Source organism: Patulibacter defluvii (assembly GCF_034096925.1).
Taxonomy (GTDB): Bacteria; Actinomycetota; Thermoleophilia; order Solirubrobacterales; family Solirubrobacteraceae; genus Patulibacter; species Patulibacter defluvii.
In genome coordinates, this window is sequence record NZ_JAWZSQ010000027.1 from 1 (window position 1) to 57,671 (window position 57,671).

Genomic DNA, 57,671 nt, shown 5'->3' on the forward strand with positions numbered 1-57,671 from the left:
CAGAAGTGGCGGTGGGCCGGCTGCCCGCGGTCGCTGCCGATCGTGTCGAAGACCTTCGTCTCGCCCTCCACGTGCAGGTCCTCGCCCGCCCCCCGCCGCACGCTCGGCCCGCACGCCGCCTACCTGCTGATGGCCGCGGTGATCGGGCTGGCGCTGTTCGCGTCCGCCACCCCCTCGCCGCTCTACGAGGTCTACCGCGAGCAGTGGCACTTCTCGCCCTTCGTCCTGACCCTCGTCTTCGCCGTCTACGCCTTCGGCGTCCTGACCACGCTGCTGCTGGTCGGACGGATCTCCGACGAGGTCGGCCGGCGGCCCGTGCTGACCGTCGCGTTGCTCGCGCTGCTGGTGGCCAGCGCACTGTTCGCCGTCGCCGACGGGCTGGCGACGCTGTTCGTCGCCCGCGCGATCCAGGGCCTGGCGACCGGCGCCGCGATGGGCGCGGCCAGCGCCGCCCTGCTCGACCTGCACCCCCGCCGCGACGCCCACGGCGCCGGCCTGGCCAACGGCACCGCCAGCGCCGGCGGGCTGGGCCTGGGGGCGTTCGTCTCCGCCCTGCTCGTCCAGTACGGGCCGGCGCCGCAGCGCACCCCCTACCTGCTGCTGCTGGTCCTCTTCGCGGTCCTGCTGGCCGGCGTGCGGGCGATGCCCGAGCCGGTCGCCGAGCGCCGGCGGCCGCGGCTGCGGCCGCAGGCGCCGCGGGTCCCGCGGTCGATCCGGCGGCCGTTCCTGCTCGCCGGCCTCGGCGTCCTCTCCTCGTGGTCGATCGGCGGGCTCTTCCTCTCGATCGGGCCCGAGCTGGTGGCGCAGCTGCTCGACACCCGCAGCCACCTGGCCGGCGGGGCGGCGGCGCTCGCCCTCGCCGGGTCGGGCGCGGTCGCCCAGGTGCTCTTCCACCACGTCGCCCCCTGGCGGGCGACGGCGATCGGCTCGCTGGCGCTGGCCGGCGGGATGGCGCTGGTCGTCGGCTCGCTCTCGGTCGGCTCGGCCGTGCTCTTCCTCGCCGCCACCGCGGTCACCGGGATGGGCTTCGGCGTCGCCTTCCTCGGCGGGCTGCGGGCGCTGACCGCGGTCGTGCCCGACCACCACCGGGGCGAGGTGATGTCGGCCTTCTACGTGGTCGCCTACGCCTCGCTCTCGCTGCCCGCGCTGGCCGCCGGGCTGGTCGTCGACCGCCTCGGGCTGGAGCCGACCTTCCGGGTCTTCGGCGCGCTGGTGGTCGTCGTCGCCCTGGTCGTGGCGGTCGAAGCGTGGCGCTCGCGGCCGCGGACCGCCGCCCGCGGCGCCGCGGCCACGGCGGTCGCGGGCGACGCCGCCTAGCTCAGCCGACGGTGACGAGGTCCTTCGGCAGCGTGTTGAGCACCTCGCTGCCGTCGGCGGTGACGACGGCGAGGTCCTCGATCCGGACGCCGAGCTCGCCCGGCAGGTAGACGCCGGGCTCGACGGTGACGATCTCGCCCGCGCGCAGCGCCCCGGCGCCGCGCGGGCTGAGGGTCGGCGGCTCGTGGATCTCGAGCCCGACGCCGTGGCCGAGGCCGTGGCCGAAGTGCTCGCCGTGGCCGGCGGCGGCGATGATCTCGCGCGCGACGGCGTCGACGTCGCGGGCCCCCGCCCCCGCCCGGACCGCGGCCAGCGACCGCTGCTGGGCGTCGAGCACGAGCGCGTAGACGTCGCGCGCGCGGTCGCTTACCGGCCCGGTGGCGACCGTCCGCGTGCAGTCCGAGCAGTAGCCGTCGAGGATCGCGCCCCAGTCGACGGTCAGCAGGACCCCGGCCGGGATCTCGACGTCGCGCGGGCTGGCGTGGGGCAGCGCCCCGTGCGCGCCGGCGGCGACGATCGGATCGAAGCTGTTGCCGCTGGCGCCGAGCCGGCGCATCGCGATCTCCAGGTCGAGCGCGACGGCGGCCTCGGTCCGGCCGACCACCGGACCCTCCAGCACGACCTCGCGGAAAGCCGCGTCGGCCAGCTCGGCGGCGGCCCGGATCCGGGCGACCTCGCCCTCGTCCTTGACCGCGCGGAGGTCGCCGATCAGGGCCGCCGGCCGCAGCTCGACGCCCTCGGGCAGCGCCCCGCGCAGCCGGTCGTGGGCGGCGACGGTCAGGTGGCCGGCGTCGAAGCCGACCCGGCGGGCGCCCTCCGGCAGGTGCGCGACCAGCCCGGCGCCGCCGAGGTCGCGGCCGCCGTCGATCCGCTGCCACGGGTCGGGCACCTGCTCGGCTGCCTGGGTGACGTAGCGGAAGTCGGTCAGGAACCGCAGCAGCGGGCCGTCGGTGCGGGCCGGGCCGACGACGACCACGGCGTTGGAGCCGGTGAAGCCGGTCAGCCAGCGGATGTCGACCAGGTCGGTGACGACCAGGGCGTCGAGGTCGCGCTCGGCGACGGCGGCCGCCAGCTGCTCGGCGCGGGCCGCCGGGACGGTTTCGGTGACGGGGGCGTTCACGATGCGGCTTCCTCCTCGCGGGACGGCTCGGGCTGCTCGACGCTATCGCCGTCGTCGTCGGTGGTCGACGCGACGGGCTCGTCGGCGGGCTCCGCGGTCGCGGCCGGGGCGGGCGCGGGGACGGGCTCCGGCGCCGGCTCGGGCTCCGGCGCGCGGGCGCGCAGCTCGTCGCGCAGGAGCTCGAGCGCCTCGCGGTAGCCGGCCGGGCCCTTGCCGGTGATCGTCGCGACGCAGAGGGCGGAGATCACCGAGTGGTGCCGCCACGGCTCGCGCTTGCTGACGTCGGACAGGTGGACCTCGACCGCGGGCACGCCGGCCAGCTCGAGCGCGTCGCGGATCGCCCACGCGTAGTGGGTCCAGGCGCCGGGGTTGATGACGATCCCGTCGACCAGGCCCTCGGCCCGGTGCAGGTACTCGACCAGCGCGCCCTCGTGGTTGGTCTGGAAGAAGCGCGGGACCAGCTGCAGCTCGCCGGCGTAGTCGGCGATCTGCCGCTCGAGGTCGCGGAAGGTCCCTCCGCCGTAGTGCCCCGGGTCGCGTCGTCCGAGCTGATCGAGGTTCACGCCGTGCACGACGGCGACGCGGAATCGGCGCATCGCCGCATCGTCGCACGGTCGCGCCGCGGTCCGACGTGCGGCCGGCGCCCGGCCGGCCGCGGGCGCCTCAGGCCGCCGTCAGCTCCTCGATCGCGGCCCGCACGTCGCGGTCGGCGATCTGCTGGCCGTAGCGCACGTCGCCCGGCTCGCGGACGACGACGAACGGCACCGGCGCGCTGCCCAGCCGCTTCTTGTCGCGGGCGGTCGCGGCGTGGACCTCGTCGACGTCGATCGAGCGGTCGATCGTGGTCGGCAGCCCGGCGTGGGCCAGCAGCCCGGCGACCTGGTCGCGCAGGTCCTCGCGCCCGGAGAGCCGCAGCGCGGCGAGCAGGCCCAGGCCGACCGCCTCGCCGTGGCGGTAGCGGCGGTAGTCGGTGACGGTCTCGATCGCGTGGCCGATGGTGTGGCCCAGGTTGAGCACCTGCCGGCGTCCGCCGTCGCGCTCGTCGTCGGCGACCACCTGCAGCTTGGTGCGGGCGCAGCGCAGCACCACCAGCGGGTCGACCGGTCCGCCGGCGGCGACCTGGTCCCACAGCGCCCCGCCGGCGATCAGGGCGGTCTTGACCACCTCGGCGTAGCCGGCGGCCAGCTCCGCGGGCGGCAGCGTGGCGAGCACGTCGGGATCGACCATCACCGCGGCCGGCTGGTGGTAGGCGCCGACGTAGTTCTTGGCCGCCGGCAGGTCGACGCCGGTCTTGCCCCCGTAGGCGCTGTCGACCTGGGCGACCAGCGTGGTCGGCACCTGGACGACGGGGATCCCGCGCTGGAAGGTGGCGGCCACGAAGCCGGCCAGGTCGCCGACGACGCCGCCGCCGATCGCGACCACGTGGTCGGCCCGGGTGGCGCCCTGCTCGACCAGCGCGCTCCACATCCGCTCGCAGGTGGCCAGCGTCTTGTGGGCCTCGCCGGGCGGCATCTCGATCAGCCCGCTGAGCCCAGGCACGCGGCCGGCGTGGTGCTCGGCCACGTTCTCGTCGGTGACGGCGAACCGCCGCGAGCTCTCCGGCAGCGGCCACGGCGGCAGCTCGCGGAGCAGCCCGGGACGGAGCCAGACCGGGTAGCCGCCGGAGGCCGTGTGGGCCCACAGCAACGTGGTGCCCTTGGCCCCGTGGGCCTCGGCGATCACGTCGACGGCCGGCCTCAGCAGCTGCCGGTCGACCTCGGGCAGGATCACGTCGGCGACCTGCTCGTAGACCGCCTGCCGCTGCTCGTACAGGCGGTCGAACTGGGCTCGGTCGCGGGCCAGCGGCCGGTCGGAGCGCTTGGCCCGCTTCCAGGCGGTGGTGCGGCTGACGTGCAGCAGCACGACGGTGTGCCGCTCCAGCGCCCGCCGGACGCGCTCGGACTGGAGCGTGCCGCCCCCGAGGGCGATGACCCCGCCGTCGGCCGCCTCCAACAGCTCGCCGACGACCTCCTCCTCGACCGCCCGGAAGGCCGGCTCGCCGTGGGCGGCGAAGTAGTCGGGCAGCGACGATCCGACCCGCCGCTCGATCCGCTTGTCGGTGTCGATCAGCTTCGACCGCAGCGCGCTGGCGAACATCCGGCCGCCGGTCGTCTTGCCGGCGCCCATGAAGCCGATCAGGACGATGGCGGGTCGCGTCATAGGCGGGCAAGTCTACGGTCGCGCTCCCGCCCGCGCGGTCGCCCCACCCCCGCCTCCCCGCCGCCGCCTGGCCCGCACGGAGGATGGAGACCGGTGGGCGGCGGAGACGGTGGTGGGCGGCGCCGCCCGGCATCGGCGACCAAGCGAGCGTGGAGCCCGGCCCACCCGGCGCCCGCCGTCCCGGACGCCCGCCGCATTCCCGACCCGGACGGTGGACGCGTTCCCGTCCTGACGGTCGTCCGCGACCGCCGTTCCCGTCCAGACCAAGGGCAGCGGAGGCCCGGGCACGCATGGCCGGCCGGTCGATCGGTCGGAGCCGGAGGTGCCCTCTCCGACGAGCGCGCTCTCCGATCGTTCAGGCGACGTGAACGATCTCCGAGCGAGGCCCCGCGGGAGGCTCGACGGTCCGCCCTCCTCGTTCCGCCCGCGCGCGGCCCTGTTCGCGATCCGCCCGCACGCCTTCCCGTCCGCGGTCCGTCCCCGTGCCGTCCCGTTCGCGATCCGCCCGCACGCGGTCTGTTCGCGATCCGGCCACCCGTCGCCCTGCCGCGATACCGGTATCGGCGAACCGGGCCTGCTCCGCCCTCCCCCGGCTTCGCCCGCCGGCCCGCTCGATGCGCGCTCCGCGCACTCCGCCTCGTTCCCGATCGTCAGCCCCTCCTCCAACACCGCCACCACTGCTCCACGCCGTGCCCGGACCGCACCGACTCGGTGCCGATTCGGTGACGCCTCGTGCGGGACCGTTCAGGTGGCCTAGCGTCGAGCCATGCTCCCGATGCGACAGCTGGAGGCCCTGGTGGCGCTCGCCGACTGCGGGCACTTCGGCCGGGCCGGCGAACGACTCGGCGTGACGACCGCCGCCATCAGCGGGCTGCTGGTGCGGCTGGAGACGACCGTCGGGACGCCGCTGGTGCGACGGACCAGCCGGCGGGTGGCGCTGACCGCCGAGGGGGTCGCGCTGCTGGAGGTCGCGCGCCGGGCGCTGGTGGCCGTGGCCCAGGTCGGCGAGCGAGCCCGGGCGATCGCCGCTGCCCGGGTCGGGGTGATCCGGATCGCCGCGCTGCCGGGGTGCCGGGCCACCGCCGCCGGCGTCGCCGCGGCGCTGCGGCGGGCGCTGCCGGGCTGGTCGGTCCGCGTCCAGGTGCTCGACCAGCGGGCGCTGACTGCGGCGATGCGCCACCGGCGGGTGGAGCTGGCCGTCGTACGGCGGGCCACCGTCCTGCTCCACGGCATCCGCTGGACCGGCGTCGGGCCCCAGCGGGGCGGGCAGCTGCTGCTCTGGTGGCCCGGATGGCGATGCCGGGCCGTCGACCGGCTGATCGGCCGCGGAAACCTGCTGGCCGCGGGCGGACTGACATGGCCGATGCCCGCGATCGAGTGGTCGACATCGCCGGACGAAGCCGCCCGGCGACGGGAGGCGAGCTACGCGCCGGCGCGCGCCCGGGCGCCGACCCAGCCGATCCGGTCCTCGTAGGCGGCGATCGCGGCCCGGACGTCGTCGATGTGGTCGCCGCCGAACTTCTCGCGGTAGGCCGAGGCGAGGACGAAGGCGATCATCGCCTCGCCGACGACGCCGGCGGCCGGCACGACGCAGTTGTCGGTCCGCTCGCGCAGCGCCTTCGCCGGCTCGCCGGTCGAGAGGTCGATCGAGCGCAGCGGCTTGGTGATCGTCGGGATCGGCTTGACGACCGCGCGCACCACCAGCGTCTGGCCCGTGGTCATGCCGCCCTCCAGGCCGCCGGCGTGGTTGGTGTGGCGGTGGATCCCCTCGCCGTCCTCGTCGGGCCCGAAGATCTCGTCCTGGGCCTGCGAGCCCGGCGTCGCCGCCAGCGCGAAGCCGTCGCCGAACTCGACGCCCTTGTGGGCCTGGATCGAGCAGATCGCCTGGGCCAGCCGGCCGTCCAGCCGCTCGTTCCAGGAGACGTGCGAGCCGATGCCCGGGTGGAGGCCGAAGACCAGCACCTCGTAGGTGCCGCCGATCGACTCGTTGTTCTTCCGCTCGGCGGTGATGTGGGAGACCATCGCCTTCGAGCTCTCCGGATCGAGGCAGCGGACCGGATCGCCGTCGACGCCCTCGAAGTCGGCGACCGCCAGCGGCTGCTCGCGGGTCGGCACGACCACCGGCCCGATCTGGGTCACGTGCGAGCGGATCTCGACGCCGACCGCGCGCAGGAACGCCTTCGCCAGCGCGCCCCCGGCCACCCGCGCCGCCGTCTCGCGGGCCGACGCGCGCTCGAGGATGTTGCGGACGTCCTCGTGGCCGTACTTCCAGACCCCGACCAGGTCGGCGTGGCCGGGCCGCGGCATGTGGACCGGCGGCACGTCGGCCTCGACCGGCCACGGGTTCATCCGCTCCTCCCAGTTGGCGTAGTCGCGGTTGGCGACCTGGAGGGCGATCGGCCCGCCGAGCGTGCGGCCGTGGCGGACCCCGGCGGTGACCTCGGCCGTGTCGCTCTCGATCTTCATCCGCCCGCCGCGGCCGTGGCCCAGCTGCCGCCGGGCCATGTCGCGGTTCATCTCGTCGCGATCGAGCTCGAGGCCGGCGGGCAGCCCCTCGACCAGGGTCGTCAGGCCGGGTCCGTGGGACTCGCCCGCGGTGGTGAGGGTCAGCGCCATGGGGCACGATTCTACGGACGTGCCCCCGTGGGCGGCCCGCGCGCGAGGCCGCCCACCGAGCCCGGCGCGCTAGCGCGCCGTCAGCCGCACCTGGCCGCGCCAGACGGCCAGGATCCGCACGGCGGTGACGTCACCCGGCTCGCCGCGGCGCTCGGGCGCCCGCAGGACCGCGGTCCGCCCCGCGCGCACGTGCACCAGCCGGCAGCCCTTGGCGCCGTCGCGGAAGCGGGCGACGCAGACGGTGCCCTTCGACTGCGGGTGCGGCAGGGTCACGCCGCGGTCGAGCCGCAGGGTCACGACCTTCCCGCTGGCGGAGACGTCGACGATCCGGGCCACGGCGTGGCGGCTGTTGGGGAGCAGGGTCCCCAGCTTCAGCCGCGAGCGCGAACGGCGGCTGGCCGAGGTCTTGACCCGCATGCTGACCCGCGGCGCCAGCTTGGCCAGCACCCGCCGCTGGTCCTGGACGCTGCCGCCGCCGACCGCGGTCGGGCCGGTCGCCGGGCTGGTGACCGGGGTGGTCGGCGTGACGCTGGTCGTCGCCGTCGCGCCGCCGGCGGCCGCGTTGCTGGCGGCGTTGGCGGTCGCGACCGCGTTGCGGGCCTTGTCGGCCACGCTCGTTCCCGACCCGCCGCTCGGGGTCGACGCGGTCGCGGCCTGCGCGACCGCCGCCGCCCCGCGGGCGAAGGGATCGGTGGTGCGGCCCGAGGCGCTCGCCCGGCGGGCCTGCCGCAGCGCGGTCGCCTCGGTCGTGACCGGGACGGCCCCGTCGCGGTTGGCGGCCGCGACCGCCTGCAGGGCGCGGGCGGTGAGGGCGTCGTCGCCGGGGGCGGTCAGCGCGGCCGCGGGGTCGTTGGCGACCGGGGCGGTGTCCTGACCGCTGCCCCAGACGGCGAGGCCGCCGCCGACGACGAGGGCCCCGCCGACCACGACGGCCAGCAGCGGGTCGACCTGCGCCGACCGGTCGCGGAGGGAACGACTGCTCATGGCTGGGCTCCGGTCGGAGTGGTGGCGGCGGCTGGCGTGGTGGGCGCGCGCTCGGCCGGCAGCAGGTAGGCGACCACGTCGAGCGTGCCCGAGAGCGAGCGCGAGCCCTGCTCGTCGCCGACCGAGAGGTCGACCGAGTTGACCCGCAGCAGCCGGCCCTTGGCCAGGATCCGCTCGCCGCGCGAGCGGACGCTGCCCTGGACCGACTTGACGAAGCGGGTGACGGCGACGTAGCTGCCGCCGACCTGGACGCTGAGGCTGACGGGGACGCTGCCCGGGGCGGTGCCGGCGGTGATCGGCGCGGCGGCGGTGCCGCTCGCGGCCGCGCCCGCGGCCGGCGCCGGGGTGGTCGACGTCGTGCTGCCGTTGGCCGGCGTGCTGGTGGTCGCGTTCAGCTGGTCCTGGCTGGCGTTCGCCTTGGCGACGCCGTCGGCGGCCTGGACGGCCGGGTCGGGGGTCGCGGCGGGCGTCGGCGCGGCCGAGGCCGCGGCGTCGTTGACCTTCAGGACCTCGAAGGTCACGCCGTAGCGCTTGGCGGTGCTGTCGAGCTGCTCGATCAGCTGGGCCGCCTCGACCTTCTCCGGCACCGCGACGCCGAGGCGCCGCAGCTCGCGGACGTTCTCCGGCGCGCGCTCGGCGGCCTGGCGGGACTGCGTCAGCTCGGTCTGAACCTGGGTCGCCTGGGCCTCGGCCGCGTCGCGCGCCTGCTGGGCGGCGTCGCGATCGTCGCGGGCGGGGGTCACGAGGACCATCCACAGCAGGACCCCGCCGGCCAGCACGGCGACGCCGGCCAGCATCATGCGCATCTTCTCGGTCATCGGCCTGCTCCGTTCGTGCCGCCGGCGGCGGCCTGGGTGGCGTTGTCCGGGGTGGCGGGCGCGGCGCTCGGATCGGCCGGCACGGCGGCGGTCGCAGCGCCCTTGGCCGGGACCAGGTCGAGCGTGGTCGTCGGCGCCAGGCCGAGCGCGGCGTCCATCGTCACGCGCCGGCAGCCGCCGCCGGCGGTCGACCCGCCGGACCCGGCCTTGGCGCTGTCGGCGGTCTGGTTGAGCGCGATGTCGGCCACCTGCGGCAGCCGCCGGAGGGCGATCAGCGTGGTGGCGACGCGCCGCTGGTTGTCGGCGCAGCCGTTGATCGCGACGCTGCCCTGGCCGCCGAGGCCGGCGGGCACGGCGGCGCCGCCGGAGGATGCGGTCGCGCCCTGGGCCTGGGCGGTCAGCTTGGTGATGCCGACCTGGCTCGGGAGCGCCCCGGCCACCGACTGCAGCACCATCGCCCAGTCGGTGCGGCCCTGGGCGAGCGCGACGACGGCATCCTCGCGGGTCTGGCGGCGACGGTCGAGCGCGACCACCGGCTGCAGGCGGTTGACCTGGGCCTGCGCGCTGGCGGCGCGGGCGGTGGCGGCGGCCTCGGCCTCGCGAGCGCTCGAGGTGTCGTGGCGGGCCATCGCCCACATGCCGACCTGGGCGACCACGACGACCGCGCCGACGCCGGCGATGCCGTGCCACGGGGTGAGACGGCTCGTCGTGGCGCTGCGCGCTCCGGCGCGCTCCTCGACGGGCAGCAGGTTGACGGCCCTCATGATCAGCTCTCCTCCACGCTCAGGCCGAGCGCCACGGGATCGGCGCCGCCGGCGAGCGCGGCGGCGGGATGGACGGGCAGGTCGAGCGCCTCGGAGAGCAGCGCGGAGACGCCCTCCAGGCCGGCGAGCGGGCCGCTGACGACGCACAGCTGCGGCGCGGCGCCGTCCTCCTGCTCGACGTGGAACTCGACCGAGGTGCGGACGGTGGTGGCGATCGCGCGGATCGTGCGGGCGACGACGGCGCGGGCCTCTGTGGTGGCCTCGGGGTCGAGCGCCTGGTCGCCGAGCAGGCCGCCGGCGGCGTCCTCGACCTCGAGGCCGGCGCGACGCGCCAGGTCCTCGGCGGCCGACTGGACGCCGGCGGGGATCGTGCGGACGAACTGGCAGCCGTCCGGGTCGGCCAGGGCCAGCGTGGTCACGCCGTCCAGGTCGAGCAGCATCGTCGGCTCGGAGGGCTGGACCATCCGGGCCAGGCCGAAGGCGAGCAGGTCGACGCCGACCGGCTCCAGCCCGGCGGCCTTGACCGCGGCGATCTGGCCGTCGACCAGCTCGCGGCGGGCGGCGACCACCAGCGCGCGGCGGACCGGCGGCTCGCCGTCGGCGCCCGGCAGGTCGGTCAGCATCCGGTAGTCGATCAGGGCGTCGTCGGCGGCGGTCGGGATCCGCTCGCGGGCGAGCATCCGGACGGCGGCCTCGAGGTCGTCCTCGTTCTGGACCGGCGGCAGGTCGAGGACGCGGACGGCGACCTTCTGGCAGCCGACGCCCAGGCGGACCTGCTTGCCGAAGCCGTTGCGGCCCTCGACGGCCTGGCGGAGGGCCTGGGCGACGGCGATCGCGTCGACCACCTCGCCGTCGCGGACGGCCCCGGGCGGCAGCACCGCCGAGGCCGAGGCGCGGGCGGTCAGCGGGCCGCGAGGGGCGGCCGCGCAGGCGAGTCCGACGTGGGTGGCGCCGATCCGCACCCCGGTGACCGGGGCGCTGGCCGACGGGCGGCGGGGCGCGGGCCGGGAGGGCAGGCGCGGGAGAGTGAGCTGGCGGCGTGGCATGACGGTGTCTCGGGGTCGGTGGACGCATCGACCGGCGATCGGGCGTCGCTTGACGGGACGCCGCCGCCGTGGACGCTCGTCCGACGCACCCGCTGGCCACCGTCTGGACGCCCGCCGTCGCCGGCGACGCCGCCGCGGCCCGGTTCGCGCGGGCACGGAGGGACCAGCCGCCGCCCGTCCGCCGGATCCGGGCGACGAGCGCCCGCAGCAGCGCCCGCGAGCGGTGGCCGAGCGACCGTCCGCCGTGGAGCGCCCGGGGGCGGCGGCGCGGGGCGCGGGTCACCACGTCCCGTCCTCCGGGCAGCCGTTGGCGCCGGCCGGGGAGCAGATCCGCGAGACCAGTCCGCGACCGACCCGCTCGTAGGCGAAGCGCTCGCCGGCGCGCGAGCGTCCGACGACGACGAAGTGGTCGTCGTCGGCCTCGGTCACCGCGACCTCGCCCTCGGCCGGGTCGGCCCCGCCGACCGTGACCACGATCGGCAGGCCGGTGGCGTTCGCCTGGCCGGCGCGGGGCGCCAGCCGGCTCGGCCGGTCGCAGCCGTCGTAGCCGTCCTCGTCGGCGGCGCAGGCCTCGACCAGCCGGGCGGTCGCGACGACCGCGTGCTTGGCGACGGCGTCCTGGGCCTTGGCGCGCTGGCCGAGGAAGCTGGGCAGCGCGATCGCCGAGAGCAGCCCGATGATCAGGATCACCACCAGGATCTCGACCAGCGTGAAGCCGGCGTCCGGGCGGGCGCGGTGCGGCGGTCGGTGAGCGGCGGGAGCGGCCATCGGGTTGGACGGTCCATCGGTCTCCCGGGGCGCGAAGGCGCGCGGCATCGGTCGTGCTCGACGTCTGTACGACGACCCGGCGACGGCGCTAGAACGTCGACAGGTAGGCGTCGATCAGCGGCTGGCCGGCGACGATCCCGATCACCCCGCCGACGGCGAGGTAGGGCCCGAAGGGAATCCGCATCTTGCGCGCGGACTGGACGCCGTGGCGGGCGGCGAGCAGGGCGCCGGTGAGGCTGCCGACGACCAGCGCGGCGAGGATCGCGACGGCGACGGCGGGGCCGAGGCAGAGGCCGAGGACGCCGGCCAGCTTGACGTCGCCGATGCCCATCCCGTCGGGGCGGATGATCGCCGGCACGAGCAGGAAGAGGGCGGCCCCGGCCCCGGCGGCGACGCGGGCCAGCTCGCCCCCGGGATCGAGCGCGGTGCCGGCCACGAGGGCGACGACGGCGGCCGGGTAGGTGATGACGTTCGGGATCCGCTGGTGGTCGAGGTCGATCAGCGTGATCGGGACCAGGGCGGTGACCAGCACGATGCCGAGCACGACGTCGACCGTGTCGCCGGCGACGGCGGCGACCAGCGCCCAGAGCACCGCGGTCGTCGCCTCGACGAGCGGGTAGCGGCGCGGGATCGGGGCGTCGCAGTCGCGGCAGTGGCCGCGCAGGACCAGCCACGAGAGCAGCGGGACGTTGTCGTAGGCGCGGATCTGGTGGTGGCAGCTGGGGCAGGCCGAGCGGCCGCCGGCGACCGACGCTCCCAGCGGCACGCGGTACGCGACGACGTTGAGGAACGAGCCGATCAGGAGCCCGAAGGCGGCGGCGAAGGCGATGAGCATCGGGAGCATGGCGCGGAGGGTCGAACGCTAGGCATCGGCGCGTTGGCCGTGGGTGTCGCTCTGTGCCGATTTCGTGCCGATTCAGAGGACGTCCCGAGCCCCCCATCGGCAGCTCGGCGTTCGTCCGTGATCGTTGCGCGGCGGCGGGGACCATCCGTCCAGCCGACGGTCCGGTGCGTGGCCAGACGACCGGCGGCGGCCGTTTGGACCGACCGGCGGCGGGCGCGGATTCCGTCAGCCGGGGCGGTTGACGCCGCGTCATGCGGATCGCCATGATCCCGCGAATGCCGGGCGTTCCCCACCGCCGCGGAGCGCTTCCGCGCCGCGCTGTCACCGCCGCCGGGACGGGTGCCGGGCCGGCTCCCCGAGGGCGGACGTTGTTCGGGGCGGCGGTCGCGCTGCTGGTGGCCGGAGCGGTGGGCGGCTGCGGCGACGAGGGTCCGCAGGTCAGCTCGCGCACCCTGGCCCCGCCGCCGGGTGCGCCGGCCCCCGATCCCGCGTCAACCAAGCAGCGCGCGGACCTGGAGACGCGGAACCTGCTGCGAGGAGCGATCTCGGCCGCGGAGACCTGCTTCGCCTCGACCGAGAGCTACGTCCCCTGTCGCACGCGCGAGCAGCTGACCCGCTTCGCCAGCGAGCAACGCTTCGGACCGTTCCTCGAGCACCTGGTGACGGCCGAGCCCCAGCCCGGCCAGATCGCCGTCCTGGTCGCCTCCCGTCGTGAGCTGCGGATCGTCGCCGCCTCACGATCGGGCAACCGCTTCGCGTACTCCCGCACCCTCTCCCGCTCCGGCAGCGGCCAGCCCGTCCAGTCCTGCCTCGTGCGCGCGTTCCCCCAGAGCGAGTCGTGCGAGAAGGGGCGGTGGGGTTAGGCGGGAGTTGGAGGGCGACCGGAGGCGGTCTCCAACTTGAGGCGCTCGTTGAGCCACTTCACTCGACGTTCGACGCCGCGGTAGCGCGGAAAGAGCCCACGCGACGGCCCCTCAATGCCATGGGCGAGGATCACACGGCCGTTCCGCAGGCACACGGTGGCCGTCTCCGCGCCATTCGTTTCACGTCCAACGTCGAACCGCTCGATCTCCGCCCAGCAGACAGTGTGTGATCGGATCGGATTACGCACCCGCACCCCTTGCTCGGACACGACCACAGCCGACCAGCAAATGCGCGCGATCACGGCGGCCGTGAGGGCCGCCATTGCCACAGAGATCGCAACGACCATCCCACGATCCGCAGGAGGCGCGGAGCTAATCGCGCCGCCCAGCGAGAGCGCGGCGCAGCCGACAGCGAAGGCCAGCAACGCACATTTGATGGCGCGCGCTCGAACTACGACGATCTCAGCGAACACCGCTCCGTGTTCCTTCCGTTCGAAAGCCTCGATGCGACGAGCGCTCACTACGTTGCCGAACCGCACGGGCAACCCTTGCCGAGGACATTCTGAAACGTGTTCGCCACCTGGCCGGGAAACTCGCCTTGGACGCGGTTGATCCAATTGAGCGCACCACCGCCCATCGTCTTGGCCAAGTCCTCGACTCTGGCTAGACGTGCGGCCGGGGCTGTCGTGAGGAGCATCGTCCCAGCGTTGGCAGCAAGCGCTCCGAGCACGGACTGGTCGCAACGTCGCGCCTTAGAGATGGCGTCAGGCACGCCGAGTAGGAAGCCTGCGAGTGCCGCACCCCCGCAAACGCCCGCACTGGCCACAACGCATGCCGCGCCAACGCCGAAGCCGACAACAAACTGACGATACTCCCAGGCAGTCCGACCAACGAAGCTCCCGGCATCCCAAGCGGCGTTCACGCCTGCCTTCAGCGCTCCACCAACCGCGTCTCCCACGTCATCGACGATCGGCACGTGCCCCAAGCCCAGGAACAGCCCGCTCGGATCCGCGTAGTTCAGCGGGTCGTCGCCAGCGTACGCGTACGGATCCTTGGTCAGAGCGCCCAGCGGGTCGACGGTGAGGAACTGTCCCGTGCGCGGGTCGTAGTGACGGGCCCGCAGGTAGATCAACCCGGACCCGTCGTCGTGATACTCGCCGGCGAAGAGCAGCGACGTCTCAACGGTCCCGGTCCGGGTCGCCAGCGACCCGAACGCCGTGTAGGTGAAGCCCGCGACGACCGCGCCGGTCTCGTCGGTCAGCCGGCGCGTGCTACCCAGTTGGTCGTGGTGGTAGAAGGCGACGTCGCCGCTGCCGTCGATGTGCTCCACGGCCCGACCGTCGGGCCCGTAGATGTAGCTCGTGCCGCCCTCGGTCAGCATCAGCGGCAGGGCGGCGACGCGATCCCAGGTGAACGACCGGGCATTTCCGCCTGCCTCCCGGCGAACGCGAAGTCCGTCTGCGTCGGACTCGTACTCGACCGTGGTGCCGCCGGTCTCGGCGGCCGAGACCAGGAGCTGCCGTTGGTCGTAGGAGTATGCGCGCGTGGCCTGTCCCCCGCCACTCTCGCCGGTACGTGACCCCAGGGCATCGAAGGTGAAGCTGCGCTGCGTCGCGCCGGACCCGGTTGCCGTGAGCTGCCCGGCATCGTCGTACGAGAGGGGGTCGGTGGCCGCGAGCTTCGTGATGCCGTCGGCGGCGTCGTAGGTGAACTGGTCACTGCCGGCGTCGGTCAGCCGTCCGTTGCTGTCGTAGTCGTAGGCCGTCGTGCCGCCGGGCATGTTCTGCGCGGCTTCGGACGCGACGCGTCCACCGTCCGTCCGACCGTAGTCGAGCTTGCCGAGGCTGCCAGCGACGTCGCCGAAGGCGATGCTCTCCGGCGCGCCCGAGCGGTCGCGCGTCACGCGGTCGACGACGGCGGAGCTGCCCGGGAAGGTCGTCTTCGCGAGGCCCCCATCCGCGTCGTAGGAGAAGGAGACCGTGTTGGTCAGCCAGTCCGAAACCGAGGTCATGAGGCCGTCGTCGTCGAACGTCCTGGTCACCTTCTGGCCGTTGGGATAGGTGACTTCGATCGGACGGTCGCCCAGGTCGTAGGCGTACTCGATCGTTCGCCCTCCCCCGTCGACGGCCTTGGTCAGCCGGCCCAGGGTGTCATAGTCGAACGACGAGGTGCCGGTCCCGTCGACCATGCCGGTCCGGTTCCCGTCGGCGTCGTAGGAGAAGGTGAGATCGTGGGTGTCGGGGTCCGAGTAGTCGACGCCTAGCAGGACCCCGGCGTCGTCGTAGCTGCGCGTGGACGTGCGTCCAGCAGCGTCGGTCTCGACCGTCAGGTTGCCCGCACCGTCGTACGCTCGGCTCGTCCGTCGTCCGAGCGGATCGATCGTCGCCGTCATCCGGCCGGCGGCGTCCCATTCGTAGATCGTCGTCTTCCCACGGCCATCGGTGAAGCCGGTCACGTTCCCGTCAGGGTCGTAGCCCGTGATCTGCTGCGACCCGTCGGTCCGCGTCTGGCGAACGGCTTGGTTCTCGGCGTCGTAGGCCGTCTCGAGCACCACGCCGTCCGCGTCCGTCACCTTGGTTCGGTTGTCGTTCGCGTCGTAGGCGAAGGTCGTGACCTTGCCCTTCGGGTCGGTCACGGTCGACGGCCGGCCGCGAGGATCGCGCACGATCGTCGTGGTGAAGTCGGCCGGGTTGGCGCCCGTGACATGGCCACGCCCATCGGTCTGCGTCAGCAGCCGCGACGCCGCGTCGAAGGTGGCCGTCGTATTGCGACCCTCGGGACTGGTCGTGCTCACGCGGTTGCCAGCGGCGTCATAGCCGAAGAGCTGTTCCTTGTTGCGGGCGTCCGTGATCTTGGTCAGTTGGCCCTTGGTGTCGTAGGCCAGCGACGTGACCTGCGACTGATCCGGCTGCCCGGGACGAACGAGGGTCCGCGTGATCTTCGTCGGGTTGAGGTTCGAGTCGTACTCGAAGGTCGTCTTGCGGCCAGCGGGCGTCGTCGTCGTGAGCACCTGACGGCTGGTTCCGTAGGTCCAGCGGGTGGTCCGGCCTTCGGCGTCCTCGACGCTGGTCCGGTTGCCCTTCGTGTCGTACGTCGTCGTGGTCTCGTGCCCGTTGCCGTCGATCCGCTTCACCGGGTTTCGATCGGCGTCGTAGATGTAGCTCGTCGTACTGGCCTCGGGCGTTCCGAAGCCACGCGTGATCGACAACGGCCGTGTGTCGGCGAACCGAATCCGCGTGACGTCGCCGGCCGGATTCGTGATCCGCGTGACATCGCCGTCGTAGACCCAGGTGCGGCGGCGGTTGAGCGCGTCGGTCTGGGCCACGACTCGGCGTTGCGGGTCGTACTCGGTCGTCGTGGCGCCACCGCGAGCGTCGGTCATCGACGTCAGCTGGTGGTCGTCGTCGTAGTCGAACTCCCACAGCGGATCGGATTCGCCGTCGTACCGCACCGAGCGCAGTTCACCGTCGTCGAAGGTGTAGAGCACCTTCTGACCGGCGGGCCCGCTCACGCTCGTCACGTGATCGTCGCCGTCGTACGCGTAGGTGAAGGTCCGCCCACCAGGATCCGTCGCCGTCGAGATACGCCCGGATCCGTCGTAGGCGAGAGTGATCGCGTTCCCCGAGCGGTCCCGCGTCTCCACGAGGCGGCCGTCCGTGTCGAAGAGCCGACTCGTGTGATCGGGCAAGCCGTACTCGTACTTGCCGTCGGATCGCCGTCGAAGCGTCGCTTGGACCCAAGCCGGCGCGCCGAAGGTTCCGTCCGTGCGCGGCAAGAACGGGACGACGCTGCCGTCCGCCTGGTGCACGCGGACCCGCTGCTGCGCCGTGTCGACGGCGAGCCGGTCGCTGAAGGGCCCGGTCCAGCCGTAGCCGAACGGTCCGCCCACACTCGCGGCCTGCGAGTTGTAGGTGCGGGTCAGGGCAAGCCCGGGTCCGAGACCGCCGACCTGCAGATCGGTCTGCGACTCGAACTGGTTGCCGGTCGAGCAGTCGACTGGCTTCCCCGCGCAGGCACGCTGCTCGTTGGGCGTTGCAGGATTGTGCGGTCCGAGCTGCTCGCCCGGGCCCGGTGCGAGCTTCAAAATCGGCCCACGGAACCGTAGTTCACCGCTGACTTGCTGCACATCGCCATCGTTGTCGAAGCCCCAGTCGACGTAGGTCGTTCCGGTGCCGGTCGTCTTGCGAACGACACCGGAGTTCACCAACACCGCCTGTGAACCACCCACCACCTGCAATCCCTGAGACGTCTCCGAATTCAGCGTCAACGTCCCAGAGTTCACGATCGCGGAATTCTCACCAGCCAAATAGCCACTCGCCAACGTCAAAGACCCTGCATTCCGCAACGTACGCGTCTGCAGAAAGTGCCAATAGCCCGTGATCGACCCCGTCGCCGTCGACGACAGAACCGTCTCACCGCTCCCCGTCAACGCACCACCAGACCACTCAAACGACTGATCAACCCGCAGCGAACCAGCCCCACCAACCGTTCCAAACCCAGAAACAACGAGACGATCGGTCCGCACCGCCCCAGCGACCGTCAACTTCCCGCTCACTGACGCCGACGCGCCGATCACCGAAACATCGGCCCCGTCAAGTCTGGCGCCGTCACCGAGCGGCAGCGTCCCAGCCACCGTCAAACGAGCGCCCTGCGCATCGACAACGCTCGTTCCCCATGCCCCATCAACCTGCAACCGACCGGCCAAGCCAGGCGTACGCCACGTGCCAGACGACTCACCACCGCGCCGAAAATGCAACTCGCCAGCGCCAACCGAAACCGAACCAGTGTCCTCGACCCGCCAATCCACGACGCTCGCGCTCGTTCCGGTGCCGGTCGTCTTGCGAACGACACCGGAGTTCACCAACACCGCCTGTGAACCACCCACCACCTGCAATCCCTGAGACGTCTCCGAATTCAGCGTCAACGTCCCAGAGTTCACGATCGCGGAATTCTCACCAGCCAAATAGCCACTCGCCAACGTCAAAGACCCTGCATTCCGCAACGTACGCGTCTGCAGAAAGTGCCAATAGCCCGTGATCGACCCCGTCGCCGTCGACGACAGAACCGTCTCACCGCTCCCCGTCAACGCACCACCAGACCACTCAAACGACTGATCAACCCGCAGCGAACCAGCCCCACCAACCGTTCCAAACCCAGAAACAACGAGACGATCGATCTTGGATGGTTCATCCGCATCGGTGATCTGCAAGTCGCCAGTGATCTCAATAGCGACAGGACCAACGATCGACGCGGCGCGCGCCGTCGACGTGACGATGATGGTCCCTCCGGCAGGCGAGCAAACGTGATCAGTACCGGTCGGCACGCCGCCGATCCAGTTGCCCGCGTCATCCCATCGATGATTGCCAGTCGTGTCTGTCCAGACGCGATCACAGCCCGCTGCGCTGGCCGAGCCCCCCAGAAGCGGCATCGCAAGCACGAGAACCAGGAAGATCAGCGTAGACCGTGTGTTTGGACTCACCGGTCGATCTTCGCCCGCGACCGAACCACCAGGGGCTCATCTGGACGCTCGTACGACGCCGCCTCAGAACGCGTTCGCTCCTCGTCGCCCTGGATCGGCGCGAGAGGGCGGTTAGGACGCGGCCAGACGCGGTCATCAATCGAGCGCGGTCACACGTCCTCCCGGCACGCCGTCGCCGGAATCGCCCCAGTCCGGTTCATCACCCGCGCCAGGCCGCGCGTCTCACTGTCGTACGCGTCCGCCGCCTCGGCCAACTGGGCCGGCGTGACGGGCTCCCCCCCCCGCCCTGCACCGCCCGGAACCGGGTCGAGAGCGTACGGGCCGCGAGCGCCGTTGACTCGATCCGGCGCGACAGCTCGTCGGGGACCGAGGACGTAGTCGCGGCAGCCGTCGCTGGCCTGCAGGCCCTTCAGCATCCGCCGCGCCTGCCGGTCGGCGCCCCAGAGAGCGTTCAGCGGCACCTCGAGCCAAAGCACCGTCTCGATCGTGCAGTCGCGATCGCCGGCTTAGAGCTGCATCTGGGCCGGCATCCGCGCCACCGTCTCGGAAGTCATCGCCGCCGCACGGCAGGTGATCGCCATTGCCCGCACCCGAGCGCGCCGCTCGCCGGCACATCCGCCGCTCCGCCCGCAGCACCCGGCGGACGCCGGCGGCGGTGTTCAGATCGCGCCGACCGGAGAGGCCCGCCAGCTCGTGCTCGTACTGGATCAGCAGCTGGTACTCCGGCTGGGTCAGCTGGATCGTGGACTCGGTGGCGAAGGAGCCGCAGGCGGTAATGGCTCCCTCAATCATCGCGGCGGCCAAGAGCGCCCAAGGCTCCCTCGCGCTGCCTGTGATGGAGCTCAACGTCGCACAACGACAGCGTGGGGCGGCCAATGGCCGCCCCACGGGTTCAGAGAGTGAGCGGCCGAACTACCAGTTGCCGGTGCTCGGGCAAGCGCCCTCGCCCGTCGTGGTGCAGGTACGAACAGTGCTGCCGTTCGACGACTTCTTGATCACGAACGCGTTGTCCGACTTCGAGTACGCAGTGACGATGTAGCTGGTCTTCGCGTCCTGGCCAGCGTCAGTGTTGGCGCTGATCACGATGTCCGCGTCGCCCGCGACGTGCGTGGCCACGATCGGCAGACCGGTTGCGCCCGGGTTCGTTCCCCCGGAGAGCTCGGTCTCCGTGCGGCAGGTGGAGTAGTCCTCCGAGTTCGTGTAGCACGACTCGATCTGCGAGACCGCGTTACGCGCGTTGCTCTTCGCGCTCGCGTCCTGCCCCTTCGCCCGCTGACCCAGGAAGGTCGGGATGGCGATCGCGGCGAGGATGCCGATGATCAGGATGACGACCAGCAGCTCGACGAGGGTGAAGCCCCGCTCCTCAGCTGCGCGGTTGCGCATCCGGTGGATGAATGAAGACACGTTGTGACTCCTGTGTGGTGGACCGTTGGTTCCCTGCTGGCCAGCTCCGCGACTCCTGCCGCGGGGTCCATCACTGCACCCCGGTGGCAACCCGGCTTCCTCCCACGTAGGGAGGCCCGTGGCTTTGCGTCCCACCCTCACGAGTGGTTTGCCCTTGGCACCTCGGTGCTGGCGTCTTGCACGAACCTCATCGGGACCGGCCCCGGCGGGCTGGAGACCGTCTCAACGTTCGTACGAGGAGCGGTCGCGCAAACTGGGGGCCGACTTGCCGCGCTATTGACGCGCGAGGGTGGCACGCCGTCCATTCGTTGAGTCCGCTCCCGGTTGGTGCACCCCCGACCGATGCAGGCCGTGCGATGCCGCACGTCCAGCTCCCACCGGCCGATCCGGCGCCCTCGGACGCCCGCCGACCGGCGGACCCCGACCGCCGCCGACCCCGGTCCCGCTCCGGCGAACGGCGGCTGGTCCGCCTCCACCGCCGCCCCCGCGTCCAGCGCCGTCGCGCCGGCGCCCGCGGCCTGCGGAGCGAGGGCGGCTTCACGATGGTCGAGGTCCTCGTGGCCGCCACGATCCTGGTCGCCGGGGTCTTCGCCACCCTCGCGCTGATGGACCGCGGCGCCGCCGCCACCAGCTCCTCGCTCCAGCGCGACCGCGGCAACGCGATCGCCCGCGAGGTGGTCGAGCGGGCCACCGGGATGCGCTACGTCCGGACCCGTGACGCGACCACCAACAAGTACAGCGACGTCAACGAGCTCGCCGGCCTCAGCAACGCCACCTCCACCGTCCGCCCCGAGCTCGAGGTCGCCACCCGCCTGCGCGCCGCCCTCGATCCCGACGGCGACGGCTCCAGCAGCGCGATCACCATGCAGGACGTCAGCGGCCGCTACGTCCAGCGCAGCAGCTGGCAGCTGACCCGCGCCGGCACCCGGTACACCATCACCTACCGGGCCTGCACCCGCTCGGACGAGATCAACCAGACCATCATCCAGGGCGTCCTCGACTGCGACCGCCCCGCCGTCACCACCCCGCCCGGCACCAGCTTCCCTCCCGACACCGGCAGCACCGCCAAGTGCAGCCTGGGCCTGGCGCTCGGCAACAACCTGCCGAACGTCCCCACCCCCACCCAGGACGTCCGCGTGCGGCTGCAGCTGCTCAACGTCCTCGGCCTCGACCTCTGCACCGGCGGCCTGCTCAACAGCCTCAAGGGCCTGACCGGCGCGCTCGGGCTCGACAGCGCGATCCAGACCGTCTGCGGCGCCCTCGGCGCCGTCGGCCCGACCGTCGGCAGCGTCCTCTCCGGCGTCACCGGGCTGCTCGGCACGCTCGGCGCCAACGCCAACATCGGCCTCTGCCCGACCGACGAGATCAAGGACCAGACCCTCGACATCGCCGGCGGCATCGGCACCGCCACCAAGGTCGAGACCACCGTCACCTGGACCGACCGCAGCAGCCGCCAGCCGCGCACGATCCGCCAGACCGCCGTCGTCCGCCGCTCCGCGAGCGCGTCATGAGCCGCCGCCCCGACCTCCGCCGCGACGAGGGCCTGACCCTCGTCGAGATGCTGGTGACGATGGCCCTCGCCGGCGTCGTGCTGTTCGCGATCCTCGGCGCCTCCGACATCCTCGGCTCCTCGACCCAGGACGCCAGCCGCGTCAGCGACAGCCAGGAGCTCAGCCGCCAGGTCGTCCGCCGGATCACCAACGACGCCCGCCAGGCCTACACGCCGACCGCCGGCGCCGCGACGCCGATCGCCAGCGTCGCCCGCAACCAGCTGGTCTTCGCTGCCGCGATCCGCAGCGGCAGCAGCGAGTCCCCGGGCTGGATCGCCTACTGCGCCGACGCCAACGGCAGCCTCTACCGCGGCCAGCTCGTCGCCGGCGGCTACGTCGCCCCGACCGCCTGCGGGACCAACGCCGGCGGCTGGACCTTCGCCCGCCTGATCGACCGCCGCGTCGTCTCGCCGTCGACGCTCTTCTCCTACACCGCCGACGCCGGCTACACCGCCAACGGCTGCCCGCAGCAGGCGCCGACGCCGGCGACGCCGAACCCGACCCCCTGCCTGCCCGCCCCCGCCGCCGTCCGCGCCGTCGGCCTGCGGCTGGCCGTCAGCCGCAAGCCCGGCTCGACCCGCGGCGCCGTGATCACCAACGCCGCGGTCTCCCTTCGCAACGCGATCGCCCAATGAGGAACCCGACGATGCCCGAACCGCGTCCCGCCTCCCGCGTCCACGACGAGGGCGGCTGGGTGATCGTGCCGGTCGTGGCGCTGCTGGCGATCGGCCTGATGCTCGCGTTCGCGGCCCTGCTGCTCGTCGACCGCCAGACCCAGGCCGCCGGCGGCGAGCGCGTCACCGACGCCGCCCAGACGCTCGCCGAGGGCGCCGCCACCGCGACCGCCAACATGCTCGCGAGCGACGAGAGCGACCCGCTCTGGACCGCCCGCTTCAGCGCCTGCGAGACGGTCAGCGGCAACCTCGCCGGCCCGCCGAGCAGCACCGCCAGCTTCGCCGGCCGCGTGCAGGCGGCGGTCAACGACTACTTCGACGCCGCGACCGCCAGCGGCTCGGCGCTCTCCGACTACGTCGACAAGGGCGGCCGCTCGACCCGCTGGACCGTCTACGTCTGCCCGACCGACGACAACGGCACCCCCGCCGACCCGCGCTGGGACGACGCCGCGAAGCTGAAGACCGCCGCCGGCACCGCGCTCGCCAGCTGGCCCGCCAACAGCCAGAAGTCGACCGGCTACCTGACCCCGGCCGGGCGCGAGGGCCAGCCGACGCTGTGGGTCCGGGCTCAAGGCGACGTGCGACCGGCGACCGGATCCAAGGGCCGCTCCCGCGCCGTCGCGGCCAAGGTCCAGCGCGGCGCCACCAAGTGGCAGCCCGATCCCGCCTACGCGCTGGCCACCGGCAACTTCGACAACGACCTCGGCACCGTCACCGGCCAGGTCTTCGGCTCGCTGACCACCGCCGTCGGCCAGAAGCTCCTCAACGGCGCCCTCGGCGAGAAGGGACTGCTGGGCAAGCGCGACGACCTGATCGGCGACGCGCCGCCGCCGAACGGCGACAACCAGAAGGCCAAGATCGGCGTCCGCTGCGGCCTGCTCCAGGGCGCCGACGACACCGTCAAGGGCGTGCTCGGCAACGGCATCGACCTGCAGAAGCTCGACCTGAACCTCTGCCTCGGCGGCGTCTTCGGCCAGGTCAGCCAGCTGAAGCTGCTGCAGAAGACCGGCCTCGACACGCTCACCAACCCGCTGCTGGGGATCGACCGCTACCGCAACCTGAACAACTACGCGATGGCCCCCGCCGCGGTCGTCGACGCCTACAAGTCGTCGGCCAAGGCCGGCGACAACGGCAGCGCCGGCGCGCTGCGCGGCGTCTACCGCGACCAGATCGCCGGCACCACCTACAACCCCAACAACCCCGGCAGCGTCGCCGAGTGCAACCTGCCCTGGAACCAGATCACCGCCGACACGGTCGTCTACGTCGACAAGATCGGCGACGGCGACCAGTCCTGCTCGATCGACGCCAGCCGCACGGTCAACGTCCGCGTGCTGGTGATCAACCGCGGGCGGATCGTGATCCGCGGCAAGCTCAACGGCGTCGTCTACGCGCTCAACGGCAACGAGTGCGCCAACGCCCCCAGCACGGGCTGCACCCAGGCCTACCGCGCCGCCCAGCCGACCCGCGAGGTGGTCCGGATCGAGGGCAGCCAGGCGGTCGTGACCGGCGCGGTCTGGACCGACGGCGTCCGCAGCAAGACCGGGATCTACCCCGGCAGCGAGCCGGGCACGCTCGGCGGCGCGCTCGGGCCGCTGCTCTCGGCGGTCGCCTCGCCGGTCGACAACACGCTCTGCTCGCTGCCGGTGCTCGGGCCGCTGCTCTCCGGGCTCACCAACCTGCTCGGCGACATCCTGACCCTGGTCACCGGGGGCACCGTCACGGCCCAGCTGCCGGCCGGCAGCGCCGGACCACCGAGCGACAACGTCGACCAGCGCGCTTGCGGCGTGGTGCGGACGATCGTCGGCCAGCTGGCGAACCTGCCGGGACTGTCCGGGCTGATCAGCGCCGGCGGCCCGACCAACTACGGCTACGACAAGTGGGAGAAGTGCGTGCCCGGCGTGCTCAACCTCTTCTGCGCCGGCGTCGGCACCGCCTGGCGCAAGACCGGGACCGGGACCGGCAGCCAGACCCTGCCGGCCGGTCTCCTGAACGACCTGCTCAACAGCGGACCGCTCAACAACGTCAAGCAGCTGCTGATCACCCTCGGCGGCACCAACCACACGATGCTGGTGCGGGACCCCTCCCTGATCGGCCGAGCCGCGATCGACGTCCCCGACAACGCCAGCTTCGTCCCCGGCTCGTTCCGCAGCGTCGTCCCCCGCGCCGCCGGCACCTGATCCGGCCCCACGGCCCAGGCCCGAGCGCCGACCCGCCATACTCCAGGGCGTGCCGGCGATCCGCCTGATCATCCTGGCCACCGTCGTGATCGGCGTGCTCGCCGTGGTGGGCGCGATGGCCCCGCCCGTCCAGCGCGACGGGCGCGACCGGCCGGTCGGCCAGCCGCCGTCGGCGTCGCGGGCGCCGGCCGGGCCGGCGGGCGAGGTGGTGCGGATCCGGACCCCCGCTCGCGAGCCGGTGGCGGCCGCGGTCGGCGACACGATCGAGCTGCGGGTCGAGCTGCCCGAGTTCGACCGGATCGTCGTGCCTGCGCTCGGCGTCGAGGAGGAGGTCTCGCCCGACGTGCCGACCACGATCCGCTTCCCCGCCGTCCGCCGCGGCAGCTTCCGGGTCCGGTTGCAGCTGGCGCGCCGGACGCTGGTCCGGATCGACGTCGGCGGCGACGGGCCCCGCTCGCGCCCCGCCCCCTCGCCGGTCACACCGCGCGACGGCAGCCAGCCGACGCCGGCCAGCGTGCTGCCGATCGGCTGAGCGCGCCCGCGCGGCGCCGCCTCCGGCTCCGACGCAGGAAACCATCCCCCGTACCGGCGATCCGCTCTGGTCAGGCGGGCGACGGCACGCTACGTTTGCCGCGGGTCGTCGCTGGGCAACCACCCCTGCTCTGCCGGCGCCTGCGTGCGCCCTGGTCAACGACGCACGCTCGGGTCGAGTGGCTCCCGCAACGACCCATGCGGGGGCCGCTCCCCGTCGCCCGCTGGTGTGGCGACGGGGTGGGAGGATCGCCGAATGGGAGGATCCGGTCCCGGCCTCGCCGTCGTCGACCTCCGTTCCCCCCGAAAGCGCTCCGCCCACCCGTGTCCGTCCATCTGCTCGAACGGCTTCCCGAGGAGACCGCCTCGCGGATCGTCCTCGGCGCCCGCCGCCGGCGCTTCGACCGCGGCACGATCATCTTCCACGAGGGCGACCCCGCCGACACGGTCCACGTGGTCCGCCGCGGGCGGGTCGCCGTCGAGGGCACCACGCCGCTCGGCGACACGGTGATCCTGACCGTCCTCGGCCCCGGCGACATGGTCGGCGAGCTGGCCCTGGTCGGCAACGAGCAGCCACGCAGCGCGACGGTGATCGCGCTCGAGACCGCCGAGACGCTGGCCATCCACCGCGCCGACTTCGCCCGCCTGCGGCGTGAGCACCGCGAGACGGACGACGTGATCATCGAGGTCCTGGCCGACCAGGTCCGGCGGCTCTCGGTCCACGTGATGGAGGCGCTCCACGTCAGCGCCCCGACCCGCGTCCGCCGGCGGCTGATGTTCGTCGCCGACCTCTACCTGCGCGAGGACGCGACGCCCGACAACCCGATCACGGTCCCGCTGACCCAGGAGCAGATCGCCCAGCTGGCCGGGACCACCCGGCCGACGGTCAACGAGGTGCTGGCCGAGGAGCGCGACCTGGGTGCCGTCCTGCTCGGCCGCGGCCGGATCGAGATCGTCGACCTGGCCGCGCTGCGGAGCCGCAGCGAGCGGCTGCGCTGAGCGGGCTCCGTCGGCCCCCGGACGCCGGCTGTGTCGGCCCGCCGACGGACAGCCGTCAGGGCGCGCCCTAGGGTCGTGCTCAGATGGCGCGACTCGTCAGCTCGGTGCGAGCGACCGGTCCGGGGTCCGACCGGCACCGGCTTCCGCAGGGTGCGCGGGCGTGCCGTCCACGACCGTCGCCGCCGGCGGCGGGTGGGGTGGAAACGGTCGGCCTGCGGCGGCAACGGCAGGGTGGTTGCTGCGACCGTCGTAGGCCGAGCCGAGTAGGCTAGGACGCTATGGGTCAGGGTCGTTGGTTCGATGTCGTAGGGGTACGACATCGACGCAATCAGATGGGGGTCGTGCGCGCTGGGCGCCGATCGGCACCGCCGGGAGCGGCGACGAGGCGCCGCCCGCGCGGACGCCGGCTGGCGCTCGCCGCCGCGCTCGTGCCCGCGATGCTCGCCGTGCCCGCCGCGGCCGACGCCGCCGCCGGCTGGGATCCGGTGGCCAGCGATCCGGTCGCCGAGCAGGCCAGCACCGCCACGCTGCAGCCGGACGGGACCGTGTTGGTGGTCGCGCGGATGCCCGCGACCGAGGACCAGCCGGCCGCCACCCGCGCTGTCCGCTACGACCCCGACCGCAACGCCTGGGCCGACGCCGGCACGCTCGCGCTCGAGAGCGTCGACGCCGCCCTCCCCCTGCCCGACGGCCGCACGCTGGTGCTCGGCGTCGGCAGCGGCGACCGCGTCAACCGCGGCTGGCGGCCGCGGATCTTCGACCCGACCGACGGCTCGTGGACGACCGGGACCGACCTCGAGGTGAGCGGCGCCCCCGCCGTCACCGCGCTGCTGCCCGACGGCCGCGTGCTGGCGATCGGCCGCGACCGCGCGACCGACCGCGGCCGCAACACCGGCACCTGGATCTACGAGCCGAAGAGCGGCCGCTGGTCGGCCGCGGTCCCCTTCCCCGACCTGGTCCCCGAGACCGCCACCACCACCGGCGACGGCCGCGTGCTGGCGCTCGGCTCCGGCCTGGCCCCGGACGGCGCGACCGCCCGCAGCTTCGTCTACCGCGACGAGGGCCCGGGCAGCGACGGCCTCTGGAGCCCCGCCGGCCCGGTCGGGCTCGGCACCCCGCTGCTGGCCTCGGCGCGGACGCTCGACGGCAGCGTGCTGATGGTCCTCGGCCGGACCGCGACCTTCCGCGCCAACGTCTGGCGCTTCGACCCGCCGACCACCAGCTGGAGCACCACCGGCGGCGTCGACACCGTTCCCGGCGCGCTCGGGGTGCTGATGGCCAACGACCGGATGCTGCTGCTGGCCGACGAGGCGCGGGTCCGCGACCCGCTCTCCGGCCTCTGGAGCGCCGAGCCGCCGCTGACGAGCGCCCGCCGCGGCGGCCAGGTGACGGTCCTCCGCGACGCCCGGATCCTCTTCACCGGCCCGGCCACCGCCGGCGACGCCGCCGCCCCGGTGGCGCTGCTCGACCCGGGCCCGATCGGCGGTCGGCCCGACCCGCCGCCGCCCCCGGACGAGACGCCCGACGACCCGCCCCCGCCGCCGCCGGCCGATCCGCCGCCGCCCCCGGCGCCCGAGCCGGGCGTCCAGGCGGCCGCCGACGCGACCGCCGGCAAGGTCGAGGTCAAGGTGCCGGGCGCGACCGAGTTCAAGCCGCTCGACCCCCAGACCGCGGTCCCGGTCGGCAGCGAGGTCGACGCCCGCGCCGGCGCGGTCACGCTCCGCCTGCGGGCCACCCGCCCCTTCCGCGCCACCGTCCGCGCCGGCCGCTTCGTGCTGGCCCAGGGTCGCAAGCCGCCGTACACGACCGAGCTGCGGCTGGTCGGCAGCGGCTGCCGCAGCACCGCGCCGACCAAGGACCCGCGCGCCCCGCTCCCCGGCGGCGCCCGCTCGACGCTGCGGGCGGCGCTCCGGACCGCGGTCGCGACGCTCCAGAAGAAGAAGCCGCCGAAGACCCGCAAGACCGCCCGCAAGACCAAGCGCCCGCGGGTGCTGCGCGTGCGGCGGAGCGGCAACGGCGGCCTGCGGACGCGGACCAACGACGCGGTCGCCACCGCCCGCGGCACCGACTGGACCACCACCGAGGGCTGCGACGGGACCAGCTACAAGGTCCACCGCGGCTCGATCGTCGTCCGAGACCTGCGGACGAAGCGCAGTCGCACCGTCCGGACCGGGAAGACGCTGCGGGTCGCGGCCCGCGGCCGGCGCTGACGCGGCGCGGCGATGCGCCGAACGCGGTGGCTGCGGCTGGCGGCGGCGGTGGTGCTCGCCGCCGCGATCGCCGCCGGGCTCGACGCGCTCGGGGCGACCGAGCGAGCCGAGGAGAGCACGGTCGACGTCCGCTTCCTGCTGCGCGGGGAGCGGCCCGCCGACGAGCGGGTGGTGGTCGTGGCGATCGACGACGTCACGATCGGCAAGCTCGGCCTGACGTCGCCGCTGCCGCGCGACGAGCAGGCGCGGGCGCTGCGGAAGATCGCCGCCGCGCGGCCGCGGGTGGTCGCGATCGACCTCGTCTACCGCGGCGCCAGCCGGATCAACCGCGACGACACGCTCGGCGCCGACGACGTGGCGCTGGTCGACGCGATCGACAGCATCCGTCCGTCGGTGCTGGCGATCACCGGCCTCCACCGCGACGACCGCCCGGCGACGCTCGACTTCGTCCAGGGCCTGACGCTCGCCGACCTCGGCGCACGGGCCGGGCACACCGCCTTCGGCTCCGGCGCCGGCGGGGCCTTCCGGCGGCTGCCGGCGACGGTCGACGGGGTGCCGAGCATGCCGGCCGCCGTCGCCGCCGCCTGGCACGACCGCGGCCACGGCCCGCCGCGGCGACCTCGCGGGGTCGCTCCCGGGTCGTGGATCGACTTCCACGGCCCGCGCGGGACGGTCCCGACCTACTCGCTGGTCGACGTCCGCGACGGCCGCGTCCCGGCCTCGGCGTTGCGCGGCAAGGTGGTGGTGATCGGCGACACCACCAAGGCGGCCCAGGACGAGCACCCGACCGCCTGGGGCGGGCAGCTGATGTCGGGCGCCGAGATCGAGGCGCAGGCGATCGCGACCGCGCTCGAGGGCTCGCCGCTGCGCGACGCGCCCGGTGGGTGGAACGTCGCGCTGCTGCTGCTGGCGGCGGCGATCGTGCCGCTCGCCGGCCTCCGCCGCGGCGGCTTGACCCAGGCGCTGGCCGCCGCGATCGGGCTGGCGGGGATCGCCGGTGCCGCGCTGCTGGCCTTCGACCACGACCGGGTGCTGGAGGTCGTCCCGGCGGCGGTCGCGCTGGTGCTCGGGACGCTCGGCAGCCTGACGGTGACGCTCGGTCTCGAGCGGCTGGCCGAGCGCCGCGCCCGCGCGACCCTGCGCCGGTTCGCTCCCGCCGAGGTGGTCGAGGAGCTGCTGGCCGCCGACCGCCACGGGATCCCCCCGCGCGAGCTCGACGTGACCGTGCTCTTCTGCGACCTGCGCGGCTTCACCTCGTTCGCCGCCGGCCAGCCGGCCGGGGCGGTGATCACGATCCTCGACCGCTACCTGGGCGAGGTCACGGCCGCGGTGACGGCCCACGGCGGGACGGTCGTCTCGTTCCTCGGCGACGGCGTGCTGGCCGTCTTCGGCGCGCCGCTGCCGGCCGACGACCACGCCGACCGGGGGCTGGCCGCCGCGCGCGAGATCGTCGGCCGGCGGCTGGCGCGGTTCAACGCCGCCACCGGCTCGCGGTTCGCGATCGGCGTCGGGCTCCACAGCGGGCCGGTCGCGTCGGGGATCGTCGGTCCCGCGCACCGGATCGAGTACGCGGCGGTCGGCGACACCACCAACGTCGCGGCCAAGCTGGAGGCCGCGACCAAGACGGCCGGGGTGCCGCTGCTGGTCTCGGAGACCACCCGCGAGCGGCTGCGCGACCGCGACGGGCTGCGATCGGCGGGGAGCTTCGACCTCCGCGGCGCGGGCGGCGATCCGATCGAGGCCTGGACGGTGTGATCGCCGGCTTCGCGGCTCGCGTGGCGGATCAGCCCCGGACGCCGGGGGTCGACCGCCACGCGAGGAGGAGTCGCGGCCTCCGCGGACGTCGCGGCTAGGCCGCGGGCGGCTGCTCGGCCGGGTGGTCCTGGGCGTCGCGGCCCGGGATCGCGGTCCCGGTGCCGTCGCACCAGGGGCACGCGACCTCGTGCGGGGTACCCCCCGCGCCCGAGATCAGGCGCCCGGTCCCGCGGCACGGGCCGCACGGCGTCGGACCCTGCGGCTCGGCGGGCTCGGCGTCCTTGCGACCCGGTCGGCGTCGGTTGCCCTGCGTGGTGGCCATCGCGGGCGAGGATACGCACGGACGGCCGCCCGCCGCGCTCCGCCACCGCCGGCGGGCCCGGGCTAAGGTGACCGGGATGGCTTCGCGCGACGGCCGGTTCGCCCCCAGCCCGACCGGCACGCTGCACCTGGGCAACCTGCGGACGGCGCTGGTGGCGTGGCTGGCGGCGCGGTCGGCCGAGGCCCGCTTCCGGCTGCGGATCGACGACCTCGACCGCGGCCGCAGCCGCCCCGAGCACGAGGCCGGCCAGCTCGCCGACCTGCGGGCGCTGGGGCTGGAGTGGGACGGCGAGCCGCTGCGCCAGTCGACCCGCGACCCGGCCTACGCGGCCGCCGTCGCCGAGCTGGAGCGGCGCGACCTGCTCTACCCCTGCTGGTGCACCCGGGCCGAGATCCGCGAGGCGGCCAGCGCGCCCCACGGCGACCTGCCCGAGGGCGCCTACCCCGGCACCTGCGCGCGGCTCGACGCGGCCGGGCGGGCGGCGCGGGCGCGGGCGGCGGGGGACCGGCCCCCGGCCTGGCGGGTGCGAGCGGAAGCGGCCGAGGTGACCGTCGAGGACCGCGTCCTCGGCCCGCTCCGCGGCGTCGTCGACGACTTCGTGGTCCGCCGCGGCGACGGCACCCACGCCTACAACCTGGCGGTCGTGGTCGACGACGACGCGCAGGCGATCGGCGAGGTCGTCCGCGGCGCCGACCTGGCGTCGAGCGCGCCGCGCCAGGCGTGGCTGGCGGCGCGGCTGGGCCTGACCGTCCCGGCCTACGCCCACGTGCCGCTGGTGCTGACCCCCGACGGCCGCCGGCTGGCGAAGCGCGACGGGGCGGTCACGCTCGCCGACCGGCGGGCGCTGGGCGAGACGCCGGAGCAGGTCCGCGGGGCGCTCGCCGCCTCGCTCGGGCTGGCCCCCGCCGGGTCGCTGCCGTCGCTCGACGAGCTGGTCGCCGGCTTCGCGCTGGAGACGCTGCGGGGTCGCGGTCCGACCGCCTGGGCGCCCGCCGCCGGGCCGCTCGGCGACGGCTGACCGCGCGGCCGGCTCGCACGACGCGCCACGCTGCGGGATCATCCAGGCGTGTTCACCCCGGTCAAGATCGTGCGCTTCTGGCTCCCCGGGCTGATCTTCGTGATCGGCGCCGTGATGCTGATCGCCAGCCCCGACATCGTCGGCGTCGAGGGCGCCGCGATGATGCTCGGCGGTGGGCTCGGCGTCGCCGTCTCCAACCGCCTGCACCGGATCGGGCTCAAGGGCGAGCAGGAGCGCAACGAGGAGCTGGACGCGCGCGCCTTCCTCGACCGCTACGGCGTCTGGCCCGACGAGGCCTCGCCCGAGATCCTGGCCGAGGCCCGCCGCGACGGGATGCTGCCCGAGAGCGACGGCGACGCGCCCTCCCCGCCCGAGGCGGCGATCTCGGCGCTGCGGCCCCAGTTCCGCCGCGGCGACGTCCCGCGCCCGCGCCGCCGCGGGTAGCCTGCGCGACGACGTGCCCTCCTCCACCGACACGATCGTCCAAGAGCTCGCGGCCGCCGCGCGCGAGACCGGCCGGCTCGGGATCGACACCGAGTTCGTCGGCGAGGGACGCTACCGGCCGCTGCTGTGCCTGGCCCAGATCGCGGTCGACGTGCCGAACGGCGTCCGGATCGAGCTGCTCGACCCGCTGGTCGACGAGTTCGACCCGACCCCGCTGGCCGAGGTGCTGGCCGATCCCGCGATCGAGATCGTCCTCCACGCCGCCCGCCAGGACGTGGCGCTGCTGAAGCGGACCTGGAAGACCGAGGTCCGCGGCGTCTTCGACACCCAGGTCGCCGCCGGCTTCGCCGGGCTGCGGGCCCAGATGGGCTACGACGCGCTGCTGCGCGAGATGCTGCGGGTCAAGCTCCAGAAGTCGGCCAGCTTCACCCGCTGGGAGCAGCGGCCGCTGAGCGAGGAGCAGCGCCGCTACGCCGCCGAGGACGTCCAGCACCTGCTGCAGCTGGCGGTCGCGCTCCAGAACCGGCTGGTCGACCTCGGCCGGCTGGAGTGGGCGATCGAGGAGTGCCGGCCGCTGGAGGAGGTCCACGACAGCCGCGACCCGGACGACCTCTTCCCGCGGCTGCCGCGGATTGACCGCCTGGACCCGGCCCAGCGGGCGGTCGCCTACGCGCTGCTGGAGTGGCGCGAGGCGACGGCCGAGCAGGTCGACCGGCCGCCCTCGACCGTGCTCCAGGACCAGACGCTGGTCGAGCTGGCCAAGCGGCGGCCGACCAGCCGCGAGCGGCTGAAGCAGATCCGCGGCCTCTCCGAGGCCACCCTCCACCGCCGCGGCGACGCGCTGATCCAGGCGATCGCCCAGGGCCGCGACGGCGAGCCGATCCCGGTCCAGACCGAGCGCGCGCCGCGGACCGAGCCGGCCGACCCGGCGCTGGTGGTGCTGGCCGAGACGCTGGTCCGGACCCGTGCCGAGCAGGAGGAGCTGGCCTACGAGCTGCTGGCCAGCCGCGCCGACCTGCAGCGGATCGTCACCTCGTGGCGCGACGGACGGCCGGACGAGACGATCCGGACCCTCAGCGGCTGGCGCGCCGACCTCGTCGGCCGCGACGTGCTCGACCTGCTGGAGGGGCGCCTGGCGCTGCGGGTCGACGGCGACGGGCGCGTCGTCGCCGAGCGCTGAGCGGCCGCCCCAGCAGCAGCGTCAGCGCACCCCACCAGCCGCGGTCGCCGACCAGCGCCCGGCCGACCGCCCAGGGGCCCGGCCGCCGGGCCGCGTCCGCCGGCGCCGCCGCGGCGTAGGCCGCCCGCTCGGCGTCGCGGGCCAGGGCCGCCGTCCGCGGGCCGATCACGGCGACGCCGGTCGCCAGCGCGCCGGGAGTCGTGGCCGCGGTCACCGCCAGCCCGGCGCGGCGGGCGACGGCGCCGAGGCCATCCCAGCCGTCGCGCTCGCCGGCCGCGGGTCGCCGCCGGCGGACCGCGACCACCGTCCCGCCGCCGGCCAGCGCCGCCAGCAGCAGCACCACCAGCGTCCCGCCCGAGCCGCCCGGCGTCCCGCGCGCGGCCGCCGCGGCCAGCGGCACCGCCTCCGGGTCGACGGTCGCGTCGCCGGGCGGCGTCGGGTCGAACGGCACCCAGCCGAGCTCCGGGAAGTAGACCTCGATCCACTGGTGGGCGTCGACGTCGCGGACCTCGAAGCGGCCCGGCGAGACCTCGGTCCCGGTCGCGAAGCCGGAGACGACCCGGGTCGGGACGCCGGCCAGCCGCAGCAGCATTCCGGCCGCGCCGGCGAAGTGCTGGCAGTAGCCGCGGTGGGTCTCGGTCAGGAACTCGATCAGCGGCGAGATGCCGGCCGGCGGCAGGTCGGTGTCGTAGGTGAACCGCTGGCCGTCGCGCAGGTAGCGGAGGACCCGGTCGACGGCCTCGTACTGCGTGCTGGCGTCGCCGACCACTCGCCGCGAGATCGCCGCCACCGGGCCCAGCCGGCTGCGGTCGAGCCACTGCTCCAGCCAGGCGTTGCGGGGCTGCCCGAAGAGCGGCACCGGGCCCAGCCGGCGGCCGTCGCGGCGGCCGTAGGGCCGTCCGAGCGTGGTCCACCGCTCGAGCCGCGAGTCGCTCGGCAGCGGCGCCCCGCGCAGCTGGGCCAGCGTCGGGTCGACGACGTCGGCCGTGACCACGTAGCGGGCGCCCGGTCCCGGCACTCCCGGCAGCCGGCGGCTCTCCCCCGCGCCCGGGAACGAGGCCGGGACCGGCTCGCCGGGGTCGTCGGGCGGCTCGGCGGGGCCGGCGTCGGTCGGTCGTCCCGGCGCCAGCACCAGCGCGCTGCGCAGCCGGTCGATCCGGATCTCGACCTCGGTCGGGACCGCGCCGGGCTGCGGCAGCGGCTGCCAGGGACCGCCGTCGTCGCGGATCCGCCAGCCCCAGATCGTCATCAGGTCGAGCGTCTGCATCCGCCACAGGCCCGGGCGGTCGGCCCGGACCTCGAACATCGTCGCTCCGCTGCGGCGGCCCTGGAGCGGTCCGTACGAGGGCTCGACCTCGAGCGTCCGCAGCGGCTCCTGGCGGCGGAGCACGTCGCCGACGGCCAGCCACCGCTCCTGCGGCGCGGCCAGGTGCCCGACCAGCGCGGCCAGCAGCCCGATCGCCAGCGCCGCCGCCAGCGGCCGGGTCCAGCGCGGCGAGGGGCCGGCCGCCGTCCCCTGCCGCAGCCAGGCGAGGGCGGCGACCACGACGACCGCGCCCTGCCACGGCGGCAGCTCGCCCTGGCGGATCGTCAAGGCCAGCCCCCACGGCGCCAGCAGCAGCGCCAGCGCCAGCGGCCGTCGCAGCGCCCGCGGACCGGGGCCGCGGACCACCGCCGCCGCCAGCAGCGCGACGCTGCCGAACGCGATCAGGGCCAGCGTCAGCGGCCAGGCGCCGTCGAGCGGACTGGCGCTGGCCAGCCGCTCGAGCCCGACCGTGCCGTCGACCAGGCCGTCGCCGAGCCGCGACCACCGCGACGGCCAGAGGACGGCGATCGAGGTGCCGCCGATCGGCAGCGCCGCGACCGCCCACACGAGCAGCGCCAGCAGCACGTGGCGCGGCGCGATCCGCCCGACCAGCACCAGCCCGGCGACCGCGACCGCCGGCAGCACCCGCAGCTGGGCGCCGCCGAGCAGCGGCCACCAGGCGGCCAGCGCGACGGCCAGCAGCGCGGCCAGGCCGACCAGGTCGACGAGCGCGGCCCGGCGGGGCGGCGGACCGGTCACGCCGGCTCCCGGATCGCGACCACGCCCTGCGGCAGCGCCGGCCGCGGGGCCAGCTCGACGCCGGCCGGCGGCCGCGAGGCCCGCAGCCAGAGCGCCTCCTGGCCCGGGGCCGGGCGGACGACGGTCGCGGACCGCTCGAGCGCCGCCAGCCGCCGCAGCGCGTCGCGGACGGCCGCACGGTCGCCAGCGACCGCCCACGGCTCGCGGTCGCCGGGCAGCAGCAGCCGGCAGCCGCCGTCGCGGGCCAGCCGCTCCAGGTGGCCGGCGGTGGTGCGGGCGACCCAGTCGACGGCCTCGTCCTCGGCCGCGGCGGTGTCGACCACCAGCAGCGGCCGGGTGCTGGGCGCGGCGGCCAGCCGCCGCTCGTGCAGCTCGCCACCGCGGGCCAGCGAGCGCCAGTGGATGCGGGCGATCGGAGTGCCGGGGACGTAGGGCCGGAGACCGTCGGGCTCGAGGTCGCGACCGGCCGTGCCGCCGGCGTGGGCCCGCGTGGCCTCGGCGCCCGGGGCGGGCAGCACGGTCACCTGCTCGGGACGGCCGACGGCGATTCGCCGCTCGACGATCCCCAGCGGGTCGCGGATCCGCAGCAGCGTCGGCGCGACGGCGAAGCGGCCGCGGTGGCCGATCGCCAGCGCCGTCGCCGCGCCGGGAGCGGCCAGCGGGACCCAGCGGCCGTCGCCGTCGAGCCGCTCGACCTCGACCCCGGGGCCGGGACCGCGGACGACGTCGAGCGTCAGCGGCAGCGGCTCGCCCTCGCCGACCTCGTCACGGCCGAGCGTGCGGACGACGGCGATCCGGCGGGCGCCGATCGCGACCAGCAGGGCCCCGCCGACGACGGTCGCGACGGTCGCCGTGCCGACGGCGAAGAGCGCGGCCGAGCCGAGCAGCCCGGCGAGGCCGAAGGCGAGCAGGCCGGCGGCGAGCAGCGCCAGCGGCCGCCACGGCCGCGCGGCCCGGGTCACCGGCCGCCGGCCGCGCCGGCTCATCGCGCCGGGGTCGAGGCGAGGGAGTCCGCCACGATCCGGGCGACCGCCTCGGGGTCGCCGCCGGCGGTCTGGATCCGGTGGGTCAGGACGGCCGGCGCCAGCGTCTGGACGTCGTCGGGGAGGACGAAGTCGCGGCCGGCGATCGCGGCGTGGGCGCGGGCCGCGGCCAGCAGCAGCAGCCCGGCCCGGGGACTGGCGCCGACCTCGACCAGCGGGTGCTCGCGGGTGGCGCGCAGCAGCTGCAGCAGGTAGCGCAGCAGCAGGTCGCTGGCGTGGACGGTCGCGACCGCCGCCTGGGCCCGCTCGACGTCGCCGGGGCCGGCGACCGCGACCGCCTCGTCGGCCGCCTCGCCGCGCAGCAGCGACAGCTCGGCGTCGGGCTCCGGGTAGCCGAGCGAGACCCGGGCCAGGAAGCGGTCGAGCTGGGCCGGCGGCAGCGGGTAGGTGCCGTCGTAGCCGGCGGTCGGGTTCTGGGTCGCGACGACCAGGAACGGCGTCGCGATCGGGTGGACGACCCCGTCGACGGTCGCCTGCCGCTCCTGCATCGCCTCCAGCAGCCCGGACTGGGTCTTCGGCGTCGCGCGGTTGATCTCGTCGACGAGCAGGACGTTGGTGAAGACCGGGCCGGGGCGGAACTCGAAGCTGCCGCTGTCGGCCCGCCAGACGCTGGCCCCGATCACGTCGGCGGGCAGCAGGTCGACGGTCGCCTGGACGCGGGAGAACGCCCCGCCGATCGCGCGGGCGAGGCTGCGGGCCAGGCGGGTCTTGCCGACGCCGGGGTGGTCCTCGATCAGCAGGTGGCCGCCGGCCAGCAGCGTGGCCAGGACGATGTCGAGGGTGCCGTCGGCGATCCGCATCCCGCGGCGGACGCTGCGCCGCAGCCGCTGGGCGAGCGCGGCCGCGTCGTCGAGCGTCGGCGGGGCGCCCTGCTCGGGCGTCGGCAGCGGCGTCAGCGGGATCGGGGCGCCGTGGACGTCGCGCCCGCGCCCTGGAGGACGGGCCCCCGCCTCGCTGCGGGGGTCCTCATCGGGGAGTGGGGATCGACCGACCGAGTCCGTGCTCATCGTACGAGCGCCTCGCGCAGCCGAACCCGCCGCCGTCCGGGCCGGCGCGACCGGCGGAGCAGCGATCTCACCAGAGCGAGATCAAGGCTCCCTCTGCGTCACCATCGTGCGTCCTAAGTATGGCGCGCCGCCACGGGCGCGCGCCAGTCACGTCGTCAGGTCGCGCAGCTCGACGGCGCCGTCGTCGCGGGTCCACCAGCGCAGGCGCAGGCGACCGCCGGCGTCGATCGCGCACGACCAGGCCGCGGCGCCGTCCTCGCGGCGGTGCTCGGGGCTGCCGTCGGGGGCCAGCTCGGGGCGCACGTCGAGGTCGTCGGCCTCGCCGCGCTTGCCGGAGGCGATCCGGGCGGCGATCGCGGCCAGCGCCGCCGGCGACACCTGGTCGCGGTGGGCGGCGACCGCCTCGACGTAGCCCGGACCGAGCGCCAGCGGCCCGAGCGGACGCTGCCGGCGTCCCGCGTCGTGGTCGCGGGCCAGCCAGGCCGCCACGATCTCCAGGTGGTGCGCCCGCTCGCCGTCGCGGACGACGGCGGCCGGGATCGCCAGCCGCGCGAGCTGCTCGGGGGCGGCCGGCCGCGGGCCGCCGACGCCGTCGGCCTGGTCGACGCGGGCCTCGGCCAGCTTGCGCCGCAGCAGGTGGATCTCCTCGCGGGCCGCCTCGAGCGCCCCCAGCAGCAGCTGGCGGTCGCGGTCGGCGCCCGGCTCGGGGGCGGTCGCGGCCGGTGCCGGCGCGGGGGCGGCCGGTCGCGCGGGCGGGGCCGGAGCCGGCCGGTCCTCGCCGCCGGGCAGCGCCACCAGGTGCGGTCCGGCCGCGCGCGGGGCCGGCGGGGCGGGCGGGCCTTCCTCGACCCGGTCGCTCAGCACCTCGACCGCCCGCCGCCCGTAGCGGCCGGCGCGATCGAGCACCAGCGGATGGGCGCGCGGGTCGGCGCGCTCGTCGACCCCCGGCCACCAGACCCGCGCGGCCCCGCCGAAGACCCCGAGCTGGGGCGGCAGGCAGGCCGACAGCGCGCGGCTGGCCGGGCCCGTCCGGACCGCCCGCAGCAGCACCCCGCGGCCGACCGCCTCGCGCACGCGGCGGACGTCGAGCGCCGGCCGGTCCTCGCCGGCGCGGGTCGACAGGCAGACGATCGGCTGGCGGCGCCCGGGGTCCAGGACCTCGGCCGCCAGCTGCGCCCCCTGGTCCTCGCTCGCCGCGACGGCGATCCCGAGGTCGACGGGGTGCGGGCGCCGGGTCGCGGGTCGCCGGGTGCGACGAGCCGCGGTCCGCGGTGCCAGGGCACCGTCGGTCGGCACGTCGATCGGGTCGTGGCGCATGGAGCCTCCAGCGGTGGCGGTCGACCGGCGCGCCGGGACACGACCCGGCGCTCCGGAGCGGACCCTAGTCGGTCCACCGGTCGGGTCCCGTCGGCGGTGGACGAGCCTCGGATCCGCGGCTCCAGCGACTACCCTGCCCCGAGTGGAGCGGCTCCTCGAACGTCCCCGCGAGCGCGAGCGGCTGCGCGCCGCGCTCGCCGCCGCGGCGGACGGCGTCGGCGGCGCGATCGTGCTCCGGGGACCGGCCGGGATCGGCAAGACGGCGCTGGCCACCGAGCTCGCCGAGGAGGCCGCCGCGCGCGGGATCGCCGTCCGCCGGACCGCCGGAGACGACCTCGACCGCGAGCTGCCCTGGGCGACCGCCCGCCGCCTGCTCGGCCGCGACGCCGCCCGCGCCCCCGCCGACGCCTCGCCCGACGCGACCGCGGCCGCCGTCCGCGAATCGCTCTTCTGGCGGGTCGCCGACCTCTGCGAGGACGGTCCGCTGCTGCTGCTCTGGGACGACGCGCACGCCAGCGACCCGCGCTCGGCCCGCTTCCTCGCCTACCTGGCCCGCCGCGCCGCCGACCTGCCGCTGCTGGTGGCGATCACCGTCCGCGACGGCGACGACGAGCAGCTGCCGGCCGACGTCCGCGACGACCTCGACCAGCTGCCGACCCTGCGCCCCGCCCCGCTCTCCGACGCCGCGATCGGCGAGCTGACCGCCCGCCGGCTGCCGAACGCCGGGGCCGAGGTCGCCCGCCGGGCGGCGGCGGTCAGCGGCGGCAACCCGCTGCTGGCGCGGGCGGTGATCGAGAACGCCGCCCAGGGTGCGCCGGCCGGCGGTCCGACCACGATCGACGGCACCGTCACCGCCCGGGTCCGGCGGCTGGGTCCCGAGGCGACCGCGGTCGCCCAGGCCCTGGCCGTGCTCGGCGACCGCGCCCCGCTGCGGCGGATCGCCGCCCTCGCCGAGGTCGATCCCGAGCGGACCGCCGCGGCGATCGACCGGCTCGACCGCTACGACGTGGTCGAGGCCGGCACCGAGCCCGCCTTCCGCCACCCGCTGGTCCGCGACGCGCTGCTGCGGACGATCGGCCCGGCGACGCTCGCCGGCCGCCACCGCCGGGCCGCGACCGTGCTCCGCGAGGACGGCGCCGACGCCGAGGCGATCGCCGCCCACCTGCTGCAGGCGACCGGGGTCGGCGACGCCCGGGCCGTGACCGACCTCTGCACCGCCGCCGAGCGGGCACGGGCCGCCGGTGACGCCCACGCCGCCGCCCAGCTGCTGCAGCGGGCACTCGACGAGCCGCCCGAGCCGGCCCGCCGCGCCGACCTGCTCGGGCGGCTGGCTCGCACCCAGGCCGCCGCCGGCGATCCGCTGGCGGGCGCCTCGTTCGCGGCCGCGGTCGCCGCCAGCGAGCGTTCCGACGACCGCGTCGCGCTGCACTACGACGCGGCGATGGCCAGCTGGCAGGCGGCCGACTACCCGGGCGCCGTCGACGGCTTCGACCGCGCGCTGGCCGAGCTGCCGGCGACCGCGACCGCCGAGCGGCGCCGGATCCGCGCGGCGCGGCTGGGCGCGCGCTTCCTCGACCCGCGCCGCGACGAGGCGCTGGAGATCGAGGAGCTGCTGGGCCGCGGCGAGGCCCAGACCCCGGAGGATCGCGGCGCGCTGGCGATCGCCGCCCTCGCCCAGGTGCTGTTCCTCGACGGCGACGCCGAGCGCTGCGCGGCGCTGGCCGAGCGGGCCTGGGCCAACGGCCAGCTGCTGCGCGACCGCGGCCCGAGCGACCCGGCGTGGAACTTCGTCACCGGCGCCTTCACCGGCAGCGGCCACGGTGACCGGACGCTGGCGGTGGCCGGCGCGGTGCTCGCCGAGGCCGGCCGCCTGGGCGATCCGATCTCGGCCGCCAACGCCTCGTACGTGCGCTCGGCCGGCCACCTGGTGCGCGGCTCGCTGGCCGACGCGCTGGCCGACGCCGAGCAGGCGCTGGCCGGCCGCGAGCACGGCTGGCACCAGTACGTCGGCGCCAGCGCGGCGGTCGCCGTCCGGGTCCGGATCGAGCGCGGCCAGCTCTCCGAGGCCCAGGCGCTGCTCGACGAGATCGCCGGCGACGGCCTGCCGCCGTCGCTGGCCTACTCCAGCTTCCACGAGGCCCGCGCTCGGACGCTGCTGGCGGCGGGAGACCCGGAGGCGGCCTGGGCGGCGGTCGAGGACGCGCGGCGGGCCTCGGAGGGCTTCTCGACCCTGCTGCTGAACGAGTGGCGGACGACCGGCGCCCACGTGCGGCTGGCGCTCGGCGACCGCGCCGGGGCGATCGCGCTGGCGGCCGAGGAGGAGGCGAGCGCCCGCCGCTGGGGCGCCCGCCGGCTGCTGGCGCTGGCGCTGCTGGCCGCCGGCGCGGCCGAGCAGGGCGCGGTCGCGGTCGCCCGGCTGCGCGAGGCGGTCGAGGTCGCCGACGGGGCCGACGACCGGGTGCTGCGGGCGGCCACCCGGGTCGAGCTGGGCGTGGCGCTGCGGCGCGAGGGCCAGCGCGACCAGGCCGCGACCGTGCTCGCCGACGCGCTCGACCGGGCGGCGCGCTGCGGGGCCCAGCGACTGGCCGAGCGGGTCCGCGACGAGCTGCGGCTGCTCGGCCGGCGACCGCGGCGCGACGCCCTCCGCGGCGTCGACGCGCTGACGCCGTCGGAGCTGCGGGTGGTGCGGCTGGCCGCCGACGGCCTGACCAACCGCCAGATCGCCCAGCGGCTGTTCGTGACGGTGAAGACGGTCGAGAAGCACCTCGGCGGCGCGTACCCGAAGCTCGGCGTCCGCGGCCGGGCCGAGCTGACCGCGGCGCTCGCCGACGTCAGCGAGACGGGCTGAGCGGGGCGGGGCGTCCGCTGCTCGGCGGGTGCGGGTGGCGCGGCGCGGGTCGTCGCCCGCTGCGACGTTTCGGTCGCCGCCGGGGAAGAACGTCACATGCCGGCGCGGTCCGCCGGTCCCGGCCCCCCTCCCAGCCCCGCCCCGCCACACCCTCCAATTACTTGTCTTATGCACGCAAGTGATGTATTGTTTCCCAATGTGATCGCCCCGCCCTCGCCCTCCCGCGACGTCACGGCGCTCGCCGCCACGCTGCCGGCGCGAACCGCTCGCACCACGCGGCTGCTGCTGCGGCGGGCGGACAGCGACCTCTCGCGCAGCAGCGCCGGGGTCCTCGCCGCGCTCGCCGAGGGACCGCTGCGGATCACCGAGCTGGCCGACTGGGAGGGCCTGGCCCAGCCGACCGTCACGCTGCTGGTCGCCCAGATGGAGCGCGACGGCCTGGTCCGCCGCGACCGCGATCCGGCCGACCGGCGGGCGGTCCTGGTCTCGATCACCGACGCCGGCCGCGCCGCCCGCCAGCAGCTCCACCAGGCCCTCGCCGCGCTGCTGCGCGAGCGCACCGCCCACCTGGACGACGACCAGTTCGCCGCCCTCGCCGCCGCCAGCGACGCGCTGGCCCTCCTGATCGACGCCCTCCAGAAAGGCTCCGCATGAGCGCTTCCTCCACCCCACCGGCCGCCGCCGACGGCGGCTTCTTCGCCCAGCCGCGCGCGGTCTGGGCCGTCGCCTTCGCGGCCGTCGTCTCGTTCATGGGCCTCGGCCTCGTCGATCCGATCCTGCCCGCGATCGCCGACGACCTGCACGCCTCGCAGAGCCAGGTGCTGCTGCTCTTCACCAGCTACTTCGCGGTCACCGGGATCGCGATGCTCGTCTCCAGCACCGTCGCCAGCCGGATCGGTCCCAAGCGGACGCTGCTCGCCGGCCTGACCCTGATCGTGCTCTTCGCCGCCGCCGCGGGCGCCTCGGACAGCGTCGGGGCGATCGTCGGCCTGCGGGCCGGCTGGGGCCTCGGCAACGCGCTCTTCATCGCCACCGCGCTGTCGGCGATCATCGGCGCCGCCTCGGGCGGGGTCGGCCGGGCGGTGATCCTCTACGAGGCCGCGCTCGGGCTCGGGATCTCGGTCGGGCCGCTGCTCGGCGGCCTGCTCGGCGGGATCAGCTGGCGCGGCCCGTTCTTCGGCGTCGCGGCGCTGATGGCGATCGGCTTCGTCGCCGTGCTGGTGCTGCTCGACAAGAGCCCGAAGCCGCCGGCCAGCCAGCACACCACGCCGCTCGATCCGCTCAGGGCGCTGGCCCTGCGGCCGGTCCGCGCCAGCGCCGTCGTGGCCTTCTTCTACAACTTCGGCTTCTTCACGCTGCTGGCCTACTCGCCCTTCCCGCTCCACCTCGGCGCCCACCAGCTCGGCTTCGTGTTCTTCGGCTGGGGCGTGCTGCTGGCCGGGTTCTCGGTCTTCGGCGCGCCGCGGATCGCCGCCCGCGTCGGCGACGTCCGGGCGCTCGGCGGGGCCTTCGGCCTGACCGCGCTGGTGCTGCTGGCGATGGGTCTCGGCCACGGCAACCAGGCGCTGCTGATCGGCTGCGTGATCGTCGCCGGCGCCTTCCTCGGCGTCGCCAACACGATCCTCACCCAGCTGGTGATGGAGTCGGCGCCGATCAACCGCGCGACGGTCTCGGCCTCGTACAGCTTCGTCCGCTTCACCGGCGGCGCGATCGCGCCCTACCTGGCCGGCAAGCTCGGCGAGCACGTCGGGGTCGGGGTGCCGTTCCTGGTCGCCGCCGGGGCCGTCGCGCTGGGGATCGTCGCCCTCTACGCCTACCGCACGGCCTTCGTGCCGGCCGCCGCGCCGGTCGCGACGACGCCGGCCCCGGTCGCCGGTCCGGCCCCGACCCTGGTCGCCGTCGGCGGCCCCGAGGCGCCGGCCCTGGCCGAGCGGGCCGTGGCCGGCGCCCGCCGCCGCGGCGGCCCGGTCCACGTGCTCCACGTCCGCGAGACGGCGGTCGTCGGCGACGGCGCCTACGCGGCCGAGGACGACGACGAGGCCCGCGCGACCCTCGACCGCTGCGTCGCGATCCTGGCCGCCAGCGGGCTCCCGGTCAGCGGCGAGACCGTCGCGGTGGTCGGCTCGCACGCGGCGGTCGCCGACGAGATCCTGGCCCGTGCCGACGCGCTCGACGCCGGCCTGGTCGTGCTCGGCCAGGCCACCCGCCACGGCGCCGCCGCGCTGCTCGGGCCGAGCGCCACCGCACTGGTCGCCGGCCGGATCGACCGCGACCTGCTGGTGCTCCGGGCCCAGCCGGCCGCGGCGGCCCCGGCCCTCGCCGTCGCGTAGACGCCGCACGCGGCCCACGCACCCGGTCCCGCGACCCGACCCCCCGGCGCGGGGGCCGGACCGCGGCGGCGGCCGGTCGCGGGGGCCGCGCGGGATAGGATTCGCCGCCACGTTGGCGCGCACGGCCCTCCGGTCCCGCGCGCCACCCTTCGTAGGACGATTCCTGGAGACGACCATGGCGCCGCTGATCACCCGTGAGGAGGCCCTGCGCCTGGGCCGCCTGAGCGACCGCGACGAGATCCTGGCCCTGGTCGAGCGGGCGTGGGAGGCGCGGCAGGAGCAGTTCGGCGACAGCACCGACATGTGCTCGCTGGTGAACGCGAAGTCGGGCGGCTGCGCCGAGGACTGCGGGTTCTGTGCCCAGTCGCGGTTCGCCGAGGCGGAGACGCCGATGCACGCGATGATGGAGCCCGAGCAGATGCTCGAGCACGCCCGTGCCGCCGAGGCCGCCGGCGCCCACCGCTTCTGCATGGTCACCCAGGGCCAGGGGCTCTCCAACCGCGACTTCGAGAAGCTGCTGGAGGGCGCGCGGCTGGTCACCGAGCACACCAACCTCAAGCGCTGCGCCTCGGTCGGGCACATCAACGCCAAGCGCGCCAAGCAGCTGAAGGACGCCGGGATCAACCGCGTCCACCACAACGTCGAGACCGCCCGCTCCTACTACCCCGAGGTCTCCTCGACCGTCCGCTACGAGGGCCGCCTGCGGACCGTCGACGCGGTCCGCGAGGCCGGGCTGGAGACCTGCGTCGGCGGGATCCTGAACCTCGGCGAGTCGGAGGAGCAGCGGGTCGAGATGGCCTTCGAGCTGGCCGATATCGATCCGACCTCGGTCCCGATCAACCTGCTCAACCCGCGGCCGGGCACGAAGTTCGGCGACCGCGACTACATGGACCCGTGGGACGCGATCAAGTGGGTCGCGATCTTCCGCCTGATCCTGCCGACCGCGCTGCTGCGGCTCTGCGGCGGTCGCAGCGAGAACCTGCGCGAGTGGCAGCAGATGGCGGTCAAGGCCGGCCTCAACGGCGTGATGATGGGCAACTTCCTGACCACGCTCAACAGCGACCCGGCCGACGACCGCCAGATGTTCTCCGACCTCGGGCTGAACATCGCCCGCCACGGCGACAACGGCGCCAACCCGCGCCCCGACAACCGCTCCGGGCGGCTGGAGGGCGAGACGCCGGACGTCGTCGAGCGCTACCTCGACAACCCCGAGCAGGCCGAGGCCGCCGGGATCACGATCCGCCAGTGGGACCCGTCGACCCAGCTGCGCTACGTCGCCAAGGACAAGCGCGTCCCGGCCCGCCCCGACGGCGCCCCCAACCGCTGGCCGAGCGAGGGCAGCCGCGAGGCCGAGGCGACGCCCTCGGCTCCGGGCCTGGCCGTCTGAGGGGCGCGATCCCGGTGGACGGGAACGGCAGCCGCCGCCCGGCCGACGGCGACCCCGCGCTCCGCGCCCGGCTCGACGGGCTGGCCGACGATGGCCTGCTGCGGACGCTGCGGACGCTCGACGGGCCGATCGGGCCGCGGGCGACCGTCGACGGCCGCGAGCTGCTGCTGCTCTGCGGCAACGACTACCTGGGCCTGGCCGGCCATCCCGCGGTCCGCGAGGGCGCGGCCGCCGCGGCGCTGGCCTCCGGCGGCGGCGCCGGGTCGTCGCGGCTGATCGCGGGCACGCTGGCCGTTCACCGCGAGCTGGAGGCGGCGATCGCGGCCTTCGAGGGCAGCCAGTCGGCGCTGCTCTTCGGCGCCGGCTACCTGGCCAACGTCGGGGTCGTCGGGGCGCTCGCCGAGCGCGGCGGGGTGGTCGCCAGCGACGCCCTCAACCACGCCTCGATCATCGACGGCGTCCGGCTCTCCGGGGCCGAGCGGGTCGTCTACCGCCACGGCGACTGGGAGCACCTGGACCACGAGCTGAGCGCCCGCGCCGGCGGCCGGCCGCCGGCGCTGGTGGTCACCGACAGCGTCTTCTCGATGGACGGCGACGTCGCGCCGCTGGCCGAGCTGGTGGCCGTCTGCCGCCGCCACGGCGCGCGGCTGGTGGTCGACGAGGCCCACGCCACGGGCTGCCTCGGGCCGGGCGGGCGCGGCGCGGTCGCCGCCGCCGGGCTGACCGGCGAGGTCGACGCGATCGTCGGCACGCTCGGCAAGGCGCTCGGGTCGAGCGGGGCCTACGTCGCCGCCCACCGCGACGTCCGCGACTGGCTCGTCAACCGCGCCCGGACGCTGATCTTCTCGACCGCCCCCGCCCCCGCCGCGGCCGGTGCCGCGCTCGCCGCGCTCGACCAGCTCGACCGCGAGCCGCAGCGGGTCGCGCGGCTGCGGGCCAACGCGACCCTCGTCCGCGACGAGCTGCGGGCCGCCGGCGTCGGGCTCGCCGTCCCCGGGATCCGCGGCGACCGGGTCGACCCCGCCGTCCCGATCGTGCCGGTGGTGGTCCGCGGCGCCGAGGCGACGATGGCGATCACCGAACGGCTGCTGGCCGAGGGCGTCTACCTGCAGGGGATCCGGCCGCCGACGGTGGCCGCCGGCAGCTGCCGGCTGCGGCTGACCGTCTGCAGCGAGCACGACCCGGCCGAGCTGCGCGACGCGGCGGCCCGGATCGGCCGTGCGCTGGCCGCGGTCGGCGGCGGCGTGGACGCCGGCGCCACCGGCGAGGTCGTGGCGACCACGTGAGGGGCCTGCTCGTCACCGCGACCGACACCGAGGTCGGCAAGACGTACCTGGCGGCCGCGATCTGCGCCGCGCTCGCCCGCGACGGCCGCCGGCCCCAGGCCCACAAGCCCGTGGTGACCGGGCTCGACGAGCCGATTCCCGCCGGCCAGCGCGACCACGAGCTGCTGGCCGCCTGCACCGGCCAGCGTCCCGAGCAGGTCAGTCCGCTGCGGTTCGCGCCGCCGGTCTCGCCGCACCTGGCCGCCGAGCGCGCCGGCACGCCGCTCGACCCGGCGGCGCTGGTGGCCGCGGCCCGCGCGGCGGCACCCGCCGACGGCGAGCCGCTGGTCGTCGAGGGGATCGGCGGCCTGCTCGTCCCCTTCACCCGCGAGGGCTACGACGTCCGCGCGTTCGCCCGCGACCTCGGCCTGCCACTGGTGGTCGCGGCGCGGCCGGGGCTGGGGACGATCAACCACACCCGCCTGACGGTCGCCGCGGCGCGCGCCGCCGGGCTCGACGTGCGGGCCGTCGTCCTGACCCCGTGGACCGGCGACGATCCGCTGGCCGACGACAACCGGGCGACCCTCGAGGGGCTGCTCGACGGCGTCCCGGTCCACGGGCTGCCGCCGACCGCGCCCGAGCCGGCGGCGCTGGCGCGGGCCGCCGCGGGGCTGCCGGTGGCCGCGTGGGTCGGTCCCGCGCGGCCGGCCGGCGACTAGGCGCCCGTCTCCCAGGTCACCCGCAGGTGCCGCATCTGGCGCAGCACCACGCTCTGCCAGATCCCGTGGTCCTGATCCGGCACCAGCCGCAGCGGCGGCAGCCGGTCGAGCAGCGCCTCGGTGGCGATCTCGTACTGCAGCTTCGCCAGCGGCGCCCCGAGGCAGAAGTGGGTGCCGCGGCCGAAGGTCAGGTGGCGCGGGGCCGCCTCGCGGGCCGGGTCGAGCACGTCGGCGTGCGGGCAGAGCGACTCGTCACGGCTGCCGGCGCCGTAGAGCAGCATCAGCTTCGAGCCGGCGGGGATCGCGACGTCGCCGACGGTCACGTCCTCGTTGGCGGTCCGGATCATCGCGTGCGAGACCGAGTCGTAGCGGCAGGTCTCCTCCAGGAACGGCAGCAGCAGGCTGCGGTCCTCGCGCAGCCGCTCCCACTGGTCGTGCTCCAGCGCCAGCTTCCAGGCGTTGGCGATCAGCGCCGTGGTCGACTCGTGGCCGGCCGAGAGCATCGAGGCCCCGATCGCCATCACCAGCTCGTGGTCGCTCAGCTTCTCGCCGTCGGACTCGGCCTCGATCAGGTAGCTGGTGAGGTCCTCGCGCGGGGCGGCGCGGCGGTCGGCGATCAGCTCCAGGCAGTACTGCTGGAACTCGAGCACGCCCTCGGCCATCGCCACCTGCTCGTCCGGCGGCACCGGCTCGAAGGCCAGCCGCTGCCAGTCGGTGCTCCACTGCTTGATCCGCCACATGTCCTCGGTCGGGACGCCCATCACGCCGAGGATCACCTGCACCGGCAGCGGGTAGAGCAGCTGCTCGACCAGGTCGGCCTCGCCGGCGTCGGCGAAGCCGTCGATCAGCGCCGCCGTCCGCTCGCGCACGAACGGCGCCATCGCGGCGATCCGCTTGGCGCTGAAGCCGCGGTTGGTCAGCCGCCGCAGCCGCGTGTGGGCCGGCGGATCCATCCCCAGCAGCACGTGGCTGGTGTCGTAGCCGCGGGCCAGCACCGCGCCCGCCTCCGGCGTCACGTGGGCGCCGCTGCCGAGCATGTCGCGGTTGGAGAACCGCGACGGGTCGCGCAGGACCGCGCAGATGTCGTCGTAGCGGCTGACGAGCCACATGTCGAGCACCGGGCTGTAGGTCACCGGCTCCTCCGCCCGCAAGCGTTCGAAGAACGGATGCGGATCGGTCACGTGGGGACCCGCGAAGGGCATGTAGGTGGCGCCGAGCGGGCAGGGGGACTCGTCGTCCGGGTCGATCGGCAGGGACATGGTGGTCAGCGCGTCGCTCATCGCGGCGGAGCTCCTCTGGTGTCTCGAGCCGTCCCAGGGACGGACGGCAGGGCGCCTCACGGTAGGTCCGATCACGGCACCCGTCAGTGCCGGAGACGTGCCGTCGCGGTGCCCCGCGGCAATCGGCGGCGATCAGCCGTGCACCCGCACCGCGGCGAGGATCGCGGCCGCGATCCGGGCCACGTCGTCCTCCGTGCACGGGTAGGGCGGCATCGCGTAGATCAGGTCGCGGAACGGTCGCAGCCAGACCCCCGCGTCGAGCGCCGCCGCGGTCGCCGCCGCGATCGCGACCGGCCGGTCGAGCTGGACGACGCCGATCGCCCCCTGGACCCGCACGTCGACCACCTGGTCGAGCGCCCGGGCCGGGGCCAGTCCGTCGCGCAGGCCGCGCTCGATCCGCGCCACGTCGGCCGCCCAGTCGCGGGCCAGCAGCAGGTCGATCGAGGCCGAGGCGATCGCCGTCGCCAGCGGGTTGGCCATGAAGGTCGGACCGTGCATCAGCACCCCCGCCTCGCCGCGGCCGATCTCGGCCGCCAGCGCGTCGGTGCAGAGCACCGCCGCCAGCGTCACGTAGCCGCCGGTCAGGGCCTTGCCGACCGCCATCACGTCCGGCGCCACCCCCGCGTGGTCGCAGGCGAAGAGCGCGCCGCTGCGGCCGAAGCCGGTGGCGATCTCGTCGACGACCAGCAGCAGGTCGTGCTCGTCGCACAGCTCGCGCAGGACCCGCAGGTAGCCCGGGTGGTGGAATCGCATCCCGCCCGCCCCCTGGACGACCGGCTCGACCACGACCGCGGCCAGCTCGTCGGCGTGGGCCGCGACCGTCCGCCGCAGGTGCGCGACGTAGCCCTCGTCGAGCGGGGCGTCGAACCCCGGCGGCGGCGGGTCGCAGAAGACGTGCTCGGGCAGCACCGCCGCGAACAGGTGGTGCATCCCCCCGACCGGGTCGCAGACGGCCATCGCCCCGAAGGTGTCGCCGTGGTAGCCCCCGCGCCAGGTCAGCAGCCGCTGTCGCTGCGGCCGCCCGCGCGACAGCTCGCGCTGGAGGGCGAGCTTGATCGCCACCTCCATCGCCACCGATCCCGAGTCGGCCAGGAAGACCCGCCGCAGCGGCTCCGGCGTCAGGTCGACCAGCCGCGCCGCCAGCCGCACCGCCGGCTCGTGGGTCAGCCCGCCGAACATCACGTGGCTCATCCGCCCCAGCTGCTCGTGGGCGGCGGCGTCCAGCTCCGGCACCCGGTAGCCGTGGATCGCCGCCCACCAGGACGACATCCCGTCGATCGGCCGCCGGCCGTCGGCCAGCTCCAGCCGCACCCCCTCGGCGCCGGTCACCACCGGCAGCGGGTCGGTCCGCTCGGGCGGCGCGTAGGGATGCCAGAGGTGTGCGCGGTCGAGCCGCTCGATCGCCGCCGCGTCGAGCGGCCCGGCGGCGCGCGCGGCGGCCCGGTCGGCGCCGGGGTCGGCGGGCGGCGGAACGGGCGGGTCGGCGGCCATCCCGTCGATCATGCTGGACCGTCGCCGCGCGCGCGGCGCGCCGATCCGCCATCATCCGCGACGGGATGGGACGCCCGTACGCGGGGTGGGCCGTTCGCGACCCGCCCCGCGTCCGTGTCTCGTGCGCCCGCGGCTAGTAGCCGGTGATCCGCACGATCTCGCCGCCCGCGCCCTTGAACGGCGACTCGGCGGGGGTCGACGCCGGCAGCGTCGAGTTGTTCGAGACGTAGACCTCGCCCTTCGACGAGACGGCCAGCCCGGTCGGGAAGTTCAGCTTGCCCGTCCCGAGGTTGGTCCGGACGCCGTCCGGCGCGACCCGCACGACCAGGCCGCTCGGCGGGCCGTCGAAGGGCCCGGTCGCCAGCTCGGTCACGAACAGGCTCTTGTCGGGACCGAAGCCGAGCCCGGTGATGGTGGTGAAGCCGGTCGCGTGGACGCGCGGCTTGCCGCCCTTGGCCGAGACCCGGAAGACCCGCGCCGCACCGGGGCCGGCACCTTCGGCCAGCTCGCCGACGTAGACCGCCCCGTCGGGGCCCTGGGCCAGCGAGGTCGGGACCGACTGCGCCTTGCCGTTCTTCGGCATCACGGCGAACGTCGACAGCTTGCCCTTGCGCAGCTGGATGATCGCGTTGGCGCCGGCGTCGGCGATCAGGACCCGGTCCTTCAGCGCCAGCACCGCGTAGGGGTTGGAGTTGACGTCCTTCTTGACCCCGTCGGTGTTGTGCTGCTGCTCGTAGCGGTCGACCCGGGCCAGCGTCTTGCGCTTGCCGGGGGCGACCTGGAACAGCCGCCCGACCTGGGCGCGGGCGAACGACGGCAGCTGGGCGATCGCTTTCGGCGTCTCCAGCGACGTGATCGCGGCGTAGACCTTCGAGCCGCGGACCGCGACGCCGTTGGCGCCGACGGTGAACAGCCCCTCGTGGCCGCCGATCGAGACCAGGCCCTTGGCGACGGTCTTCTTCGCGCCGGTGGCGGGATCGACCCGCAGGATCCGGCTCGTGCGACCGACGCAGTTCTCCTTCTTCTTGTCGGCGCAGGTGCCACCCGAGCGGCCGGCGGCGGCGACGTAGAGCCCGCCGTCGGCGGCGAGCGCGAGACCGCGTGGATTGTCGATCCCGCGGGCGACGACGTCGACGCTCTCGGCGGCGAGCGCCTGGGCGGGAAGGGCCAGCGCCGCGACCCCGGCGATGGACATGATCGTGGAACGCTTCATCAGGCCCCGCAGCGTAGAAGTCGGCTGGGCGCCCGCCATCGGGGTCGCGCCCCCAAGGTTGCCCCCGGATTCAGGCCGCCGGCCGCTCCCGCCGCTCACCGAGGTCGAGCACGTGTCCGGTCTGCTCGGCCTTCGCCCGCAGGTAGCGGGCGTTGGCCGGGTGCAGGTGGACGCCGGTCGGGTGGACCGCCTCGACGGCGACCCCCAGCTCGCGCAGGCGGGCCGGCTTGTCGGGGTTGTTGGTCAGCAGCGCGACCCGCTCGACCCCGAGCGCGGCCAGCATCTGGGCGGCGGCGGTGTAGTCGCGCTCGTCGTCGGCGAAGTCGAGCGCCCGGTTGGCCGCGTAGGTGTCGAGGCCCTGGTCCTGGAGCGCGTAGGCGTCGAGCTTGTTGTAGAGCCCGATCCCCCGCCCCTCCTGGCGCAGGTAGAGCAGCCAGCCGCCGGCCTGCGCGATCCGCTCGACCGCCTCGCGCAGCTGCGGGCCGCAGTCGCAGCGGTGGGAGCCGAAGACGTCGCCGGTCAGGCACTCGGAGTGCGGGCGGACGAGCGGGACGGCGGCGGTGGCGAACGGCCCGAGCCCGAGCGCGACGTGCTCGAGCCCGTCGGCCAGCCCGCGGAAGCTGACCACCTCGGCCGTCGTCTCGTAACCGTCGGCGAACCCGAGCGGCACCCGCACGCGGGTCCGGACCACGGCCGGCGGCGGCGCGGCCACGCTCAGTCCCGCCCGGCGCCGGCCGTCGCCGGGGCCGTCCGGCGGGCGACCTCGGTGCGGACGATCGGCGCCACCTCGGTCCCGAACAGCTCGATCGCCCGCAGCACGTCGGCGTGGTCGGTCGACCCGAAGCTGAAGTGCGACATGTAGCGCTGGTGACCGAACAGCTCGTGCTGGGCGAGGATCTTCTCGGCGATCTGCTCCGGCGAGCCGACGGCCAGCGAGCCCTGCGGCGCGCGCATCGCGTCGAACTGGGCGCGGGTGGTGGGCGGCCAGCCGCGCTCGCGGCCGATCTGGGTCATCACCGCCGACCAGGCGGGGTAGAAGGCGGCCGCGGCGGCTTCCTCGGTCTCCCCCACGAAACCGTGGGTGTTGATCGCCACCGGCAGCGTCGCCGGGTCGTGCCCGGCCTGGGCGGCGGCGTCGCGGTAGAGGTCGACGAGCGGCTTGAAGCGGGCCGGCTCGCCGCCGATGATCGCGATCGTCAGCGGCAGCCCGAGGACGGCGGCGCGGACGACCGACTGCGGGGTGCCGCCGACCGCGACCCAGACCGGCAGCGGGTCCTGGACCGGGCGCGGCTGGGCGACGACGCCGTTGAGCGGCGCGCGGTGCTTGCCGGACCAGGTGACGGGCGCGTCGCCGCGCAGCGCCAGCAGCAGCTCCAGCTTCTCGGCGTAGAGCTCGTCGTAGTCCTTCAGGTCCTGGCCGAAGAGCGGGAACGACTCGGTGAAGGAGCCGCGGCCCGCCATGATCTCGGCCCGCCCGTGCGAGAGCAGGTCGACGGTCGCGAACTGCTGGAAGACCCGCACCGGATCCTCGGAGCTGAGCACGGTGACGGCGCTGGAGAGCCGGATCCGCTTGGTCACCGCGGCGGCCGCGGCGAGCACGGTGGTCGGCGACGAGACCGCGAAGTCGGGCCGGTGATGCTCGCCGACGCCGAAGACGTCGAGCCCGACCTCGTCGGCCAGGACGATCTCCTCGATCAGGTTCGCGAGCCGCTGCTCGGCCCCGATCGGCTGGCCGCTGCGGCGGTCGCGGTAGAGGTCGGCGAAGGTGACGAGTCCGAGTTCCATGGCGTCCGGGCGGTCGAAGAGGTTGCCCGAGCAACAGAATAGCGGACCGCGGTCCGTTTTTCGAGCGGCGGCCGAAACGGCGACGGGTCCGGCGCACCCCCATGCGCCGGACCCGGCCGTCCCCTCGTCCCCCTGGGAGGCTCGGCGGCTGCCTCGGCCGCTCCGCCCCCAGGTCCGTGGCTACTTGATCGAGTCGTAGACGCTGAACAGCGGCAGGTACATCGAGATCACGATGAAGCCGACCATCGCGCCGACGAGGATGATCAGCAGCGGCTCGAGGATCGCCGTCAGCGCCTTGACGGCGGCGGCGACCTCGGCCTCGTAGAAGTCGGCGATCTTGTCGAGCATCTCGTCGAGGGCGCCGGTCTCCTCGCCGACCCCGACCATGTGGGCGACCATCGGCGGGAAGATCGTGGCCTCGCGCAGCGGCGACTGGATCGTGCCGCCGCGGCGGACGCTGGCGGTGACGTCGCCCATCGCGTCCTCGACCAGGGCGTTGCCCGAGGTCCGGCCGGTGATGTCGATCGCCTGCAGCAGCGGGACGCCGGCGGCGACCAGGGTGCCGAGCGTCCGCGACCAGCGGGCGATCGCCACCTTCTGCACGATCTGGCCGATCTTGGCCGGGATCTTCAGCAGCACCCGATCCTTCGTCCGGCGGCCGTTCTCCGTCCGCACGTACTGGCGGAGGGCGAAGAAGATCGCGATCACGACCAGGATCATCAGCCACCACCAGCCGGTGACGGCGTCGCTGATCGCGACCGTGATCTTGGTGATGAACGGCAGCTCGCTGTTGAAGTCCTTCAGCACGCCGACGAAGACCGGCACCAGGAACGCCACCAGCGCCAGCAGCACGATCAGCGCGAAGCCGATCACCACCGCCGGGTAGACCAGCGCGCTCTTGACCGCCCGCTTCAGCTCGGCGTCCTTCTCCAGCTGGTCGGCAGCGCGGGCGAGCGCGCTCTCCAGCACGCCGCCGATCTCGCCGGCGTGGACCATCGCCACGTAGAGCCGGTTGAAGACCCGCGGGTGCTTGTCCATCGCCTCGGACAGCGAGGCGCCGTTCTCGACGTCGCCGCGGACGGTGGCGATCACCTCGCGCAGCTTGTCCTTCTCCGTCTGCTGCTCGAGCACGGCGAGCGCCCGCAGGACGGTCATGCCGGAGCCGATCATCGTCGCGAACTGGCGGCTGAAGACCACCATGTCGCGGGCCTTGATCCGCTCCAGGAGCTTGATCTCGACGTTCCAGGCGGCGCGCTTGAGGTCGACGCTGAGCGGGATCAGGCCCCGCTGCCGGAGGACGTCGGTGACCGCGTCGGCGTTCTCGCCGTCGAGCTCGCCCTTGGCGCGGGCGCCGCGGGGGTCGAGGGCGACGTAGGCGTAGGTGCTCATCGGATCAGATCGCCGTCAGCTCGCGGTCGTCGGCCCCGGGCGGTGCGGCGCCGACGCTGTCGATCCCGCCCCGCTGCGTCTGCCGCGGGTCGATCGCCTTCTCCAGCAGCCGCCGGAAGTCGCCGGCGTCGTTGGCCCGGGCCTCGGCCGTCGAGCGGTCGATCTTGCCGGTCCGGACCAGCTCCACCAGCGAGGTCTCCAGCGTCTGCATCCCGTAGCGGGCTCCGGTCTGGATCGCGCTCCGGATCTGGTGGGTCTTGCCCTCGCGGATCAGGTTGCGGACCGCGGCGGTCGGGATCATCACCTCGAGCGCGCAGCAGCGGCCGAGGCCGTCGGCGGTCGGCAGGATCTGCTGGCACATCACCCCCTGGAGCGCGGCCGCCAGCTGCATCCGGATCTGGTTCTGCTGGGCGGCGGGGAAGCTGTCGATCACGCGGTCGATCGTCTGCGGCGCGTCCTGGGTGTGGAGCGTGGCGAAGACCAGGTGGCCGGTCTCGGCCGCGGTCAGGGCGGTGCCCATCGTCTCCAGGTCGCGCATCTCGCCGACGAGGATCACGTCCGGGTCCTGGCGCAGCGCGGCCTTCAGGGCCATCGCGAAGCTCGGCGCGTCGGTGCCCAGCTCGCGCTGGTTGACGATGCAGCCCTTGTGCGGGTGCAGGACCTCGATCGGGTCCTCGATCGTGAGGATGTGGTCGTGGCGCGACTCGTTGATCCGGTCGATCATCGCCGCCAGCGTCGTCGACTTGCCGGAGCCGGTCGGGCCGGTCACGAGCACCAGGCCGCGCGGCTTCTCGGTCAGGTCGACGAGCACGTCGGGCAGGCCCAGCTCGGCCAGGCTGCGGATCCGGTCGGGGATCAGGCGCAGCGCCGCGCCGGTCGCGCCGCGCTGCTGGAACGCGTTGACGCGGAAGCGGGCGACGCCCGGCACCGGGTAGGCGAAGTCGACCTGGCGGTCGGTCTCCAGCCGCTGCCGCTGGGTGGTCGAGAGGAGCCCGTAGACGAGCTCGCGGCAGGCCGCGACGTCCAGCGTCTCGTCCCCGACCGGCTGCAACCGGCCGCGGACGCGGATCATCGGGGGACTGCCGGCGGTGAGGTGGAGGTCCGAGGCCTCGGACTCCACCATCGCCTGCACCAGGTCGTGGAACTGGATGGGCATCTCCCCCGTCCTGTCGGTCCCGGCGGCGGTCGTCGGGACCAACCGGACGCGGGCTGGACGAACGTCCGTGGCGGGCGCGGACGGCGTCCGCCGGCGACCGGCTAGGTGTCGCCCGTCACCCGCGTGACCTCGGCCAGCGAGGTCGTGCCGGCGAGCACCTTCTGGAGCCCGTCCTCGCGCAGCCGCCGCATCCCGCCGGCGATCGCGACCCGGGTGATCTCCTCGATCGGGGCCCGCTCGACGATCAGGCCGCGCATCTCCTCGTCGACGATCATCACCTCGTAGAGCCCGACCCGGCCGCGGTAGCCGGTGTCGCCGCAGCGGGCGCAGCCGACCGCCTCGTAGGCGTCGACGTCGCCCTCGACCGCGAAGCCGTGGTGGCGGACGATCTCGGCCGGCAGCCGCACCTGACGGCGGCAGGAGGAGCAGAGGGTGCGCGCCAGCCGCTGGGCGACCACGCAGTCGATCGCCGAGGCGACCAGGAACGGCTCGACGCCCATCTCCAGCAGCCGGGTGATCGCCGTCGGCGCGTCGTTGGTGTGCAGCGTCGAGAGCACCAGGTGGCCGGTCAGGGCCGACTCGACGGCGATCTGGGCGGTCGCGGCGTCGCGGATCTCGCCGACCATGATCACGTCGGGGTCGGCCCGCATCATCGAGCGCAGCCCGTTGGCGAAGGTCATCCCGGTGCGGGCGTTGACCTGCACCTGGGTGACGCCGTCCAGCTGCCGCTCGACCGGGTCCTCGATCGTGACGATGTGGCGGTCGCTGGTGTTCAGCCGCTGGAGCGCGGCGTAGAGCGAGGTCGACTTGCCGGAACCGGTCGGGCCGGTGGCGAGGATCGCGCCGTAGGGCTTCTGGAACGCGCGCTCGAACCGCTCGCGGTCGCGCTGCTGCATCCCCAGCCGGTCGAGCGTGATCACGCCCTCCGCCCGGTCGAGGATCCGCAGCACCACCGACTCGCCGTGGACGGAGGGCAGCGTCACCGCCCGCAGGTCGACCCGGCGGCCGTCGATCGTCAGCGTCACGCGGCCGTCCTGCGGGGCCCGCCGCTCGGCGATGTCCAGGTCCGCCATCACCTTCAGGCGGCTGACGAGGCCGGGGACCAGCGCCTTCGGCACCGTGGCGGTCTCCTGCAGCACCCCGTCGATCCGGAACCGGACCCGCATCCCGTGCTGCATCGGGGCGAAGTGGACGTCGCTGGCGCGGCGCTCGATCGCCTGCGCCAGGACGGTGTTGACCAGGTTGATGACCGGCGCGTCCTCGGCCCCGGCGCGGACGTCGAGCAGCTCGGCCGTCTGCTCCTCGACCACCTGGTCGGGCGTGGCCTGCTTGACCGCCTCGTCGAGCCGGGTCATCGCCGCCAGCCGCGCCTGGACGTCCTCGCGCGCCGCCACGGCCAGCCGCACCGGGCCGCCGGTCAGCATCGCCAGGTCCTCGGCGATCAGCGTGTTGCTGGGATCGGCGACGGCGATCAGCAGCGTCGCGCCGAGGCGCGAGATCGGGACCGCCTGGTAAGTACGGGCATCGTCGGCGCCGAGCGCGGTCAGGACCGCCGGATCGGGCTGGACGTGGGCCAGGTCCAGGTGCTCGAGCCCGTGGCGGTCGGCCAGCGCGCGGGCGACCTGGTCGGCCGAGGCGACCCGCAGCTCGACCACGGCGCGGTCGAGGGCCAGCCCCCGCTCGCGGGCGGTGACGACGGCGTCGGCCACCTGCAGCTCGTCGACCCCGCGGGCGATCAGGACCTCGGTCAGTGGGCGCCCGGCGAGCTCGGGACGCGGAGCGGTCAGCGCCTGGTCGAGCGGGACGTTGCCGGCCGGCTGCTCGACGGGGGGCTCGTCCGCTCGGTGCTCCACGACAGGATGATCCAGCACGGTCCGTCCTGTATCGGCCGCGGCGCCCCGTTTCCTGAATCGCGTACTCCGTCCGTCGGCGCGCTGGCGGGTCACGGCGCCGTCCGTCCGCCGGCTCAGCCGTCGATCGCGAACGCGCGCGCGGCGTCGTCCATGGTGGTCCGCGGGGCCGGCCGGCCGGTCCAGCGTTCGAGGCTGCGGGCGCCCTGGGCGACGAGGATCGCCAGTCCGTCGACGGTCCGCGCGCCGGCCGCGGCGGCGGCCGCCAGCAGCGGCGTGCCGTCGGGCCGGTAGACGAGGTCGGCGACGAGCGGGTAGTCGGCCAGGTCGGCGGCGTCCAGCGGCAGCCGGTCGAAGGTCTGCTCGGGGTCGTGGAGCCCGACCGCGGTGCAGTTGACCAACACGTCGGCGGGAGCGGCGCCATCGGCGGCGTCGATCCCGAGG

The 57,671-nt window shown here is 75.1% G+C and carries 46 protein-coding genes and 1 riboswitch (1 of these 47 running past the window's edge); of the genes, 19 read left to right on the plus strand and 27 right to left on the minus strand.

Features of this window, described 5'->3' with window-relative positions; genetic code table 11:
- The coding region (locus SH587_RS21195; protein WP_320672648.1) for an MFS transporter at positions 1–1,317 on the plus strand (1,317 nt) is incomplete at its 5' end.
- Between the two features lies 1 nt (position 1,318).
- On the opposite strand, the gene SH587_RS21200 is transcribed toward SH587_RS21195, so the two are convergent.
- From SH587_RS21200 to SH587_RS21210, 3 genes are all read right to left on the minus strand, one after another.
- The gene (locus tag SH587_RS21200) at positions 1,319–2,437 is read right to left on the minus strand and encodes a M24 family metallopeptidase (protein ID WP_320672649.1); all 1,119 of its coding nucleotides are present in this window, start codon (positions 2,435–2,437) and stop codon (positions 1,319–1,321) included.
- Entirely contained in the window at positions 2,434–3,033 is a 600-nt protein-coding gene (locus SH587_RS21205; RefSeq protein WP_320672650.1) for a type II 3-dehydroquinate dehydratase, read from the minus strand. Before SH587_RS21205 ends, SH587_RS21200 begins: the two co-directional genes overlap by 4 nt.
- A gap of 67 nt (positions 3,034–3,100) precedes the next feature.
- The gene (locus SH587_RS21210; protein ID WP_320672651.1) at positions 3,101–4,636 is read right to left on the minus strand and encodes a bifunctional shikimate kinase/3-dehydroquinate synthase; all 1,536 of its coding nucleotides are present in this window, start codon (positions 4,634–4,636) and stop codon (positions 3,101–3,103) included.
- Positions 4,637–5,402: 766 nt separating this feature from the next.
- Between SH587_RS21210 and SH587_RS21215 the strand changes: the two genes are divergently transcribed.
- Entirely contained in the window at positions 5,403–6,110 is a 708-nt protein-coding gene (locus SH587_RS21215; RefSeq protein WP_320672652.1) for a LysR family transcriptional regulator, read from the plus strand.
- Here the strand turns inward: SH587_RS21215 and aroC are convergent.
- The 7 genes from aroC to SH587_RS21250 form a co-directional block, all read right to left on the minus strand.
- Entirely contained in the window at positions 6,059–7,252 is a 1,194-nt protein-coding gene (gene aroC, locus SH587_RS21220; RefSeq protein ID WP_320672653.1) for a chorismate synthase, read from the minus strand. The two genes, SH587_RS21215 and aroC, sit on opposite strands and share 52 nt — an antisense overlap.
- 69 nt (positions 7,253–7,321) lie before the next feature.
- Complete coding sequence (locus SH587_RS21225; protein WP_320672654.1) at positions 7,322–8,236, minus strand: hypothetical protein; 915 nt, start codon at positions 8,234–8,236, stop codon at positions 7,322–7,324.
- Positions 8,233–9,054: a type II secretion system protein GspM gene (locus SH587_RS21230; RefSeq protein WP_320672655.1), complete on the minus strand. Its 822-nt coding sequence runs from the start codon at positions 9,052–9,054 to the stop codon at positions 8,233–8,235. Before SH587_RS21230 ends, SH587_RS21225 begins: the two co-directional genes overlap by 4 nt.
- Entirely contained in the window at positions 9,051–9,818 is a 768-nt protein-coding gene (locus SH587_RS21235; protein ID WP_320672656.1) for a PilN family protein, read from the minus strand. The genes SH587_RS21230 and SH587_RS21235 overlap by 4 nt, the downstream gene beginning before the upstream one ends.
- A gap of 2 nt (positions 9,819–9,820) precedes the next feature.
- Complete coding sequence (pilM, locus tag SH587_RS21240; protein WP_320672657.1) at positions 9,821–10,864, minus strand: pilus assembly protein PilM; 1,044 nt, start codon at positions 10,862–10,864, stop codon at positions 9,821–9,823.
- A 279-nt stretch (positions 10,865–11,143) separates the two neighbouring features.
- Complete coding sequence (locus tag SH587_RS21245; protein WP_320672658.1) at positions 11,144–11,632, minus strand: type IV pilin protein; 489 nt, start codon at positions 11,630–11,632, stop codon at positions 11,144–11,146.
- A gap of 88 nt (positions 11,633–11,720) precedes the next feature.
- A complete protein-coding gene (locus SH587_RS21250) occupies positions 11,721–12,476 on the minus strand; it encodes a prepilin peptidase (protein ID WP_320672659.1) in 756 nt (251 codons plus the stop codon).
- Positions 12,477–12,844: 368 nt separating this feature from the next.
- Here SH587_RS21250 and SH587_RS21255 point away from each other — a divergent pair, with 368 nt between their 5' ends.
- Positions 12,845–13,339: a hypothetical protein gene (locus tag SH587_RS21255; protein WP_320672660.1), complete on the plus strand. Its 495-nt coding sequence runs from the start codon at positions 12,845–12,847 to the stop codon at positions 13,337–13,339.
- On the opposite strand, the gene SH587_RS21260 is transcribed toward SH587_RS21255, so the two are convergent.
- The 4 genes from SH587_RS21260 to SH587_RS21275 form a co-directional block, all read right to left on the minus strand.
- Entirely contained in the window at positions 13,336–13,812 is a 477-nt protein-coding gene (locus SH587_RS21260; protein WP_320672661.1) for a PH domain-containing protein, read from the minus strand. The genes SH587_RS21255 and SH587_RS21260 overlap by 4 nt on opposite strands.
- A 47-nt stretch (positions 13,813–13,859) precedes the next feature.
- Positions 13,860–18,818 (minus strand): RHS repeat-associated core domain-containing protein, encoded by a 4,959-nt coding sequence (locus tag SH587_RS21265; RefSeq protein WP_320672662.1) that lies wholly within the window; start codon positions 18,816–18,818, stop codon positions 13,860–13,862.
- A gap of 149 nt (positions 18,819–18,967) precedes the next feature.
- Positions 18,968–19,294, minus strand: a complete 327-nt coding sequence (locus SH587_RS21270) for a hypothetical protein (protein ID WP_320672663.1) — start codon at positions 19,292–19,294, stop codon at positions 18,968–18,970.
- A gap of 436 nt (positions 19,295–19,730) precedes the next feature.
- Entirely contained in the window at positions 19,731–20,222 is a 492-nt protein-coding gene (locus SH587_RS21275; protein WP_320672664.1) for a type II secretion system protein, read from the minus strand.
- A gap of 82 nt (positions 20,223–20,304) precedes the next feature.
- Positions 20,305–20,385, minus strand: a riboswitch (cyclic di-GMP riboswitch).
- Between the two features lie 193 nt (positions 20,386–20,578).
- On the opposite strand from SH587_RS21275, the gene SH587_RS21280 reads away from it, so the two are divergent.
- The 10 genes from SH587_RS21280 (at position 20,579) to SH587_RS21325 (ending at position 33,082) form a co-directional block, all read left to right on the plus strand.
- Complete coding sequence (locus tag SH587_RS21280) at positions 20,579–21,733, plus strand: type IV pilus modification PilV family protein (RefSeq protein WP_320672665.1); 1,155 nt, start codon at positions 20,579–20,581, stop codon at positions 21,731–21,733.
- Positions 21,730–22,407 carry a PulJ/GspJ family protein gene (locus SH587_RS21285; RefSeq protein WP_320672666.1) on the plus strand — a complete coding sequence of 226 codons (678 nt, stop codon included), beginning with the start codon at positions 21,730–21,732 and terminating at the stop codon, positions 22,405–22,407. Before SH587_RS21280 ends, SH587_RS21285 begins: the two co-directional genes overlap by 4 nt.
- An 11-nt stretch (positions 22,408–22,418) precedes the next feature.
- On the plus strand, positions 22,419–24,623 hold the full coding sequence (locus SH587_RS21290) for a hypothetical protein (protein WP_320672667.1): 2,205 nt from the start codon (positions 22,419–22,421) through the stop codon (positions 24,621–24,623).
- A 49-nt stretch (positions 24,624–24,672) separates the two neighbouring features.
- Positions 24,673–25,155, plus strand: a complete 483-nt coding sequence (locus tag SH587_RS21295) for a hypothetical protein (RefSeq protein WP_320672668.1) — start codon at positions 24,673–24,675, stop codon at positions 25,153–25,155.
- Between the two features lie 323 nt (positions 25,156–25,478).
- Positions 25,479–26,153: a Crp/Fnr family transcriptional regulator gene (locus tag SH587_RS21300; protein ID WP_320672669.1), complete on the plus strand. Its 675-nt coding sequence runs from the start codon at positions 25,479–25,481 to the stop codon at positions 26,151–26,153.
- A gap of 437 nt (positions 26,154–26,590) precedes the next feature.
- Positions 26,591–28,363, plus strand: coding sequence for a Kelch repeat-containing protein (locus SH587_RS21305; RefSeq protein WP_320672670.1), 1,773 nt, complete (start codon positions 26,591–26,593; stop codon positions 28,361–28,363).
- 12 nt (positions 28,364–28,375) lie between these two features.
- Positions 28,376–30,118 (plus strand): CHASE2 domain-containing protein, encoded by a 1,743-nt coding sequence (locus tag SH587_RS21310; protein WP_320672671.1) that lies wholly within the window; start codon positions 28,376–28,378, stop codon positions 30,116–30,118.
- Between the two features lie 398 nt (positions 30,119–30,516).
- Positions 30,517–31,458: a tRNA glutamyl-Q(34) synthetase GluQRS gene (gluQRS, locus tag SH587_RS21315; protein WP_320672672.1), complete on the plus strand. Its 942-nt coding sequence runs from the start codon at positions 30,517–30,519 to the stop codon at positions 31,456–31,458.
- Between the two features lie 48 nt (positions 31,459–31,506).
- Positions 31,507–31,902 (plus strand): hypothetical protein, encoded by a 396-nt coding sequence (locus SH587_RS21320; RefSeq protein WP_320672673.1) that lies wholly within the window; start codon positions 31,507–31,509, stop codon positions 31,900–31,902.
- A 13-nt stretch (positions 31,903–31,915) separates the two neighbouring features.
- A complete protein-coding gene (locus tag SH587_RS21325) occupies positions 31,916–33,082 on the plus strand; it encodes a ribonuclease D (RefSeq protein WP_320672674.1) in 1,167 nt (388 codons plus the stop codon).
- On the opposite strand, the gene SH587_RS21330 is transcribed toward SH587_RS21325, so the two are convergent.
- The 4 genes from SH587_RS21330 to SH587_RS21345 all read right to left on the minus strand — a co-directional run bounded on the left by SH587_RS21330 (position 32,976) and on the right by SH587_RS21345 (position 38,514).
- A complete protein-coding gene (locus tag SH587_RS21330; RefSeq protein WP_320672675.1) occupies positions 32,976–35,147 on the minus strand; it encodes a transglutaminase-like domain-containing protein in 2,172 nt (723 codons plus the stop codon). The genes SH587_RS21325 and SH587_RS21330 overlap by 107 nt on opposite strands.
- Positions 35,144–36,133, minus strand: a complete 990-nt coding sequence (locus SH587_RS21335; protein ID WP_320672676.1) for a DUF58 domain-containing protein — start codon at positions 36,131–36,133, stop codon at positions 35,144–35,146. The genes SH587_RS21330 and SH587_RS21335 overlap by 4 nt, the downstream gene beginning before the upstream one ends.
- On the minus strand, positions 36,130–37,197 hold the full coding sequence (locus SH587_RS21340) for an AAA family ATPase (protein WP_320672677.1): 1,068 nt from the start codon (positions 37,195–37,197) through the stop codon (positions 36,130–36,132). Before SH587_RS21340 ends, SH587_RS21335 begins: the two co-directional genes overlap by 4 nt.
- 147 nt (positions 37,198–37,344) lie before the next feature.
- Positions 37,345–38,514: a hypothetical protein gene (locus tag SH587_RS21345; protein WP_320672678.1), complete on the minus strand. Its 1,170-nt coding sequence runs from the start codon at positions 38,512–38,514 to the stop codon at positions 37,345–37,347.
- 142 nt (positions 38,515–38,656) lie between these two features.
- Between SH587_RS21345 and SH587_RS21350 the strand changes: the two genes are divergently transcribed.
- The 6 genes from SH587_RS21350 (at position 38,657) to bioD (ending at position 47,063) form a co-directional block, all read left to right on the plus strand.
- Positions 38,657–41,362: a helix-turn-helix transcriptional regulator gene (locus SH587_RS21350; protein WP_320672679.1), complete on the plus strand. Its 2,706-nt coding sequence runs from the start codon at positions 38,657–38,659 to the stop codon at positions 41,360–41,362.
- A gap of 198 nt (positions 41,363–41,560) precedes the next feature.
- Positions 41,561–42,016 carry a MarR family winged helix-turn-helix transcriptional regulator gene (locus SH587_RS21355; RefSeq protein ID WP_320672680.1) on the plus strand — a complete coding sequence of 152 codons (456 nt, stop codon included), beginning with the start codon at positions 41,561–41,563 and terminating at the stop codon, positions 42,014–42,016.
- Positions 42,013–43,692: an MFS transporter gene (locus SH587_RS21360; protein WP_320672681.1), complete on the plus strand. Its 1,680-nt coding sequence runs from the start codon at positions 42,013–42,015 to the stop codon at positions 43,690–43,692. The genes SH587_RS21355 and SH587_RS21360 overlap by 4 nt, the downstream gene beginning before the upstream one ends.
- A gap of 175 nt (positions 43,693–43,867) precedes the next feature.
- Positions 43,868–45,079: a biotin synthase BioB gene (bioB, locus tag SH587_RS21365; protein ID WP_320672682.1), complete on the plus strand. Its 1,212-nt coding sequence runs from the start codon at positions 43,868–43,870 to the stop codon at positions 45,077–45,079.
- 14 nt (positions 45,080–45,093) lie between these two features.
- On the plus strand, positions 45,094–46,365 hold the full coding sequence (locus SH587_RS21370) for an aminotransferase class I/II-fold pyridoxal phosphate-dependent enzyme (protein WP_320672683.1): 1,272 nt from the start codon (positions 45,094–45,096) through the stop codon (positions 46,363–46,365).
- Positions 46,362–47,063, plus strand: coding sequence for a dethiobiotin synthase (gene bioD / locus SH587_RS21375; protein WP_320672684.1), 702 nt, complete (start codon positions 46,362–46,364; stop codon positions 47,061–47,063). Before SH587_RS21370 ends, bioD begins: the two co-directional genes overlap by 4 nt.
- Here the strand turns inward: bioD and SH587_RS21380 are convergent.
- From SH587_RS21380 to SH587_RS21420, 9 genes are all read right to left on the minus strand, one after another.
- Complete coding sequence (locus tag SH587_RS21380) at positions 47,060–48,343, minus strand: cytochrome P450 (protein ID WP_320672685.1); 1,284 nt, start codon at positions 48,341–48,343, stop codon at positions 47,060–47,062. The two genes, bioD and SH587_RS21380, sit on opposite strands and share 4 nt — an antisense overlap.
- 132 nt (positions 48,344–48,475) lie before the next feature.
- Positions 48,476–49,846 carry an adenosylmethionine--8-amino-7-oxononanoate transaminase gene (locus SH587_RS21385; protein ID WP_320672686.1) on the minus strand — a complete coding sequence of 457 codons (1,371 nt, stop codon included), beginning with the start codon at positions 49,844–49,846 and terminating at the stop codon, positions 48,476–48,478.
- A 121-nt stretch (positions 49,847–49,967) separates the two neighbouring features.
- Positions 49,968–51,047, minus strand: coding sequence for a ScyD/ScyE family protein (locus SH587_RS21390; RefSeq protein WP_320672687.1), 1,080 nt, complete (start codon positions 51,045–51,047; stop codon positions 49,968–49,970).
- Positions 51,048–51,117: 70 nt separating this feature from the next.
- Entirely contained in the window at positions 51,118–51,765 is a 648-nt protein-coding gene (locus SH587_RS21395; protein ID WP_375341796.1) for a GTP cyclohydrolase II, read from the minus strand.
- Complete coding sequence (locus SH587_RS21400) at positions 51,762–52,832, minus strand: LLM class flavin-dependent oxidoreductase (protein WP_320672689.1); 1,071 nt, start codon at positions 52,830–52,832, stop codon at positions 51,762–51,764. Before SH587_RS21400 ends, SH587_RS21395 begins: the two co-directional genes overlap by 4 nt.
- 180 nt (positions 52,833–53,012) lie before the next feature.
- Entirely contained in the window at positions 53,013–54,221 is a 1,209-nt protein-coding gene (locus SH587_RS21405) for a type II secretion system F family protein (RefSeq protein ID WP_320672690.1), read from the minus strand.
- Between the two features lie 4 nt (positions 54,222–54,225).
- The gene (locus SH587_RS21410; RefSeq protein ID WP_320672691.1) at positions 54,226–55,377 is read right to left on the minus strand and encodes a type IV pilus twitching motility protein PilT; all 1,152 of its coding nucleotides are present in this window, start codon (positions 55,375–55,377) and stop codon (positions 54,226–54,228) included.
- 101 nt (positions 55,378–55,478) lie between these two features.
- Positions 55,479–57,230, minus strand: coding sequence for a GspE/PulE family protein (locus SH587_RS21415; RefSeq protein WP_320672692.1), 1,752 nt, complete (start codon positions 57,228–57,230; stop codon positions 55,479–55,481).
- A 113-nt stretch (positions 57,231–57,343) separates the two neighbouring features.
- On the minus strand, positions 57,344–57,671 hold the 3' end of the coding sequence (locus SH587_RS21420; RefSeq protein ID WP_320672693.1) for a shikimate dehydrogenase family protein. 521 nt of this gene lie beyond the right edge of the window; only the last 328 of its 849 coding nucleotides appear in the window; the start codon falls outside the window, past its right edge; its stop codon occupies positions 57,344–57,346.

Bases quoted from the DNA above. Each gene is read 5' to 3' on its own strand.
- SH587_RS21205 (WP_320672650.1), bottom strand. From the start codon at position 3,033: ATGCGCCGATTCCGCGTCGCCGTCGTGCACGGCGTGAACCTCGATCAG.
- SH587_RS21210 (WP_320672651.1), bottom strand. From the start codon at position 4,636: ATGACGCGACCCGCCATCGTCCTGATCGGCTTCATGGGCGCCGGCAAG.
- SH587_RS21215 (WP_320672652.1), top strand. From the start codon at position 5,403: ATGCTCCCGATGCGACAGCTGGAGGCCCTGGTGGCGCTCGCCGACTGC.
- aroC (WP_320672653.1), bottom strand. From the start codon at position 7,252: ATGGCGCTGACCCTCACCACCGCGGGCGAGTCCCACGGACCCGGCCTG.
- SH587_RS21225 (WP_320672654.1), bottom strand. From the start codon at position 8,236: ATGAGCAGTCGTTCCCTCCGCGACCGGTCGGCGCAGGTCGACCCGCTG.
- SH587_RS21230 (WP_320672655.1), bottom strand. From the start codon at position 9,054: ATGACCGAGAAGATGCGCATGATGCTGGCCGGCGTCGCCGTGCTGGCC.
- SH587_RS21235 (WP_320672656.1), bottom strand. From the start codon at position 9,818: ATGAGGGCCGTCAACCTGCTGCCCGTCGAGGAGCGCGCCGGAGCGCGC.
- pilM (WP_320672657.1), bottom strand. From the start codon at position 10,864: ATGCCACGCCGCCAGCTCACTCTCCCGCGCCTGCCCTCCCGGCCCGCG.
- SH587_RS21245 (WP_320672658.1), bottom strand. From the start codon at position 11,632: ATGGCCGCTCCCGCCGCTCACCGACCGCCGCACCGCGCCCGCCCGGAC.
- SH587_RS21250 (WP_320672659.1), bottom strand. From the start codon at position 12,476: ATGCTCCCGATGCTCATCGCCTTCGCCGCCGCCTTCGGGCTCCTGATC.
- SH587_RS21280 (WP_320672665.1), top strand. From the start codon at position 20,579: ATGCCGCACGTCCAGCTCCCACCGGCCGATCCGGCGCCCTCGGACGCC.
- SH587_RS21285 (WP_320672666.1), top strand. From the start codon at position 21,730: ATGAGCCGCCGCCCCGACCTCCGCCGCGACGAGGGCCTGACCCTCGTC.
- SH587_RS21290 (WP_320672667.1), top strand. From the start codon at position 22,419: ATGCCCGAACCGCGTCCCGCCTCCCGCGTCCACGACGAGGGCGGCTGG.
- SH587_RS21305 (WP_320672670.1), top strand. From the start codon at position 26,591: ATGCTCGCCGTGCCCGCCGCGGCCGACGCCGCCGCCGGCTGGGATCCG.
- SH587_RS21310 (WP_320672671.1), top strand. From the start codon at position 28,376: ATGCGCCGAACGCGGTGGCTGCGGCTGGCGGCGGCGGTGGTGCTCGCC.
- gluQRS (WP_320672672.1), top strand. From the start codon at position 30,517: ATGGCTTCGCGCGACGGCCGGTTCGCCCCCAGCCCGACCGGCACGCTG.
- SH587_RS21335 (WP_320672676.1), bottom strand. From the start codon at position 36,133: ATGAGCCGGCGCGGCCGGCGGCCGGTGACCCGGGCCGCGCGGCCGTGG.
- SH587_RS21340 (WP_320672677.1), bottom strand. From the start codon at position 37,197: ATGAGCACGGACTCGGTCGGTCGATCCCCACTCCCCGATGAGGACCCC.
- SH587_RS21345 (WP_320672678.1), bottom strand. From the start codon at position 38,514: ATGCGCCACGACCCGATCGACGTGCCGACCGACGGTGCCCTGGCACCG.
- SH587_RS21360 (WP_320672681.1), top strand. From the start codon at position 42,013: ATGAGCGCTTCCTCCACCCCACCGGCCGCCGCCGACGGCGGCTTCTTC.
- bioB (WP_320672682.1), top strand. From the start codon at position 43,868: ATGGCGCCGCTGATCACCCGTGAGGAGGCCCTGCGCCTGGGCCGCCTG.
- SH587_RS21380 (WP_320672685.1), bottom strand. From the start codon at position 48,343: ATGAGCGACGCGCTGACCACCATGTCCCTGCCGATCGACCCGGACGAC.
- SH587_RS21385 (WP_320672686.1), bottom strand. From the start codon at position 49,846: ATGATCGACGGGATGGCCGCCGACCCGCCCGTTCCGCCGCCCGCCGAC.
- SH587_RS21390 (WP_320672687.1), bottom strand. From the start codon at position 51,047: ATGAAGCGTTCCACGATCATGTCCATCGCCGGGGTCGCGGCGCTGGCC.
- SH587_RS21400 (WP_320672689.1), bottom strand. From the start codon at position 52,832: ATGGAACTCGGACTCGTCACCTTCGCCGACCTCTACCGCGACCGCCGC.
- SH587_RS21405 (WP_320672690.1), bottom strand. From the start codon at position 54,221: ATGAGCACCTACGCCTACGTCGCCCTCGACCCCCGCGGCGCCCGCGCC.
- SH587_RS21410 (WP_320672691.1), bottom strand. From the start codon at position 55,377: ATGCCCATCCAGTTCCACGACCTGGTGCAGGCGATGGTGGAGTCCGAG.